This window comes from Paracoccus sp. S1E-3 (assembly GCF_013868135.1).
Classification (GTDB): Bacteria; Pseudomonadota; Alphaproteobacteria; order Rhodobacterales; family Rhodobacteraceae; genus Paracoccus.
The window spans coordinates 1,506,834-1,563,066 of record NZ_JACEMU010000004.1 but is presented as its reverse complement, the minus strand read 5'-3'; the positions used below and the strand labels follow the sequence as shown (position 1 = coordinate 1,563,066).

51 protein-coding genes, 1 tRNA gene, 1 pseudogene and 1 riboswitch (2 of these 54 only partly in view) are annotated in these 56,233 nt (G+C 64.6%); of the genes and pseudogenes, 27 read left to right on the top strand and 26 right to left on the bottom strand.

The features are described 5' to 3' along the window. Positions 1-119, bottom strand: partial view of a siderophore ABC transporter substrate-binding protein gene (locus H1S04_RS07770; protein ID WP_181744928.1) — the start only. Its footprint begins 781 nt before the window's first position; the window shows 119 of its 900 coding nt (coding positions 1-119); it begins with the start codon at positions 117-119; the stop codon falls past the left edge of the window. Between the two features lie 207 nt (positions 120-326). On the opposite strand from H1S04_RS07770, the gene H1S04_RS07765 reads away from it, so the two are divergent. The 6 genes from H1S04_RS07765 to H1S04_RS07740 are packed head-to-tail and all read left to right on the top strand — an operon-like array spanning position 327 to position 6,619. Beyond that, positions 327-1,922, top strand: a complete 1,596-nt coding sequence (locus H1S04_RS07765; RefSeq protein WP_181744927.1) for an aromatic amino acid ammonia-lyase — start codon at positions 327-329, stop codon at positions 1,920-1,922. A gap of 21 nt (positions 1,923-1,943) precedes the next feature. Continuing rightward, positions 1,944-2,852 carry an ABC transporter substrate-binding protein gene (locus H1S04_RS07760; protein WP_181744926.1) on the top strand — a complete coding sequence of 303 codons (909 nt, stop codon included), beginning with the start codon at positions 1,944-1,946 and terminating at the stop codon, positions 2,850-2,852. Positions 2,853-2,907: 55 nt separating this feature from the next. Beyond that, complete coding sequence (locus tag H1S04_RS07755; protein ID WP_181744925.1) at positions 2,908-4,104, top strand: ABC transporter permease; 1,197 nt, start codon at positions 2,908-2,910, stop codon at positions 4,102-4,104. Then, positions 4,101-5,066, top strand: coding sequence for an ABC transporter ATP-binding protein (locus H1S04_RS07750; RefSeq protein ID WP_181744924.1), 966 nt, complete (start codon positions 4,101-4,103; stop codon positions 5,064-5,066). Before H1S04_RS07755 ends, H1S04_RS07750 begins: the two co-directional genes overlap by 4 nt. After that, positions 5,063-5,803, top strand: a complete 741-nt coding sequence (locus tag H1S04_RS07745; protein ID WP_181744923.1) for an ABC transporter permease — start codon at positions 5,063-5,065, stop codon at positions 5,801-5,803. Before H1S04_RS07750 ends, H1S04_RS07745 begins: the two co-directional genes overlap by 4 nt. Before the next feature lie 18 nt (positions 5,804-5,821). Next, on the top strand, positions 5,822-6,619 hold the full coding sequence (locus tag H1S04_RS07740) for a siderophore-interacting protein (protein ID WP_181744922.1): 798 nt from the start codon (positions 5,822-5,824) through the stop codon (positions 6,617-6,619). 40 nt (positions 6,620-6,659) lie between these two features. Here the strand turns inward: H1S04_RS07740 and H1S04_RS07735 are convergent, their stop codons facing one another. Then, positions 6,660-7,565 carry a hydrogen peroxide-inducible genes activator gene (locus H1S04_RS07735; RefSeq protein WP_181744921.1) on the bottom strand — a complete coding sequence of 302 codons (906 nt, stop codon included), beginning with the start codon at positions 7,563-7,565 and terminating at the stop codon, positions 6,660-6,662. A 135-nt stretch (positions 7,566-7,700) separates the two neighbouring features. Between H1S04_RS07735 and katG the strand changes: the two genes are divergently transcribed. Next, positions 7,701-9,881, top strand: a complete 2,181-nt coding sequence (gene katG, locus H1S04_RS07730; protein WP_181744920.1) for a catalase/peroxidase HPI — start codon at positions 7,701-7,703, stop codon at positions 9,879-9,881. A 199-nt stretch (positions 9,882-10,080) separates the two neighbouring features. Here the strand turns inward: katG and H1S04_RS07725 are convergent, their stop codons facing one another. The 4 genes from H1S04_RS07725 to H1S04_RS07710 are packed head-to-tail and all read right to left on the bottom strand — an operon-like array spanning position 10,081 to position 14,409. Continuing rightward, on the bottom strand, positions 10,081-10,824 hold the full coding sequence (locus H1S04_RS07725) for an ABC transporter ATP-binding protein (protein ID WP_181745436.1): 744 nt from the start codon (positions 10,822-10,824) through the stop codon (positions 10,081-10,083). Next, positions 10,821-11,795, bottom strand: coding sequence for an iron ABC transporter permease (locus tag H1S04_RS07720; protein WP_181744919.1), 975 nt, complete (start codon positions 11,793-11,795; stop codon positions 10,821-10,823). The genes H1S04_RS07725 and H1S04_RS07720 overlap by 4 nt, the downstream gene beginning before the upstream one ends. Then, a complete protein-coding gene (locus tag H1S04_RS07715) occupies positions 11,792-12,562 on the bottom strand; it encodes an ABC transporter substrate-binding protein (RefSeq protein ID WP_181744918.1) in 771 nt (256 codons plus the stop codon). Before H1S04_RS07715 ends, H1S04_RS07720 begins: the two co-directional genes overlap by 4 nt. Further along, positions 12,556-14,409 carry a TonB-dependent siderophore receptor gene (locus tag H1S04_RS07710; RefSeq protein ID WP_181744917.1) on the bottom strand — a complete coding sequence of 618 codons (1,854 nt, stop codon included), beginning with the start codon at positions 14,407-14,409 and terminating at the stop codon, positions 12,556-12,558. Before H1S04_RS07710 ends, H1S04_RS07715 begins: the two co-directional genes overlap by 7 nt. Before the next feature lie 124 nt (positions 14,410-14,533). Next, positions 14,534-14,716, bottom strand: a riboswitch (cobalamin riboswitch). A gap of 240 nt (positions 14,717-14,956) precedes the next feature. On the opposite strand from H1S04_RS07710, the gene H1S04_RS07705 reads away from it, so the two are divergent. From H1S04_RS07705 to H1S04_RS07695, 3 genes are read left to right on the top strand one after another with little or no spacing between them, the layout of a single operon-like run. Beyond that, the gene (locus H1S04_RS07705; protein ID WP_181744916.1) at positions 14,957-15,649 is read left to right on the top strand and encodes a GAD-like domain-containing protein; all 693 of its coding nucleotides are present in this window, start codon (positions 14,957-14,959) and stop codon (positions 15,647-15,649) included. Beyond that, a complete protein-coding gene (locus tag H1S04_RS07700) occupies positions 15,646-16,311 on the top strand; it encodes a hypothetical protein (protein WP_181744915.1) in 666 nt (221 codons plus the stop codon). The genes H1S04_RS07705 and H1S04_RS07700 overlap by 4 nt, the downstream gene beginning before the upstream one ends. A gap of 3 nt (positions 16,312-16,314) precedes the next feature. Continuing rightward, positions 16,315-17,745 (top strand): DUF2235 domain-containing protein, encoded by a 1,431-nt coding sequence (locus H1S04_RS07695; RefSeq protein WP_181744914.1) that lies wholly within the window; start codon positions 16,315-16,317, stop codon positions 17,743-17,745. Positions 17,746-17,749: 4 nt separating this feature from the next. Here the strand turns inward: H1S04_RS07695 and H1S04_RS07690 are convergent, their stop codons facing one another. After that, complete coding sequence (locus tag H1S04_RS07690) at positions 17,750-18,655, bottom strand: DUF4123 domain-containing protein (RefSeq protein WP_181744913.1); 906 nt, start codon at positions 18,653-18,655, stop codon at positions 17,750-17,752. 266 nt (positions 18,656-18,921) lie between these two features. Between H1S04_RS07690 and H1S04_RS07685 the strand changes: the two genes are divergently transcribed. Beyond that, complete coding sequence (locus H1S04_RS07685; protein WP_255435478.1) at positions 18,922-20,475, top strand: hypothetical protein; 1,554 nt, start codon at positions 18,922-18,924, stop codon at positions 20,473-20,475. 7 nt (positions 20,476-20,482) lie between these two features. Here H1S04_RS07685 and H1S04_RS07680 read toward each other — a convergent pair whose 3' ends face one another. From H1S04_RS07680 to H1S04_RS07670, 3 genes and pseudogenes are all read right to left on the bottom strand, one after another. Continuing rightward, a complete protein-coding gene (locus H1S04_RS07680; protein WP_181744911.1) occupies positions 20,483-21,013 on the bottom strand; it encodes a GNAT family N-acetyltransferase in 531 nt (176 codons plus the stop codon). A 112-nt stretch (positions 21,014-21,125) separates the two neighbouring features. After that, positions 21,126-22,880, bottom strand: a complete 1,755-nt coding sequence (locus H1S04_RS07675; RefSeq protein WP_181744910.1) for an alpha/beta hydrolase — start codon at positions 22,878-22,880, stop codon at positions 21,126-21,128. A 162-nt stretch (positions 22,881-23,042) separates the two neighbouring features. Continuing rightward, positions 23,043-24,673, bottom strand: a pseudogene (locus H1S04_RS07670) (acyl-CoA synthetase). Between the two features lie 189 nt (positions 24,674-24,862). Between H1S04_RS07670 and H1S04_RS07665 the strand changes: the two are divergent. The 3 genes from H1S04_RS07665 to H1S04_RS07655 all read left to right on the top strand — a co-directional run bounded on the left by H1S04_RS07665 (position 24,863) and on the right by H1S04_RS07655 (position 28,052). Next, positions 24,863-25,948, top strand: a complete 1,086-nt coding sequence (locus H1S04_RS07665) for an alkene reductase (protein ID WP_181744909.1) — start codon at positions 24,863-24,865, stop codon at positions 25,946-25,948. Positions 25,949-26,151: 203 nt separating this feature from the next. Then, complete coding sequence (locus H1S04_RS07660) at positions 26,152-27,543, top strand: GntP family permease (RefSeq protein ID WP_181744908.1); 1,392 nt, start codon at positions 26,152-26,154, stop codon at positions 27,541-27,543. Further along, positions 27,540-28,052: a gluconokinase gene (locus H1S04_RS07655; protein WP_181744907.1), complete on the top strand. Its 513-nt coding sequence runs from the start codon at positions 27,540-27,542 to the stop codon at positions 28,050-28,052. Before H1S04_RS07660 ends, H1S04_RS07655 begins: the two co-directional genes overlap by 4 nt. Before the next feature lie 184 nt (positions 28,053-28,236). Here H1S04_RS07655 and H1S04_RS07650 read toward each other — a convergent pair whose 3' ends face one another. Continuing rightward, complete coding sequence (locus tag H1S04_RS07650) at positions 28,237-28,605, bottom strand: DoxX family protein (protein ID WP_181744906.1); 369 nt, start codon at positions 28,603-28,605, stop codon at positions 28,237-28,239. Between the two features lie 273 nt (positions 28,606-28,878). Between H1S04_RS07650 and H1S04_RS07645 the strand changes: the two genes are divergently transcribed. Continuing rightward, positions 28,879-30,390 carry a calcium-binding protein gene (locus tag H1S04_RS07645; protein WP_181744905.1) on the top strand — a complete coding sequence of 504 codons (1,512 nt, stop codon included), beginning with the start codon at positions 28,879-28,881 and terminating at the stop codon, positions 30,388-30,390. Here H1S04_RS07645 and H1S04_RS07640 read toward each other — a convergent pair. From H1S04_RS07640 to H1S04_RS07625, 4 genes are all read right to left on the bottom strand, one after another. Then, complete coding sequence (locus tag H1S04_RS07640) at positions 30,335-31,120, bottom strand: hypothetical protein (RefSeq protein WP_181744904.1); 786 nt, start codon at positions 31,118-31,120, stop codon at positions 30,335-30,337. The two genes, H1S04_RS07645 and H1S04_RS07640, sit on opposite strands and share 56 nt — an antisense overlap. Beyond that, positions 31,117-31,809, bottom strand: a complete 693-nt coding sequence (locus tag H1S04_RS07635; protein WP_181744903.1) for a TnsA endonuclease N-terminal domain-containing protein — start codon at positions 31,807-31,809, stop codon at positions 31,117-31,119. Before H1S04_RS07635 ends, H1S04_RS07640 begins: the two co-directional genes overlap by 4 nt. 232 nt (positions 31,810-32,041) lie before the next feature. Next, complete coding sequence (locus tag H1S04_RS18900) at positions 32,042-32,254, bottom strand: helix-turn-helix domain-containing protein (RefSeq protein WP_181744902.1); 213 nt, start codon at positions 32,252-32,254, stop codon at positions 32,042-32,044. Positions 32,255-32,422: 168 nt separating this feature from the next. Beyond that, positions 32,423-32,698, bottom strand: coding sequence for a helix-turn-helix domain-containing protein (locus H1S04_RS07625; protein ID WP_220185105.1), 276 nt, complete (start codon positions 32,696-32,698; stop codon positions 32,423-32,425). A 32-nt stretch (positions 32,699-32,730) separates the two neighbouring features. Here H1S04_RS07625 and H1S04_RS07620 point away from each other — a divergent pair, with 32 nt between their 5' ends. The 4 genes from H1S04_RS07620 (at position 32,731) to H1S04_RS07605 (ending at position 36,938) form a co-directional block, all read left to right on the top strand. Continuing rightward, on the top strand, positions 32,731-33,168 hold the full coding sequence (locus H1S04_RS07620) for a helix-turn-helix domain-containing protein (RefSeq protein WP_220185104.1): 438 nt from the start codon (positions 32,731-32,733) through the stop codon (positions 33,166-33,168). Next, positions 33,165-33,488 (top strand): hypothetical protein, encoded by a 324-nt coding sequence (locus H1S04_RS07615; protein WP_181744899.1) that lies wholly within the window; start codon positions 33,165-33,167, stop codon positions 33,486-33,488. The genes H1S04_RS07620 and H1S04_RS07615 overlap by 4 nt, the downstream gene beginning before the upstream one ends. A 155-nt stretch (positions 33,489-33,643) precedes the next feature. Further along, a complete protein-coding gene (locus H1S04_RS07610; RefSeq protein ID WP_220185103.1) occupies positions 33,644-34,240 on the top strand; it encodes a tyrosine-type recombinase/integrase in 597 nt (198 codons plus the stop codon). A gap of 238 nt (positions 34,241-34,478) precedes the next feature. Then, positions 34,479-36,938 (top strand): SIR2 family protein, encoded by a 2,460-nt coding sequence (locus H1S04_RS07605; RefSeq protein WP_181744898.1) that lies wholly within the window; start codon positions 34,479-34,481, stop codon positions 36,936-36,938. A gap of 292 nt (positions 36,939-37,230) precedes the next feature. Here the strand turns inward: H1S04_RS07605 and H1S04_RS07600 are convergent. The 3 genes from H1S04_RS07600 to leuB form a co-directional block, all read right to left on the bottom strand. Continuing rightward, positions 37,231-37,307: transfer RNA gene (locus H1S04_RS07600), tRNA-Pro, on the bottom strand. A gap of 63 nt (positions 37,308-37,370) precedes the next feature. Next, complete coding sequence (locus tag H1S04_RS07595; protein WP_298946874.1) at positions 37,371-38,345, bottom strand: DMT family transporter; 975 nt, start codon at positions 38,343-38,345, stop codon at positions 37,371-37,373. Further along, the gene (leuB, locus tag H1S04_RS07590) at positions 38,346-39,467 is read right to left on the bottom strand and encodes a 3-isopropylmalate dehydrogenase (protein ID WP_181744897.1); all 1,122 of its coding nucleotides are present in this window, start codon (positions 39,465-39,467) and stop codon (positions 38,346-38,348) included. Positions 39,468-39,631: 164 nt separating this feature from the next. Between leuB and H1S04_RS07585 the strand changes: the two genes are divergently transcribed. Further along, complete coding sequence (locus H1S04_RS07585) at positions 39,632-40,069, top strand: hypothetical protein (RefSeq protein ID WP_181744896.1); 438 nt, start codon at positions 39,632-39,634, stop codon at positions 40,067-40,069. A 2-nt stretch (positions 40,070-40,071) separates the two neighbouring features. Here the strand turns inward: H1S04_RS07585 and H1S04_RS07580 are convergent, their stop codons facing one another. The 4 genes from H1S04_RS07580 to leuC are packed head-to-tail and all read right to left on the bottom strand — an operon-like array spanning position 40,072 to position 43,700. Further along, on the bottom strand, positions 40,072-41,121 hold the full coding sequence (locus tag H1S04_RS07580; protein WP_366521908.1) for an endonuclease/exonuclease/phosphatase family protein: 1,050 nt from the start codon (positions 41,119-41,121) through the stop codon (positions 40,072-40,074). 7 nt (positions 41,122-41,128) lie between these two features. Beyond that, positions 41,129-41,734 (bottom strand): 3-isopropylmalate dehydratase small subunit, encoded by a 606-nt coding sequence (leuD, locus tag H1S04_RS07575; RefSeq protein ID WP_181744895.1) that lies wholly within the window; start codon positions 41,732-41,734, stop codon positions 41,129-41,131. A gap of 32 nt (positions 41,735-41,766) precedes the next feature. Next, complete coding sequence (locus tag H1S04_RS07570; RefSeq protein WP_181744894.1) at positions 41,767-42,258, bottom strand: DUF4396 domain-containing protein; 492 nt, start codon at positions 42,256-42,258, stop codon at positions 41,767-41,769. A 5-nt stretch (positions 42,259-42,263) separates the two neighbouring features. Continuing rightward, positions 42,264-43,700, bottom strand: coding sequence for a 3-isopropylmalate dehydratase large subunit (leuC, locus tag H1S04_RS07565; protein ID WP_181744893.1), 1,437 nt, complete (start codon positions 43,698-43,700; stop codon positions 42,264-42,266). A 223-nt stretch (positions 43,701-43,923) separates the two neighbouring features. Between leuC and H1S04_RS07560 the strand changes: the two genes are divergently transcribed. From H1S04_RS07560 to rpsO, 3 genes are all read left to right on the top strand, one after another. Continuing rightward, positions 43,924-44,460, top strand: a complete 537-nt coding sequence (locus tag H1S04_RS07560; RefSeq protein WP_181744892.1) for a pseudouridine synthase — start codon at positions 43,924-43,926, stop codon at positions 44,458-44,460. A 72-nt stretch (positions 44,461-44,532) separates the two neighbouring features. After that, the gene (locus H1S04_RS18880; RefSeq protein WP_181744891.1) at positions 44,533-45,441 is read left to right on the top strand and encodes a calcium-binding protein; all 909 of its coding nucleotides are present in this window, start codon (positions 44,533-44,535) and stop codon (positions 45,439-45,441) included. Between the two features lie 135 nt (positions 45,442-45,576). Continuing rightward, positions 45,577-45,846, top strand: a complete 270-nt coding sequence (gene rpsO, locus H1S04_RS07550) for a 30S ribosomal protein S15 (RefSeq protein WP_181744890.1) — start codon at positions 45,577-45,579, stop codon at positions 45,844-45,846. Between the two features lie 96 nt (positions 45,847-45,942). On the opposite strand, the gene H1S04_RS07545 is transcribed toward rpsO, so the two are convergent. Further along, entirely contained in the window at positions 45,943-46,551 is a 609-nt protein-coding gene (locus tag H1S04_RS07545) for a YdeI family protein (protein WP_181744889.1), read from the bottom strand. A 161-nt stretch (positions 46,552-46,712) separates the two neighbouring features. Between H1S04_RS07545 and phoA the strand changes: the two genes are divergently transcribed. Together phoA and pnp are read left to right on the top strand one after the other, a co-directional pair. After that, positions 46,713-48,197 (top strand): alkaline phosphatase, encoded by a 1,485-nt coding sequence (gene phoA / locus H1S04_RS07540; RefSeq protein WP_181744888.1) that lies wholly within the window; start codon positions 46,713-46,715, stop codon positions 48,195-48,197. A 494-nt stretch (positions 48,198-48,691) separates the two neighbouring features. Beyond that, positions 48,692-50,833 carry a polyribonucleotide nucleotidyltransferase gene (gene pnp / locus H1S04_RS07535; protein ID WP_181744887.1) on the top strand — a complete coding sequence of 714 codons (2,142 nt, stop codon included), beginning with the start codon at positions 48,692-48,694 and terminating at the stop codon, positions 50,831-50,833. Positions 50,834-50,888: 55 nt separating this feature from the next. Here the strand turns inward: pnp and H1S04_RS07530 are convergent, their stop codons facing one another. Further along, the gene (locus H1S04_RS07530; RefSeq protein ID WP_181744886.1) at positions 50,889-51,773 is read right to left on the bottom strand and encodes a glycosyltransferase family 2 protein; all 885 of its coding nucleotides are present in this window, start codon (positions 51,771-51,773) and stop codon (positions 50,889-50,891) included. A 249-nt stretch (positions 51,774-52,022) separates the two neighbouring features. Here H1S04_RS07530 and H1S04_RS07525 point away from each other — a divergent pair, with 249 nt between their 5' ends. Next, positions 52,023-52,814 (top strand): hypothetical protein, encoded by a 792-nt coding sequence (locus tag H1S04_RS07525; protein WP_181744885.1) that lies wholly within the window; start codon positions 52,023-52,025, stop codon positions 52,812-52,814. A 92-nt stretch (positions 52,815-52,906) separates the two neighbouring features. On the opposite strand, the gene H1S04_RS07520 is transcribed toward H1S04_RS07525, so the two are convergent. Beyond that, on the bottom strand, positions 52,907-53,623 hold the full coding sequence (locus H1S04_RS07520) for a hypothetical protein (protein WP_181744884.1): 717 nt from the start codon (positions 53,621-53,623) through the stop codon (positions 52,907-52,909). 664 nt (positions 53,624-54,287) lie between these two features. On the opposite strand from H1S04_RS07520, the gene H1S04_RS07515 reads away from it, so the two are divergent. Next, on the top strand, positions 54,288-55,469 hold the full coding sequence (locus H1S04_RS07515; protein WP_255435477.1) for a Hint domain-containing protein: 1,182 nt from the start codon (positions 54,288-54,290) through the stop codon (positions 55,467-55,469). A gap of 151 nt (positions 55,470-55,620) precedes the next feature. Here H1S04_RS07515 and H1S04_RS07510 read toward each other — a convergent pair whose 3' ends face one another. Beyond that, a protein-coding gene (locus tag H1S04_RS07510) for a peroxiredoxin (RefSeq protein WP_181744883.1) crosses the window boundary here: on the bottom strand, positions 55,621-56,233 show its 3' portion. Its footprint extends 50 nt past the window's final position; the window shows 613 of its 663 coding nt (coding positions 51-663); its start codon lies off the right edge, out of view; its stop codon occupies positions 55,621-55,623.

Sequence of the window (56,233 nt, the reverse complement as noted above, 5' to 3'; positions counted from 1 at the left end):
TTGGCGGGCGGGGCGGCGATGGTCGCCTGCCCTTGGGCGGTGGCGATGGTCACGTCCTCGGCCAGAGCAGCGGTCACCAGCGAGGCGGCGGCAAGCAATGAGGCGGCAAAACGGCGCATGTCGATTCCTTCAACGTTTTGCGTGTGGCTGGGCGTTGGCTTCACGCGACGGCCCGGTTCTAGACCCCCACCGCCAGAGGGTCCAGTGTCCGAGTAAAATTCTTTGATATTCCCTCCGGCCAATTTCCCGTGATATCGCGGCGCGCGGTCCCTGATTGACAGGCGTCGGCGGCATGACAACATTGAATAAGTTCGGACGAGGCCAAATTGAGCGCGGACCAGATTCTTCCCGGCGACAAGCAGGCAGACCAGATCGTTCTCGACGGGTCGGAAATCGACCTCGCCGCGCTGTCGGGGATCGCGCGGGGGCGGTTGCGCGTGGTCGCCGATGATGACGCGATGCACCGCGTCGCGCGGGGCCGTGCCGATTTTCTGGCGGCGCTGGAGGAGGGTCAGCAGGTTTACGGCGCGACCACCGGGGTCGGGGCGCTGAAGGACGTCGAAAAGCACGGCGCCGAGATGCTCGACTATGCCCGCGCGCTGCCTTTCGCCCATCAGGTCGCCGTCGGCGAGGAGGTCGCGCCCGAGGTCGTCCGTCTGGCGGTGGCGCTGCGGCTGAACACGGCGCTGTCGGGGCGCACAGGCGTGTCCAGCGAATTCGTGGCCTTCCTGCAGGCGATGCTGGCCCATGACCTGCTGCCGGTGATGAACCGGCGCGGCTCGATCGGGGCGGCGGATCTGGGGCAGATGGGGCAGTTGGCGACGGTGATGGCCGGGGCCGGCATGGCCCGCCTGAAGGGCGAGGCAATGCCGGCTGCAGAGGCGCTTGCCCGCGTCGGCATTATCCCGCATCCGATGCCGCCGCGCGATGGGCTGGCGGCGGTGGCGGTGAATTCCTACGGGCTGGCGCAGGCCGCGCTGCAGGTGGAGCGCGCGGGTCTTGCGTTGCGGCGCGGGATGGCACTGGCGATGCTGGGCGCGCAGGCAATGGGGCTGAACCGCGAGGTCTGGCGCGCAGCCATGGCCGTCGGATTGCCGATGGAACGTGCGCTGGTCGAATGTGCCCTGCAGGCGACCGGGAATGGCGAATGGCCGCCCGCGCTGCGCGTCCATGATCCGCTCTCGGCGCGGATGATTGTGCAGGTTTTCGCCGCTTGCGCCGAGACGCTGATCGAAGCCGCGCAGGCGATCCGGGCCGAAACCGCCCATGTCGACGACAATCCGGTGGTGCTGGATGGCCGGGTGGTGACCTCGGGCGGCAGCCTGCTCATGTCGCTCTCGATGCGGCTGGCCTCGGTCCAGCTGGCGCTGGCGCATCTGGCGCGGAACACGCTGAACCGCTGCCTTCTGATGGTGAATGGCCAGTTGGAGGGGCTGCCGGTCAATCTGGTCCCGCCGGGGGTGGTCGCCACCGGCTACGGTCCGGTGATGAAGTTGGCGCTGGAACAGGCGGTGCGGGTGACCGCCGCGGCCAGCCCGGTTTCGGTGCTGAACCTCGCCGTCGCCGCCGGGCTGGAGGACGAGGCCGGCTTCATTCCCCTGACGGCCGAGCGGATCGGCGACCAGCTGGATGCGCTGGAATGGCTGCACGCGGTCGAGGCGATGCTGGCCGCGCAGGCGCTCGACCTGCGCGGGATCGCCCCGGCGCCGGGATTGGCCGCGCGGCTGCAGGCCGAAACCCGCCGATATATCCCGGCGCTGATCCGCGACCTGCCGCAGACAGCGGCGCTGACGGCGCTGCGCGCGGCGCTGACCGCGCCGGAACTGGGGGCGGAACTTCTTGCGATGACCCCGTTTTCACCCTTTGATGAGATTTGCGGGCTTGCATCCGGTGTCGATTCCGAACGCAATGCCGCCCAGTGACAGCAAACAGGAGCTTTTGCGATGAAGCGCTTCACCACACTGGCCGCCGCGGCCCTGATCGGGCTGGCCGCCGGTGCCGCCCATGCCAAGGATATCGTCGTCTCCTCGAAGATCGACACCGAAGGCGGGCTGCTGGGCAATATCATCCTGCTTGCCCTGCAGAATGCCGGCCTGCCTGTGCAGGACAAGCTGCAACTGGGCGGCACCCCGATCGTGCGCGACGCGCTGACCTCGGGCCAGATCGACATCTACCCGGAATATACCGGCAATGCCGCCTTCTTCCATAACGAGGCCGACAGCCCGGTGTGGAAAAACGCCGCCGAGGGCTATGCCCGCGCGGCCGAACTGGACAAGCCCGCAGGTCTGACCTGGTTGACGCCATCGCCCGCCAACAACACCTGGGCGATTGCGGTGCGCAAGGACGTGGCCGATGGCGGCAACCTGAAAACCATGTCCGATTTCGGCAAATATGTCGCCGATGGCGGCGCGGTGAAGCTGGCCGCGTCCAGCGAATTCGTCACCTCGCCCGCCGCGCTGCCGGCCTTCCAGACCACCTATGGCTTTACCCTGACGCCGGATCAGCTGGTGCAGTTGTCGGGCGGCGACACGGCGGCGACCATCGCGGCGGCGGCGCAGCAGACCTCGGGGGTGAATGCGGCCATGGTCTATGGCACCGATGGCGGTATTGCGCCGGCGGGGCTGGTGGTGATGGAAGACGACAAGACCGTCGAGCCGGTCTATCAGCCCGCCCCGGTGGTCCGCGATGCCGTGCTGGCCGAACATCCCCAGATCGCCGAGGTGCTGAACCCGATCTTCGAGGGCCTCGATCTGGTCACCCTGCAGGAGCTGAACGGCCGCATTCAGGTCGGCGGCGAGCCCGCAAACGCGGTGGCCAAGGACTACCTGACCCAGAAAGGCATCCTGAAGTGAGAGCGTCCGGGCGGCGCGTCCCATGCGCCGCCCGCATTTCTCAGATCGCGAGCCGATGACCGATATGCCCATTCAAGACGCGCGGCCCGCGTCCGCGCCGCTCAACCGGCCGGGGCTGCTGTTCGCGGCCCTCGGCTTGGCCGGGCTGGCCCTGCCGCTGGTGCAGTTCAAGGCCAACCGGATCGTGCCGGGTGAGGGGGTGCTGCTGGGCAATGCCATTGGCCCTGCCGGGTGGATGCTGACGGCGGCGCTGGCGCTGGCGCTGCTGGCGGCGATCTCGGGGCGGCTGGCCCTTGGGCTGCGGCTGGTGCTGGGTGCGGCCGGCGTGGTCGCGGCGCTGCTGGCGCTGGGGGCGGCGGCGCGCGTCCTGACGCCCGAGGGCAATACGCTGGCCCGCGTCGCCCCGGCCTCGGGCTTCTGGCTGCTGCTGCTGGCCTTTGCGCTGCTGGCCACCGATGCGCTGTCACGGATGCGGCTGACCCTCGCGCAGCGCTGGCTGCTGTTGGGCGCGGCTGTCGCGGTGATCGGCGGCGTGCTGTGGTCGGGCTGGCTGGACGGGGTGTCGGTCATGCGCGAATACGCGGCCCGCAAGGACCTGTTCTGGCGCGAGGCCGGGCGGCATCTGGTGCTGGCCTTCGGCTCGCTCGGCGGGGCGCTGCTGATCGGGTTGCCGATTGGCACCGCCATTTATCTGCTGCCGCGCCTGCGCCGGTCGGTGCTGGGGGTGCTGAACATCCTGCAGACCATCCCGTCGCTGGCGCTGTTCGGGATCATGATCCCGATCTTCGGCTGGATCGCGGCCAATCTGCCGGGCGCTGCGGCGCTTGGGGTCGCCGGGATCGGCATCTTTCCGGCACTGGTGGCGCTGTTTCTGTATTCGCTGCTGCCGGTGGTGTCGAATACGCTGGTGGGCCTGCGCGGCGTGCCGCCGGCGGCGCGCGACGCCGCTTTCGGGCTGGGCATGACCGAGGGGCAGGTGCTGCGCGGCGTGCTGTTCCCGCTGGCCCTGCCGGTGATCCTGACCGCGGTGCGCATCGTGCTGGTGCAGAATATCGGCCTCGCCGTCATTGCCGGGCTGATCGGCGGCGGCGGTTTCGGCACCTTTGTCTTTCAGGGCCTGAACCAGACCGCGATGGATCTGGTGCTGCTGGGCGCGCTGCCCACCATTGCGCTGGCGCTGATTGCCGGCATCGCGCTCGACCTGCTGGTCGCGGCGCTGGGGCCGTCCCGACCGGAAAGGATCGGTGCATGATCGAGATCCGGAACCTGACCAAGCGCTATGACGGCGCCGCCGTCGTCGATGATGTCAGCCTGACGGTGGAAACCGGCCAGATCACGGCGCTTGTCGGCACCTCGGGTTCGGGCAAGACGACGCTGCTGCGGATGATCAACCGGCTGGTCGAACCCAGTGCGGGCCGGGTGCTGATCGACGGACAGGACACCGCGGCCATCGAGCCTCATCTGCTGCGCCGGCGCATCGGCTATGCCATTCAGGGCCATGGGCTGTTCCCGCATCGCACGGTCGCACAGAACATCGCCACGGTGCCGCGCCTGCTGGGCTGGCCCGACGCTGAAATCCGCGCCCGCGTCAATGAGCTGCTGGAGATGTTCCAGCTGGATCCGGGGCAGTTTCGCGACCGCCTGCCGCATGAGCTGTCGGGCGGCCAGCAGCAGCGGGTGGGCGTCGCGCGGGCGCTGGCGGCGCGGCCGGAACTGCTGTTGATGGATGAACCCTTCGGCGCGCTCGACCCGGTGATCCGGGCCAAGGCGCAAGAGGATCTGCGCGCCTTGCAGCGCCGGCTGGGCACCACGCTGGTCATCGTCACCCATGACATGGAGGAAGCGGTGGCCCTGGGCGACCGGATCGCCGTCATGGACAAGGGTCAGCTGCTGCAATACGCACCCCCCGCCGATATCCTGACCAATCCCGCCACGCCCTTCGTGCAGGCGCTGATCGGCACAGGCGAGCGTCCCTTCCGCCTGCTGTCGCTGTCGCGGGTGGCCGATCTGGTCCAGCCGGGCGAGGCGCCGGGTGCGCCGATCTCGCCCGAGGCCAGCCTGCGCGACGCGCTTGCCGATTGCCTGTGGACCGGGCGCGACCGCCTGCCGGTTCAGGGCGGCGGTGTGGTCACGCTGGCGGCGCTGCGCGCACGCGCTGCCGGGGCCGGTATCGGCGCCGAACGGCGGGCGGCCACCGGGGTCGTCGCGCCATGATCGGGCGATTGCTTCTGGCGCTGGCGGTGCTGTTCCTGCTGGCCTTTCTGTTCAGCCCGGAAAGCTTCGCGCCGCTGTTTGAACCGCTGACCCGCAACAACGCCCCGCCGATCTATACCCAGACCAGCCTGATGAGCCTGACGCTGTCGCATCTGGGGCTGGTGGCGCTGGCGGTGCTGGCCGCGACGCTGGTGGCGGTGGGTCTGGGGGTGCTGGTCACCCGACCGGCGGGGCGTGAGTTTCTGCCGCTGGCGCGGACCGTCACCTCGGTCGGGCAGACCTTCCCGCCGGTGGCGGTGCTGGCGCTGGCGGTCCCGGTGATGGGCTTTGGCGCCGGGCCGACGCTGGTGGCGCTGTTTCTCTATGGGTTGCTGCCGATCTTCGAGAACACATTGACCGGGCTGACCGATCAGCGCCCCGAGGTGACCGAGGCCGCCCGCGCCATGGGCATGACCCCGCGCCAGCGCCTGTGGCAGGTGGAACTGCCGTTGGCGATGCCGCTGGTTCTGGCCGGGATGCGGCTGTCGGCGGTGATCTCGCTGGCGACGGCGACGATCGGCTCCACGGTGGCGGCCAAGACGCTGGGCGAGGTGATCATCGCCGGGCTTCTGTCCGCGAACACCGCTTTCGTCGTGCAGGGCGGGCTGGTGGTCGGCCTGCTGGCGATCCTGATTTACGAAGCCTTTCAAGCGCTGGAAGGCCGCTTGTCGCGCCGCATCGGTCTGGCGCAGGGCTGACCTACCCCGGAGAACCTGATGACTGCCCCCGATAAACGCCGTTTTCCCATTACCCTGCGCGCCTTGCAGGTGACCGCTGTCACCGATCTGTCGCCACGCCTGCGCCGGGTCACGTTGTCCGGCCCGCAACTGGCCGCGTTCGAGGCCGACGGCCGCAGCCATCCGGCCTTTGAAAGCCTCGGCCCCGACGATCACGTGAAGCTGTTTCTGCCCGATCCCGAGACCGGCGCGCTCAGCCTGCCGGTGCAGGGCGAGGGGCGGCTGCACTGGCCGCAAGACCCGCCGGCCATTTCGCGCGAATATACACCGCGCGCCTTCGACCCGGCCTCGGGCGTGTTGCAGATCGATTTCGTGCTGCATGGGCATGGGGTTGCGGGCAGATGGGCCGCCCGCGTCATGGTTGGGCAGGAGCTATATCTGGGCGGTCCCCGCGCCTCGGTCCTGGTGCCGCAGGCGGATCGCTTTGTGCTGATCGGGGATGAAACGGCGCTGCCTGCCATCGCCAACTGGCTGGAGATGCTGCCGGGTGACGCGCAGGTCACCGCCCATATCCTGATCGAAGCGCCCGAGGCACGGATCGACCTGCGCGCACCCGAGGGGGCGCAGATCCATTGGCATGCCTATGATCCGCGCGACGCGCAGGCCATGACCCGACTGATCCCGGTGATCCCGCCGCGCGGCACCTATATCTGGGCGGGGGGCGAGCGCGCAGCGATCGCCGCCTTGCGCGCTCATCTGGACGGCGCCGATCTGGACCCGCAGCAGGTTGATCTGTCGAATTACTGGACGCTCGGACAGGCGGCCGAGGAAGACTGACCGGCGGAGGACTCCGGAAACCGGCGATGTCGGGCCAGCTTCAGCCCCCGACCGGCATCTGGCGCTGCCCGATCCTCATCACGATCTGGGCGATCTGGATGAAGCGGTCTGCCAGCGGGTTCGACTTGCGCCAGACCATGCCGATGGTCCGCGAGGGGCGCGGCGCCGCCAGCCGCGCGACCGAAACGCTGGCGAGGCGCGTCTCGACCTCGACCGCCATTTCGGGGATCAGCGTCACCCCGATACCCGCCCCGACCATCTGCACGAGGGTGGAGAGCGAACTGCCCTCCATCAGCCCGCGGGCGGGTGCGGGCAGCTTGCAGAAGGACAGCGCCTGATCGCGGAAGCAATGGCCTTCCTCCAGCAGCAGCAGACGCATCTGTTGCAGGCCCTCGGGGCCCGGAACGGGCTTGTCGTCATCGGCGGCGGCCCGCACCAGCACGAATTCCTCGTCGAACAGGGGGGTTTCCAGAAGGGCCGGTTCGGATACCGGCAGCGCCACGATGGCGATATCCAGCCGGGATTCCAGCAGATCCTCGATCAGGCGCTGGGTCACGGTCTCGCGCGGTTGCGGATCGAGGCCGGGGAATTGCCGGTGCAGCGCCTGGATCAGGCGCGGCAGCAGATAGGGGGCGATCGTGGGGATGACGCCGATGCGCAACGGCCCCGACAGGGTGTCGCCATCGGCGCGGGCCAGGTCGCCCAGTTCGTCCACGGCGCGCAGGATGTCGCGGGCGCGGGCGGCGAATTGATGGCCGAGCGCGGTCAGCCGCACCTTCCGCGCCCCACGTTCGACCAGCGGAGCGCCGACCACGTTTTCCAGTTCCTTGATCTGCATGGACAGCGCCGGCTGAGTGATCGCGCAATCTTCCGCCGCCCGCCCGAACTGGCCGGTGCGGGCGAGCGCCTCGAAATAGCGCAGCTGTTTCATGGTCAGGGATTGCATCAGGCAAGCTTATCGTATCCGTAAGAAAATGCAATTATTCATTATCTTGCGGCGCTGCTAAGCTTTGGGTTGAAACGCAAAGGTGCAAGCCGGTGACACCCGCATTTTCGGGCCCCGGCCAGCGAGGAGATGAAGATGGACGGAAACAAGGCTGCGGGCAGCGGATGCCCGGTCATGCATGGCGGCAATACCTCCAGCGGGGAATCGGTCACCAGCTGGTGGCCGAACGCGCTGAATCTGGACATTCTAAGCCAGCATGACACCAAGACCAACCCGATGGATCCCGATTTCGACTATCGCGCGGCGGTGAAAACGCTGGATGTCGAGGCGCTGAAGGCCGATCTGCGCGCACTGATGAATGACAGTCAGGACTGGTGGCCGGCCGATTGGGGCAGCTATGTCGGCATGTTCGCGCGGGTCGCATGGCATACGGCGGGGTCCTATCGTCTGGCCGACGGGCGCGGCGGCGGCGGCACCGGCAACCAGCGTTTCGCACCGCTGAACAGCTGGCCCGACAACGCCAATACCGACAAGGGCCGCCGCCTGCTGTGGCCGATCAAGAAGAAATACGGCAACAAGATCAGCTGGGCCGACCTGATCCAGCTGGCCGGCACGGTCGCTTACGAGGTCGCGGGCCTGAAGACCTTCGGCTTCGGCTTTGGCCGCGAAGACATCTGGTCGCCCGAGAAGGACGTTTACTGGGGCGCGGAAAAGGAATGGCTGGCGCCCTCGGGCAGCCCGCGCTACGGCGATGTCGACAAGCCCGAGTCGATGGAAAACCCGCTGGCCGCCGTGCAGATGGGCCTGATCTACGTCAACCCCGAAGGCGTGAACGGCGCGCCCGACCCGCTGAAGACCGCCGCCCAGATGCGCGAGACCTTCGCGCGGATGGCGATGAATGACGAAGAAACCGTTGCCCTGACCGCAGGCGGCCACACCATCGGCAAGGCGCATGGCAATGGCAGCGCCGCTGACCTCAGCCCCGCGCCCGAAGCCGGGGATCTGGCCGATCAGGGCCTCGGCTGGCTGAACAAGACCGGCAAGCGCGGCATCGGTCGCAACACCGTCGTCAGCGGCATCGAAGGCGCCTGGACCACCAACCCGACGCAATGGGACAACGGCTTCTTCGACATGCTGCTGAACCACGACTGGGAATTGCGCAAAAGCCCCGCCGGCGCCTGGCAGTATGAGCCGGTCTCGATCGCCGAGGAAGACAAGCCGGTCGATGTCGAGGACTTCTCGATCCGGGTGAACCCGATGATGACCGATGCCGATATGGCGCTGAAGGTCGACCCGATCTATCGCGAGATCTCGGAGCGGTTTCACAAGGACCCTGCGGCCTTCAACGACGCCTTCGCCCGCGCCTGGTTCAAGCTGACCCACCGCGATATGGGACCGAAGGCGCGCTATATCGGCCCAGATGTTCCGGCGGAAGACCTGATCTGGCAGGATCCGGTTCCGGCCGGCAGCACAGCTTATGACGTGGAGGCGGTGAAGGCGGCGATCGCGGCTTCGGGTCTTTCGCTGGCCGATCTGGTGTCAACCGCGTGGGACAGCGCGCGGACCTATCGCGGGTCCGACATGCGCGGTGGTGCCAATGGCGCGCGCATCCGGCTGGCCCCGCAGAAGGATTGGGAGGGCAATGAACCTGCCCGTCTTGCTCGTGTGCTGTCCGTGCTGGAGCCGATTGCGGCGGCGCACGGCGCCTCGGTCGCCGATGTAATCGTGCTGGCGGGGAATGTCGGTGTCGAACAGGGGGCGAAGGCGGCGGGCATCGATATCAAGGTGCCGTTCTCGCCCGGTCGTGGTGACGCCACCGATGCGCAGACCGATGCCGAATCCTTCGAAGTGCTGGAGCCGTTGGCCGATGGCTATCGCAACTGGCAGAAATCGGAATACGTCGTCTCGCCCGAGGAAATGCTGCTGGACCGCACCCAGCTGATGGGGCTGACCGCCCCGGAAATGACCGCGCTTCTGGGCGGAATGCGGGTCATGGGCACCAACCATGGCGAATCCCGGCACGGCGTTTTCACCGACCGCGTGGGCGCGCTGACGAATGACTTCTTCGTCAACCTGACCGATATGGGCAATGTTTGGGTGCCCGTCGGCAAGGACCTGTACGAGATCCGCGACCGCAAGACAGGCGCGGTGAAATGGACCGCGACCAGTGCCGATCTGGTCTTCGGATCGAACTCGATCCTGCGGGCCTATGCCGAGGTCTACGGCCAGGACGACAACAAGGAGAAATTCGTGCGCGATTTCGTCGCCGCATGGGCCAAGGTCATGGACGCGGACCGCTTCGATCTGCGCGCCTGATCCGGGATGCTTAAAGGAATGAAGGGGCCGGGCGACCGGCCCCTTTTTCATGGGCCGCTGCGGTGAGGGGGGGGATGAGGGCCGTCCGGGTTGCGGCGAATTAGCCCTCGATGTCCCGGCCCTGCGCCAGAAAGGGTGGGCGCGGCCTCAGGTGCCCCCGGTGAGGCATGGAGAGGCCCGGAGAGCCGCCCCTTTTTCCTTACCGTGTCAGACGCAAGATCTGGAAGACCGGGCCGTCCGGGGTTTGGCCGATGTAGCCCTCGATCCCGAAGACCTGCGCCAGCAGGGCCGGGGTCAGCACCTGCGCGGGCGGCCCATCGGCAACGACGCGGCCTTCGTTCATCAAGACCAGCCGGGTGCAACTGCGTGCGGCCAGGCCGAGGTCGTGCAGCGATGCGATCACCAGCCGGCCATCCTCAGCCAGCGCGCGAAAACTGTTCATCGCCCCGATCTGATGCGCGGGATCGAGGCCGGCAATCGGCTCGTCCGCCATCAGGATCGGCGTGTCCTGTGCCAAGGCACGGGCGATCAGCACGCGGGCCTGCTCGCCCCCCGACAGTTCCGTCACCGGCCGGGCGCGCAGATGGGTAACGTCCATGCGCGTCATCGCGGCCTCGATCCGGGCTGGATCGGCATCGGGGCGGGCCTGGGGAATGCGCCCCAGACGGATCAGCGCCTCGGCGGTGATGGGCCAGGCGGCTTCGCGGGTCTGGGGCAACCACGCGGCGGTCAGCGCCCGGCGGCCGGGGGCCAGTGCAGCCAGCGAGGAGATACCGCTGGCCGGGATCAGCCCGAGCGCGGCGCGCATCAGGCTGGTCTTGCCGGCGCCATTGGGGCCGATCAGGCCGATGAATTCGCCCGGTCCGGCGGACAGGCTGGCATGATCGACGGTCAGCCGGGAACCGCGCCTGACGCTCAGGTCGTTGATCTCCAGTCGCATCAGCGCCCCCGCCTTTGCCGCCAGATCAGCTGCAGAAAGACCGGCGCGCCGATCAGCGCCATCACCACGCCCAGTTTCAGGTCGCGGCCCGGCAGCACCAGCCGCACGGCGATGTCGGCGCCCAGCACCAGCGCCGCGCCGCCAAGCGCGGAGGCCGCCAGAAGCCGGCCCGGCCGTGCGCTCACCGCGCCGCGCAGCAGATGCGGCACGACCAGACCGACGAAGCCGATGGCGCCCGCTACCGCCGTGGCCGCGCCGACCATGGCAGCGATGCCCAGCACCAGCCGCAGGCGCAGGCGGGGCAGGTCGATCCCCAGCGAGGCGGCGGCGTCCTCGCCCAGGGTCAGGGCATCAAGGCCGCGCCCGGTTCCCGCAACCAGCAACGCGCCGGCCGCCATGAAAGGGGCGGCGATGGCGACATGCTGCCATGATCTGTCGGCCAGCGATCCCATCATCCAGAACACGATCTCATTGGCGGCGAAGGGGTTGGGCGAGAGGTTCAGCACCAGCGAGGTCAGCGCCCCCGCCAGCGCCGAAATCGCCACGCCGGCAAGGATCAGCGCCAGCGATCCGCCACCCGGACCGGCCATCAGCACGATCAGCGCCACCGCCAGCACCGCGCCCGACAGCGCCACCACCGGCAGCGCCAGCGCGAAAGCGGCGGCAAAGCCGGTCTGCAGCGCGATCACCGCCCCCAGCGCAGCCGAGGCCGAAACCCCGATCAGCCCCGGCTCGGCCAGTGGGTTGCGCAGATAGCCCTGCATCGCTGCGCCCGACAACCCGAGCGCCGCGCCGACCATGAAGCCCAGCAGCGCGCGCGGGGCACGGATTTCCCGCATCACCAGTCCCAGCGCGCCGTCGCCGGTCCATAGCGCGGTCAGGCTGTCGCTCAGGCTTGCGTCTGCGGGCCCGATCAGCAGTGAGGCCAGCATCAGCGCCACGCACAGGGCGGCGAGCGGCAGCAGCACCCTCATCTCGCGAGCCTTTCGGCGGTGCCGGCAACTGCCGGCAGGCCGCAGATCCAGTCGCGGTCGGGCACCATCGCGCGGTCGGCCGGGATCGCGGCGAAGGCCGGATGATCCAGCACGCTTTCGGCGCGCGACGGGGTGGGATAGCGGCTGCCGGTGACGATCAGTTCGGGCGCGGCCATGACCAGCTGCTCCAGCGCCATCTGGCCGGCGCCTTCGGTCATCAGCATCAGCCCGGCCCGGCGCATCACGTCGCCGGACAGGCTGTCCGCCCCGGTGGTATAGCCATTCGCGCCGTAAGTGGTGGCCTGGCGTGGCGCGCCTTCCGGCAGGGCGGCAAGGCGGGCGTCGAAATCGGCCAGCACCTGCGCCGCGCGCGCGGGCTGGCCCAGAAGCGTGCCCATCCGGGTGATGCCGGCGCGCACATCCTCGATCGAGGTGGCGGGCGGCAGGGTTTCGACCCGCAGACCAAGGCGGCGCAGCATCTCGGTGGTGGGGCCGGTGGAGTAGGTGCCCGCCAGCACCAGATCGGGGGCTTGCAGAAACACCTCCTCGGCGCTGCCATGGTTCAGGCCCACGGCGCGCGCCTGATCGGGCATCAGCGAGACCGAAGGATCGGCGGCCAGCCACGAAACCGATTGCAGCTGGCCGGGCGCCGCGATCAGCATGGCCAGCTGATCGGTGCAGAGGTTCAGCGACACCACCCGTGCGGGGGCATCAGCCGCCGCCGCGCCTGCGAGTGTGATCACAAGCGCGGCGGCGAGCCTTACCATTTCGCCGCCAGCCCCAGATAGGCCGTCCGGCCCCGCGCCGGATAGCCCCAGACATCGCTGTAATCTTCGTCGAACAGGTTCACCACGCGCCCCGTCAGCCGCACCTTGTCGGTCAGATCATAGCCTGCGGCGACATTGACGACAGTGTAATCCGGCAGTTCCTCGGTGGCGAAGCTGCCGAAGAACTGCTGATCGTAATTGCCCGCGACATGGATCACATCGCCCGACAGGCTGCCGCGCCCTTCCGCGAACAGCCATGCCGCATTCAGGCCAAGCTGGTGGCGCGGGCGGCGGGTTTCGACGCTGCCATCGGGGTTCTTGGCGTGCAGATAGGTGTAATTCGCCCCGAAGCTGAGGCTGTCCGTCGCCCGCAGGCTGGCCGCGATCTCCACCCCCCGGCGTTTGCTGGTGCCGTCCTGATTGTAATAATTCGTGCCATCCGGCAGCGGGGTGCCACTGAAGGTGATCTCGTCTTCCAGATCCTCGTGGAAATAGGTCAGATCGACCACGGCGCGGCCGTCCAGCAGGGTGGCCTCGACGCCGAGGTCGAAGCCACGGTTTTCCTCGGGCTTCAGGTTGGGATTGCCGACATAGCCAAAGCCGCCGAACAGTTCGATATAGTCGGGATTGACCACGCCCGTCCCGGCCGAGGCGTGCAGCCGCAAGGGTGCGTTGGGCATCTGGTAAGACAGGCCAAGCGACCATGTGGTCGCGTCGTCAAATACGTCGTTATTGTCCTGACGCAGGCCGAATTGCACATCCAGCCCGTTCGCAAATGCGCCGCGATATTCCAGCACGGCCGAGTTCGACCGCCGCCGCTGTTCGGTCGCGAGGCTGTTTTCGTCCTTGCTGTGTTCCAGCCCGAAGGCGATGGTCTGGGTCGCCTCGGCCACGCGGCCGTCGATGCCGTAGACGCTGCGGAATTTCCACAGGTCGGTGCGGGCCTCGGCCTTGGTCCATTGGTGATCGTCGAAGTCGTAACGCGTCTGGTCATAGGACAGCCGGTTGCTGAGCCGGCCATCCAGCATATCCGCCTCCAGCCAAACCTGACCGGTCTTTTCGGTCCGGTCGGCATGGTCGCGGCTGTCGATCAGGTAATCGCGCGCGCTGGTGGCGGCGAAATTGGTGGCGTCATAATCGTATTCTTCGGTCGCGCGGCGCAGGGTCGCGCCTGCGCGGATATCCTCGGTCAGGGCGTAATCACCCGAAAGCTGCAGCGTCTCGCGCGTCAGACCGTCATCATCGCCGCCATCGATCTGCGAAATGTCATAGCCGTCATCGTCGCGCTTGGACGCATTCAGGCTGATGCCGCCGCGCTCGCCCCGCGTGCTGACATGGGCCGATGCGGCCCAGCCATCGCCGATTTCGATGGTGCCGCTGGCTTCGGTTCCCACACCTCCCTTGCGGGTGATGATATTGACCACGCCTGCCGAGGCGTCGGCCCCGAAGAACACCGATTGCGGGCCGCGCAGGACCTCGATGCGGTCCACATTCGCCAGTTCCAGCCCGGACAGGAAATATTCCTGATCGCCGGCCGCCGCGCGAATGCCGTCGATCAGCACCAGCGTGTGATTGCCCTCGGCCCCGCGGATGCGGATCTGGGCGTTGCTTTCGCCGGATGCCGAAATCGCCACGCCGGGCACCTGCCGCAGCGCCTGTTCCACCGTGGTCACGCCGCGCCGTTCGAAATCCTGCGCGGTCAGCACGGTGCTGGCGCGGCCGTAAGCCTGCGCCTCGATGGGCGTCAGGCCGCCATAGAGGGTGATCGGGTCCAGCAGAATCGGGGCGTCCTGCGCCAGCGCGGCGGCGGGCAGAAGCGTGGCGGACAAAAGCAGTAGGGTGCGCATCGGTCTTTCTTTCCTTGCGGACGTGCCCAATGAAGGGGCACGGTGAACAGATGCCTGCCGAAGGAGCAGGCGAGGCTTGTCACCGCTGCGGGTCGCGCCGCCTCCCTGGCGCGCCCCGCACCACGGAAAGGGTGATCGCTCCGGCAGGTCTCCTGGCTTGGCGGGTCGCGGCTTTGCCGGCCTTCCCGGTTTCCCAGTGGCAAATCGGCATCGCTATCCGCCTACAGTTGCGGGGGCAGCCACGGTCGGTCCCGTGTTCCCTTTTCACCAGCGGCACGCCGCCGGAACCTGAGCGGTGCCTCAATGGGCGTGACGGCCCCATGGGTCAAGCTTGCCCGACACCCCAGCCCGCGCGCGGGGCGGCGGTGTTGCACAATCGCCAGCGCCCGGCGCAGCAGCGACGGCAAATGCATTTCTCCTGATCCGAGTCTCTTGATCCGAGCTGGTTAACGATTAGTATGTATTATCATTAATTTGAGTTTTCTGCGGCCAATATTGGGCCAGGTCTGGTTGGAGTTTCGAATTGACGGATGGCGACGGACAGCCCGTGCTGCAGCTTGAAGCCATGCTGTCGGCCGCCTCGGACCACAGGCGTCCGGCCCCGGCTGATGCCGTCGCCCGCTGGTCGGGGCGCCTGCCGCCATTGCTGCTGGACATCTGGCGCCGCTATGGGCTGGTGCGGCTGGCCGGCGGGCGGCTACGGCTGGTCGATCCGCGCCGATTCGAACCCCTGATGGGCTATGTCTTCCACGGCGACCCGGATCTGGCGGGAGATACCCATGTCATCGGTCTGGGCGATCTGGGAGAACTGGCGCTGTGGTCCGAGCGCCACGGCTTCGGCTTTCTGTCGCCGCTGACGGCGGCGCTGGAAATGCCCTATATCATTGCCCCGGACGCGCCCTCGGCGGATACGCAGATCGCCGATCTGCTGATTGCGATCCCGGCCTCGGCGATCGAGGCGTTCGATCACCAGCACCAGCCCCTGCATGACCGGCTGCATCAGAAGCTGGGTCGGCTGGACCATGACGAGATCTATGCCGCCACTCCGGTGCCGCCGCGCCTCGGCGGGACGCCGATCGAGGATTACGAAATCGCCGATGGACCGGAATGGCTGGAGGCCGTCTATGCGGTGATGAACGTCACCCTGGTCGATTACCAGCGCGATCCCTTCGAACTTCGCATGGTCGGCAGCGCCTGGCCTGCGGGCATGGCCGCGACCCGGAAACGGATGTCGCCATGACCCCCGCGCATCCCCCCTGCCGAAAGGCAAGCAGGATCCGGGCCGCGAACCGGTTTCCGGCCCGGATCGCATCTGGCGGGCGCCGCGCGGTGCTGGCCTGCGCGGCGGGGCTGCTGGCCTTGGTCGGGCAGGCCGCCTGGGGCGCCGATTATCTGGCGCTGTCCTTTGGGGCCTATCGGTCCTCGCCGGTGCTGCTGACCCATTTCTCGGTCGAGGCGCCGCTGGCGCCCACGCCTGAATTGGTGGTCTCGGGCGCGGCCGAAGCCGAGATGCCGCGCACGGCCGGTTCCAGCGCGGTCGGCCTGCCGCGCGATGCGGGTCGGGACGGCAGGTGGACGGTCGCGGCCCAGTGGATCGAATTGCAGACCAGCCGCGCCTATCGGGCCGAACTGACGGTGCCCGTGTCGGCGCTGACCGAGGTATATGGCGCCTATGAACTGAACGTGATCTTCGGGCCGAACGGGCTGATGATCCTCGGCTCGGACCGGGTGGGGAACAGCAAGGCCGACCGGGTCGACCTGGTGGCGGGTTGCGGCGACCGGGCGCCCCGATCGGATCGCGACTGGGGGCGGGAAACCGCCAGATTTCCCGAGGTTGCGCAGCTTCACCGCAGCATGGCGCCGGTCCCCGCCCGAACTGTCTGCCCGGCGACAGGAGGCTAGGCGATGACCCGGCTTGTGGACATCGACGCATTGGCCGCCGACGCCGTTGGCAGCACCGACATGGCGGGCGAGACCGGCAATATCGCCCAGACCTGCCCCAAGGTGACGCTGGAAATCGGGGTCTTCTTCGACGGCACCCTGAACAACCGTTTCAACGTCGGACTGCGCAACCGCAGCGATGACAGCTATCAGAACGCGCTGTCCAACCCGGCCCTGCTTTGGGCGCGGTACAAGAACGGCAAGAACTTCGACGTCAAGAATGCCTGCGGCGGTGTGGCGCGAGCCTTTCGCAGCATCTATGTCGAGGGGCCGGGCTCGCTTCGCGGGGAAGCGGATGACAGTCTCGGCTATATCAGCGGCATGGGCCGGCGCAGCGGAGTCGAATCCCGCGTGCTGCAGGGGTTCGAGCGGATGCTGCGTGAAATCGGCAACATCGGCGGCCCGCCGGTTCTGCGCAAGGTCGTGCTGGATGTGTTCGGCTTCAGCCGCGGGGCGGCGGCGGCGCGGTATTTCGTCAACTGTGTCCGCGCCCGCCGCATCCGTTACGACCCGGTCGGACCCGGCGATTTTACCCGCAGCCTGCCCGCGGGGTTGCAGGTCGAGATCCGCTTTCTGGGCATCTTCGACACCGTCGCGGCCATCGGCGATGCGCGCGATGACGACAATGACCCGGTGAATGTCCATCTGAAGACCGCGCAGGTGACGGGGCAGATCTATCATCTGGTGGCCGATGATGAATATCGGGTGAATTTCCGGCTGAACCGGAACTGGCCCGGCGGCGGCGATCATCATGTCCTGCCCGGTGCCCATTCCGATGTGGGCGGCGGCTATCGCGACCCCGGCGATGCGGCGCCGATCAGCGGCGTCACCCGCCGACAGCGCGCCACCCGCGCCCAGGCCGAAGCCGATCAGGCCGCCAAGCGCCGGGCCGACGCTGCCCCTGACGCCAATCGCGCCGCCGAGGCGGTTTTCGTTCAGGAGGGCTGGCTGAACGCCAATGAAACCGAAGGTGGCATCATGCGCCAGATGTCCCCGATCCGCGAAACCGTCGTTCCAGGCGGGATGCGGGGCGGGATAATGCGGGTCTATGCCTATGACGAGCAGCTTGTCCTGAACCGGCCCTGGGTGCAGGTCGGCCTGTCGCGCATCGCCCTGCACATGATGCACGAGGCGGCGCTGCGACATGTCAATGGTGCCTTCCTGCCGCTGCCGACCGATGACCGGAATTACGTCATCCCCGCCGGCCTGCGCCCCTATGAGGCCGAGATCCGCAGCGGCAGCCTGACCGGTACGCGCCGGCGCGCGGTGCTGCGCGGCTTCGGCCATGTGTCCATGAAGGACGGAAGCCTCGTCAGCGAGGAATGGTGGGGACACCGCCCCAGCGACGGACATATCCGTGGCGAGGCCCCCAACAGGCCGGGCGAGGCGATCTGATCCTTCAGCTGTTGGCCGGCCCAAGCTGGGCGATACGCTCGACCAGCTGGCGCATCTTGTCCTCCTCCAGCAGGTCGGCGCGCAGGATGCGGCGCAGCGTGCCCGCCGGATCGACGGTTTCGAAGACATCCTCGGAATGCAGATCCCAGGCGGCGATGCGGAAGGCATTGCCACGTTGGCGGATGCCGAATTCCGTCGCCCGCGAGACCGAACGGCGCACCCGCTTCTCCAGTTGCTCCTGCGGCAGGCTGGTCGCCCGGTCGGGGAAGGTGCGCAGCATCAGCGTCACCATCTGCTGAACATTGACGCGGACGCGGGTGCTGCGCAACGCGGCCAGCTCGGGCGGGGCGAGGCGGAACGGGTGGCTTTCCCAGGGCCGCGTTGCGGGCCGGGGGGCGCCGGCGGGAAAGACGCGCAACGTATCGGTCCCGGCATCGGGGACCAGCAGCGCCTCGATCTGTCCGCCCTCGCGCGGGTAGAACCAGCGGCCGCGTTCCTCGCTGGTGGCGATGGCGTCGAAATAGGCAAGCGCACTCGACTGCTCCCAGAAGCGGAAGAAGAAGGTGCCATCCTCTGCCCGCACCCGCAGCAGGCGGCGAAAATGCTTTTGCAGCGCCGCCAGATCGAGATCGCCCAGAATCAGAATGCCGGGCCGCTTCTTCCACATCGCCCAAGGCAGATCGGCATCATTGACAAAGTCGCGCATCAGCGTGCCGGCCGTGTCCATCTGCACCAGATAGGGGGCGACATCGCGCAAGCGCGCGCCCAGATCTCCCTGAAAAAGCGACAGCGCCGGGATCTCGCGGCTTTCCAGCCGTTCCGGCAGACCGGGCAGGCATGCGGCATCCAGCAGCGCCACGACGGTCCGATAGGCCGACAGATCGTGGGCCAGCCCCGGACGGGGAATCAAGTCCTTACCAAGTGACACCAAGGGGCCCACGTAGAAAATACGCCCGGAACAGAAGTTAACCGCTCCATTTATCAGAAAATTTTACCGGTTTTCAACGGCCTACTTTTTACACATGGCGGTGGCAGCGCAAACGCGTGCGGGCACCGCTTCGGGTTGCATTTTGCGCGCCCATGGCCTCACCTGCAACCATAGCCTGTCAGTTGGAGAAGATGATGAGTCCGCTTGCCCGCCGCATTGCCTGCAGTGCCGCTATGAAGGCCGTGCTGATGGCGTCCGCGTCCGCGCCCGCTTTCGCCCAAACCGGGACCGAGGCCAGCATCTTTTCACCTGCCAACATTGCCGGCGGGCTGCTGCGGGCCGGGGTTTCCTACGCGCGGATGGTCGCCGATATCCGCTATGGCGCGCTGGAAGTGGATGCGGAGCGGGGGGCGGTGATGCTGCGCGATCTTCAGATCCGTGGCATCGGCGATCAGGCGGCCTGTCAGGTGACACTCGGGCGGGCGCAGTTCTCGGGCATTACCTTCTGGGGGGCGGAGGATATGCGCGGCCGGCTTGACGCCGCCGATCTGAAGATCGCCAACAACTGCTTCGGCCCGCAGGCAGCGATGATCGGCATGGTCACCGGCAGCGATTCGATTCCGGTCGCGCGGCTGGCGCTGGATTGGCGCCAGGTCAGCAGCAGCGGCGCAGGCCAACTGGATCTGGAAATCGTCAGCCCCGAGATCGCCCGGATCGAGGGCAGCGTCGATTTCGACTATGTGTCGATCTATCTCCCCGATGCGCTGAAGAAACTGGCGCAGCAAAGCGGCCCGACCGATCTGGAGGATCCGGGCGCCGACGATCCTGCCATGGGCGAGGACCGGTCCGATTCCTTTGCCACCAACCCGGAAAGGCCGGAGGTGGGCCTGCGTGGCACGCTGCGCGCGGCGCATCTCTCGATCGAGGATCTGGGGGTCTGGGGGCGCCTGGGTCCGATCCTGCCGCCCGATGCGACCAATCCGCAGGCCATCGATGCCGGGATCGTCACCGCTGAGCCCGGCAGCCCCCTGAGTGAGGTGCAGGAGGGGCTGGCCGCGGCGGTGAAGGGCTTTGTCGCCCAGCCCGGCATCGTCACCGCCGAAATCCGTCCCGAAGCGCCGGTCGATTTCGACAGCCGGGGCTGGACCGAGGCGGGGGACCCTGTGGCCTTCTTTGCCCCGGTCTTCACCAATGCCGCGCCGCGGCCGCCGCTGCGGCTGATCGCCGATCCGTCGGCTGCGGGGGATGCGCGCTCGCTCGGGCTGGCGCTGGCGCGGGGCGAAGGCGTGCCCATGAATCACCGCCGCGCCATCGGCCTGCTGTCGCCGCTGAAAGGCGATGCCGAAGTGTCGCTGGCGCTTGCCACCATGATCGCCGAGGCCGATCCGGCCGCGGCCTATCCCCATGCGATGGCGGCGGCCAATCTGGGCGCGCCCGGCGCGCCCGCCGTGCTGGACAGGATCGAGGCGAAACTGCCGACAGCCGTCCTGCTGGCGGCCCAGATGCCGGCCGCGACGCCGCTGAAGGACGAGATGTTCGCCTCGGTTCAGGCGCTGCGCGATGCGGCGCTGGCGCGAGAGCAGGGCGACGGCGTGCCGCGCAGCTATGCGCTGGCGTGGCGGCTGGCGGCCTCGGCGGCCGCGGCGGGCGACGGTGCGGCCCAAGCGCTGATGGCGCGGCTGAATGCGCGCTTCGGGGCCGAACCTGTCTGGATCACCGCCCGCGAGGCGGCGGCAGATGCGGCCATGGGGGACTGGACGACGCGCAAGCTGGGCACCGTGCTGGCGGGCGCGGCGCAATAGGTCCGCATCACTCCGGCGCGGGTTCGCCCCGCGCCGGCGGAAGGATCTTCACCGATTCGATCACCGAGGAGAGCGGCCCCGCCGGCACCGCGCCCAGATCGCGCGACAGCGCCCGCATCGAACGATTGTCGCTGAGAAAGGACATGCTGATCTCGGTCACGCCGACGCGGCGGGCGGCCAGAACCAGCGCCAGCGCCAGCGTTCGGCCGAAGCCGCCATGCTGCCAGGGCGCTTCGACCGACAGCGAGATCTCGGCCGTGGCGCCGTTGCGGATCAACTCGCCCACGCCGCGCAGAACGCCATCGACGAACAGCCCGAAGATGATGTCGTGCTGCCAGTCGAGGCCGCGCGAATAGGCCTCGATCGCCTCGTCGCGGGTGGTGACGTGGAAGCGGGCATAGCGATCCTCGCGGCTGAGGCGCAGCAGATGCGCGGCGTGCTGGGCCTGATCGCGGCGGGTCAGGCCGCGCAGCAAGACCTTGGGCCGCGCCGAACCCCGCCGCCTGAACAGGCTCCTGCCGAAACTGAATCTGGCCATGCGTCTTCCCCGCGCCGCGATGCGGCAAATGCTGCGGCAGGGTGGGTCGGCGGTCAAGTCACATGGCAGCGGCAGGCGCGGTGACCTCGCGTGACGGGCAGGTCAGGCGACCCTAATCGGCGCGGACATAGCTGCCGGGTGCGGGTTCGATCGGCTTCAGGGGGCCGGCGCCGGGCTGATAGGCGGGGACCTTCTTGCCGGTGCTGTTGCCGGCGATCCAGTCCGCCCAATGGGGCCACCAGGACCCATCGTGCTTGTCGGCATGGGCCAGCCATTCGTCGGGGTCGGCCGGATAGGGTTCGCCCGTCCAGAAGCCGTATTTCTGCCGCTTGCCGGGCGGGTTGATGACCCCGGCGATATGGCCCGAGCCGCCCAGGGCGAAGCTGGTCTTGCCACCCAGAAGCCCGGTCGTCGGATAGATCGAGCGCCAGGGCGCGATATGGTCTTCCTTGGTCGCCAGCACGTAGAAGGGGATCGTGATCTTGCTGATGTCGATCGCCACGCCGTCCATGGTCAGCTGGCCGGGCTGGCGCAGCCCGTTCTCGATATAGATCTTTTCCAGATACCACAGCAGCATTGCGGCGGGCATCCGGGTGCTGTCGCCGTTCCAGAACAGCAGATCGAAGGCGGGCGGCTTCTTGCCCATCAGATAGTTCATCACATGGAAGGACCAGATCAGGTCGTTTTCCCGGATCATCGAGAACATGTCCTGAAGGTGGTGGTTTTCCAGATAGCCCTTCTCGGCCATGTGATCGCGCAGCACCTTCAGGCGGTCGCGGTCGATGAAGACGCCGATCTCGCCCACATCGGTGAAATCCACCATGGTGGCCAGCGTGGTGGCGGTCTTGACCCGCTTGTCTCCAATGGCGGCCATATAGGCCAGCGTCGCGGTGACCAGAATCCCGCCGATGCAGAAGCCGAGGATGTCGAATTCCTTCTCGCCGGTGGCTTCCTCGATCTTGTCGAGAGCCTCCAGCGGGCCGAGGCGCATGTAGTCTTCGAAGCTGAGCGCCGCATGCTCCCTGGTCGGGTTCACCCAGGAAATCAGGAAGACCGAATGGCCCTGTTCCAGCATGAAGCGGACCATGCTGTTATCGGGCTTCATATCGAAGATATAGTATTTGTTAATCCAGGGCGGCACAAAAAGAAGGGGCCGTTTGAACTGCGTTTCGGTGAGGGGTGCGTAATGGATGAGCTGCATCAGCTCGTTCTGCCAGATCACCTGCCCCTCGGTGATGGCGAGGTCGCGGCCGACTTCGAAGGCGTGGCGGTCGGTCATGTTGATGTCCAGCCGGCCATCGCCGCGTTCCAGATCGTCCAGCAGGTTGCGGAACCCGTCCAGCAGACTGCGACCTTCGGTTTCCAGAAAGCGGTCGCGGGCCACCGGGTTCAGCGCCAGATAGTTGGCGGGCGACAGCGCGCTGAGAAGCTGGCGCGTATAGAAGCGGACGCGCAGGCTGTCCTTGTCATCGTCGGGCAGGTCGCCGATCAGCTGTTCGGCCGCGTTTTCGATGGCCAGATGGACATCGCGCAGCCCCCGGCTGAGCGGGTCGCCGTTCCAGCGATCATCGCGAAACCGGCGGTCGCCGGCGGTTTCACCTGCGGGCCCCGTCCAGGCCCGCATCCATGCCTGGGCGCTGTCGGTCATCAGTTGCATCTGAAAGCGCGGCAGGGCGAAGGGGTCCGCGGCGATCTGCATGCCCGCGCGGGCATAGGCCTGCGCGATGGTGGCGGCGTCGAGGACGGAAAATTCCTGTCCGCTGGCCTTGGCAGCGGCATTGGCGCTGGCACGCCCGGCCAGCCCCTGCGCGCGCTGCATCAGGTCGACAAACTCGGTGGTTTGTTCTGCGATCCGGTTCTGGTCCATGATTCCCCCTGTTGCGCGCCGCCCATCTTACTGTGCAACGGATGTGGCACAGGGTCGAGCCGGATATTCCCCTGCGTCAAGCGGATGAGGCCGGCGGCGGGGACGCTGCCCCCAAGGCCTGCGGCCTTTCCCCCGGGATATTTGGGCCAGAATGAAAGGGGTTCAGCCGAGGCCACGGGCGCGGTCGCGCAGCAGGAATTTCTGGATCTTGCCGGTCGATGTTTTCGGCAGTTCCTCGAAGATGATGGTTTTGGGCGCCTTGAAGCGGGCCATGTGGTCGCGGCAGAAGACGATCAGGTCGGCCTCGGTCAGGGTTCGGCCCGGTTTCAGGGTGACGAAGGCGCATGGGGTTTCGCCCCATTTGTCGTCGGGGCGGGCGACCACGGCGGCCTCCAGCACGTCGGGGTGGCGATAGAGCACGTCCTCGACCTCGACCGAGGAGATGTTTTCGCCGCCCGAGATGATGATGTCCTTCAGCCGGTCCTTGATCTCGATATAGCCGTCCGGATGCATGACGCCCAGATCGCCCGAGGCGAACCAGCCGCCGCGGAAGGATTTTTCGGTGGCCGAGGGGTTTTTCACATAGCCCTTCATCACGTTATTGCCGCGCATGAAGATCTCGCCAATGGTCTGACCGTCGGCGGGGACCGGGCTGAGGGTGTCGGGGTCGGCGACCATCAGGCCTTCCAGCGCGATATTGGGGACGCCCTGGCGCGCCTTCAGCCGGGCGCGTTCGGTCGTGTCCACGCCGTCCCATTTTGCCTGCCAGGCGCTGACCACCGAAGGGCCATAGGTTTCGGTCAGGCCATAGACCTGCGTGACCTCGACCCCCATGGCTTCCATATTGGCGATGACGGCGGCGGGCGGGGGGGCGCCTGCGGTCATCACCTTCACCTCGTGCGTGAAGTCCTTAAGGTGGTCGGGGGCGTTGACCAGCATCTGCAACACGATGGGCGCGCCGCAGAAATGGGTGACGGCTTCGTCGCGGATCAGCTGAAAAACCGGCTCGGCACGCACCGCGCGCAGGCAGACGCAGAGGCCCGCATTGGCGGCAAGGGTCCAGGGAAAGCACCAGCCGTTGCAGTGGAACATCGGCAGCGTCCACAGGTAGCGGGCGTGATGCGCCATCCCCCAGGTGACGATATTGGACAATGCGTTCAGCGCCGCGCCCCGGTGGTGATAGACGACGCCCTTGGGATCGCCGGTGGTGCCGGAAGTGTAGTTGAGGCTGATCGCGTCCCATTCGCTGGCGGGCAGCGACCAGTCGAAATCCGGATCACCCTCGGCCAGCAGCTCGGCGTAGGTCATCCCGCCGATCCGGCCCCCCCCTCGAAGCTCGGGTCTTCGATATCGACGACCAGCATGTCGGGCCGGCCTGCCATGCGGACGGCACGGGCGACGGGTTCAGCGAACTCCGGGTCGACCAGCAGCACACGGGTTTCGGCGTGGTTGAGAATGAAGGCGATCGCTTCGGGGTCGAGGCGGGTGTTGATGGTGTTCAGCACCGCGCCGGACATGGGAATGGCGAAATGGGCTTCGAACATCTCGGGGATGTTGGCGGCGACAATCGACACGGTGTCGCCCGGCCCGATCCCGCGCGCGGCAAGCGCCGAGGCGATCCGGCGGGTGCGGACATAGGTCTCGGCCCAGCTGCGGCGGATGGCACCATAGCTGACGGCGTCGAGATCGGGATAGATCGCGGCGGCGCGGGCGATGAAGGACAAGGGTGAAAGCTGGACGAAGTTGGCCGGATTGGGGTCCAGTCCGATGTCGTAGATGTTCGTGCCGGCCATCATGTTTCCCTGCCCTGGATGCTTTGCGCACAGCTTGTCGCAAACGGGGTCCGGTTGTGAAGGGGCGATCAGGATTACGTGCATGGCATGGCGGATTTTCTTTGCGCGCGCGGTTGCCGGGACGGGGCCCGCTGCCTAGCTCAAATGCTCCATACGGCGGAAATGCCGTCAGAATCCTGAGGTGACGTTATGCCCAATCCCTTGCTGTTCCAGCCTTACCAGCTTGGCGAGATCACGCTTGCCAACCGGGTCGTCATGGCCCCCCTGACCCGCAACCGCGCGGCCGGGGGGCTGGTTCCCAGCCCCTACGCGGCGGAATATTATGCGCAGCGCGCCTCGGCCGGGCTGATTATTGCCGAGGCCACGCAGGTTTCCGCACAGGCGCAGGGCTATCAGGACACGCCCGGCATCTATACCGACGATCAGGTCGCGGGCTGGCGCAAGGTGACCGATGCGGTCCATGCGAAGGGTGGCAGGATCTTCCTGCAGATCTGGCATACCGGGCGGATTTCGAATGTGGCCGTGCAACCCGATGGACTGGCCCCGGTCGCGCCCTCGGCCATCCGCGCCGTGGCCAAGACCTTCGTGGGGGGCGCCTTCGTCGATGTGTCCGAGCCGCGGGCGCTGGAACTGGACGAGATCCCCGGCATCATCGCCGATTTCCGTCACGCCGCCGCCAATGCGATCCGTGCCGGGTTCGACGGGGTCGAGGTGCATGGCGCCAACGGCTATCTGCTGGAACAATTCGGCAAGGACGGCGCCAACCAGCGTCAGGATGCCTATGGCGGCACGATCGAGAACCGCGCCCGACTGCTGCTGGAGGTCACCGCCGCCGTGGCCGAGAAAATCGGCGCGGGCCGCACCGGGGTGCGCATCTCGCCGGTCTCGCCTGCCAATGGCATTACCGACAGCGATCCGCAGGCGCTCTATGACCATATCGTCGCCGGGCTGGACCGCATCGGGCCGGTCTATCTGCATGTGATCGAAGGTGCGACGGGCGGTCCGCGCGATGTCGCGCCCTTCGATTTCGGCAGGCTGCGCAGGCTGTTCGCCGGCACCTATATCGCCAATAACGGCTATGATGGCGTAACGGCCGAGCAGGCCGTTGAAAGCGGCGCGGCCGATCTGATCGCCTTCGGCCATGACTTTGTCGCCAACCCCGATCTGGTCGAACGGTTGCAGGCCGGGGTTCCTTTCGCGCAGCTGAACCGCGAAACGCTGTATGGTGGCGGCGCCGAGGGCTATACCGACTATCCGGTGTATGACCGGGCCTGATCGCGGGCGGAAACATGCAGGATTAGGGCCGTCCATCCGGGGGCGGCCCTTTTTCATCCGGGGTGGTCCGCGCCATCCGGGGGGGCTGCAGGGATGCGGGTCGGCGGCGATCGGTCGCATGCGGACGCGATTTCGGGCCGGGGCAGTTGCAACCGGCGGCGAATGGGGGAATTGATGGCTTAAAGTATTAAGGGGATGGATAGATGACTCCGATTGAACCGGTTCACGGCACCGGCACCTTGCTGACCATTGCCGCGCTGGCGGTGGTGCTGCTGCTGGTGCTGATCATGCGCTTCCGGCTGCACGCTTTCGTCTCGCTGGTGCTGGTCAGCCTGCTGACCGCGCTGGCGGCGGGAATTCCTTTCGCCGATGTCGTCCCCGAGATGATGAAGGGCTTCGGTAACACGCTGGCCTCTGTCGCGCTGCTGGTGGGCTTCGGGGCGATGATCGGCCGCATGCTGGAAGTCACCGGCGGGGCGCAGGTGCTGGCCGACCGGCTGATCAACAAGTTCGGCGCCAATCGCGCGCCGCTGGCGCTGGGTGTGGCCTCGTTGCTGTTCGGCTTTCCGATCTTCTTCGATGCCGGTCTGGTGGTCATGTTGCCGATCATCTTCAGCGTGGCGATGCGGTTCGGCGGCTCGGTGCTGCTTTATGCGCTGCCCTCGGCGGGGGCATTTGCGGTCATGCATGCCTTCGTGCCGCCCCATCCGGGGCCGGTGGCGGCAGGCGATCTGCTGGGGGCCGATATCGGCCTGCTGCTGATCGTCGGGCTGATCCTGGCGATCCCGACATGGTTCTTCGGCAGCTATCTGTTCGGGCTTTGGACCGGCAAGCGCATCTATGTTCCGGTGCCGGAAATGCTGGGCGCGGAAACCGATGCCAGCGGCAATATCGTGCGCAACACCGCCGCCCCGCCCGAGTTCGGGCGCGTCATGACGGTGCTGCTGCTGCCGCTCGGGCTGATTTTCCTCAATACCGGGCTGAACACGCTGGCGACGATGGGCAGCATCAATGGCGATGCGACCTGGGTGGCCTTTCTGCGCCTGATCGGGCAGACGCCGGTGGCGCTGCTGATTACGGTGCTGGTGGCCATGGCGCTGCTGGGCCGCGGTCGCAGCAAGGCCGAGCTGGAAAAGATCATGGATCGCGCGCTGGCGCCGATCTGCACCGTCATTCTGGTGACCGGCGCGGGCGGCATGTTCGGCGGCATCCTGCGGGCCAGCGGGATCGGGACCGCCCTGGCGGGCAGCCTGGAAAATATCGGCATGCCGCTGATCGTGGCCGCCTTCGTGATTGCGACCGCCCTGCGGGTGGCGCAGGGCTCGGCCACGGTGGCGCTGACCACCACCGCCGGGCTGATCGCGCCGACCGTGGCCGCCACCACCGGCCTCAGCCAGCTGGACCTGTGTTTCCTGGTGATCGCAATTGCCAGCGGCTCGACCGTGCTCAGCCATTTCAACGACTCGGGCTTCTGGCTTGTGGGGAGGTTCCTGAATATGGATGAAAAGACCACACTGAAAACCTGGACAGTGATGGAGACCCTGCTGGGCACCATCGGCTTTGCGCTGGCGGCCCTCGGCTGGTGGCTGCTATGAGCGGCGCGCTGCAGCAGATCGTGGTGATGGGCGTGTCAGGCGCCGGTAAATCGACCACCGGCGAGGCCCTGGCCCGCCGGCTGGGCTGGCCCTTCATCGAGGGGGACGCTTTTCACCCCCCCGCCAATGTCGAAAAGATGCATAACGGCATCCCGCTGACCGATGCCGACCGCGACCCCTGGCTGCACGCCCTGGCGGCCGAACTGGCGCGGTTTCAGGGGCAGGGCGAAAGCGCGGTCATGGGGTGCTCGTCGCTGAAACGGTCTTATCGCGACATTTTGCGTACGGGCGCGCCGCGGGTGCGTTTTGTGCATGTCCATGGCACCCGCGCCCTGCTGACCGAACGTCTGGCCAACCGCTCGGGCCATTTCTTCGCGCCGTCCCTGTTGGATTCGCAACTGGACACGCTGGAGATGCTGCAGCCGGACGAAGACGGGGTCGTCGTCGACATGGCGCTCTCGGTCGAGGATCAGGTCGATCTGGCGATGCGGCTGCTGCGGCTGGATTAGCGCCTCGGCGGACAGCGCCCGAACCCCCGCACCGCCCGCAAGGACGTGGCGCGGTGCGGCCATTTTTGCGCATGTCAGCCGCGCCAGCGCGCGGTATGTGGCCAATCAGCCGGCAGCAGGGGCAGAATGCAGGTGCCCCGGTCGAGGCGACGGCCGCGCCCCGAGGCGGGTGCTGAGGCCCGCGTCAGCCCTGGCCACCAAACAGGGCAATCGTGCCGGGCCCGGCCGCCGCGAGGGCAAAGAAACCGCCACTCATGGTCAGATGCGCCAGCATCTGGTTGATGTCGCTCTTGTGCGCCACCACGGCGGTGACGATGCACCACAGGCCCAACAGGGTGCTGAACAACACCAGCGGCCAACCGAGGAGCACGCCGATCCCGCCGGCCAGCTCGCAGAAGCCTACCAGATAGGCCAGGCCCTTGGCGTCGGGCAGGCCCATGGCGGCCAGCACGGGGACCAGTTTCGCTTCGCCCCCGCGCAGCTTCATGCTGCCCCAGACGATGAATGCGCCCCCCATGAGCAGACGGGCGAGCAGTACGGCAATATCAGACATTGAACATCCCTTTCAGCGCGTATGATGTTTGATACCACGGTTTGATGGTATGACACTCTCTTTGGAAAAGAAGGATGCCTGCCTGGGCCGGAGGCCGGATTGCATCGTTGGGCAGTTTCGCAGCCCACGGAGGTTGAGGCCAGGATATGTCAATGAAAAAAAAGAAAAAATACCATCTTTACCCGCCTTCCAGTTGCGCATCAGAACCGTAAAGTAACGGCAGATTCGCGGCAAATTTCCCTCGTGCACCCTGGATGAAAGCAAGCAGTTTAAATGACGATTATAGCTAGTGGTAATGGCTTCAGGATTGACAGCAGTGTCGGCTATTCGGTGGCTGAGGGCACCGTCGCTTCAGGGTCGCAGGGCAACGGTCGGACGATCACGTTTACCTTTGAACAGGCGCCTGTCCAGATCAGGTCCATCTTTGTGAAGATCGTCCCGATTTCCGGTCAAACCACAGATTTCTGGGACATGTCCTGGTCAAACAACGTCTCTGGAGAGCCTGCCGATCAGTTTGCCCTGTCGAGCTTTGTCAGCGTGGAGCCCAACGGGCAATTCTCCGTGAACCTCAATGCGGACAACCTGCCGGAAGGTGACGAGGCTTTCGAGTTGCGCATCTATGAAAGCAATATGGATGCCGCATGGGGAAGCCCGCCGCTCCTGTCTGGCCGCTTTGTCATACTGAATGATGACATTGTCGGAACCGCCGGGTCGGATCGTCTTTTGGGGCGCAGCCACGCAGAGTCGCTGAATGGAGGTGCGGGGATGGATTATCTTGATGGTGCCGGCGGCAACGACACATTGGTTGGCGGGGCCGGCGCTGACACGCTGATCGGTGGTACCGGCGACGATGTCTATTATGTGGATACTTCGGGCGACCATGTCGTTGAGGCCGCGAATGGCGGCATGGATCGTGTGCAATCCTCGGCAACTTTCGCCCTGAGTGCAAATGTCGAGAACCTGACACTGACCGGCACTGCCCATATCAACGGGACTGGCAATGGCTCTGCCAATACCCTCACCGGGAATGGCGGTAACAATACGCTAAACGGGCTTGCCGGCAATGACAGCATCTACGGCGGCGCCGGCAATGATGCGATCGACGGCGGGGCCGGCTACGACCGGATGATGGGCGGGGCGGGGAATGACGTCTACCGGGTCGACGCGGCCGGGGACCTGATCATCGAATACGCCAACCAAGGCACGGATCTGGTTCAGAGCATGGTCAGGCATACCTTGGCAGGCAATGTCGAAAATCTCACCTTGCTCGGCACTGGGAATCTGGCTGGCACCGGAAATACGCTCGGCAATATCTTGACCGGCAATTCGGGCAACAATGCCCTGAACGGGCTTGCCGGAAATGACAGCATCATTGGCGGGACTGGCAGTGATGTGCTGAACGGCGAGAGCGGCCTTGACCGGCTCATCGGTGGCGCCGGAGCTGACCGCCTGACCGGTGGTGCTGGGGCCGATACCTTCGTCTTTCTCACACTCGCGGATTCGACTGTTGGCCGCGGCGGACGTGATACGATCACTGACTTCAGTTCGGCACAGCGGGATCTGATCGATCTTCGAGCGATCGATGCTGATGCGGGCGTCGCCGGAAACCAGACCTTCACTCTTATCGGCAGCGCAGCCTTTGGCGGACATGCGCGGGAACTTGCTGTAAGGGCTGTCACCGGCGGCACGTTGATCTCTGGGGACGTGAACGGGGACAAGCTTCCGGACTTTACGCTGTTTCTGGATGATCAGCTGAGACTAGGCCTCGATAGTTTCCTTCTCTGACAACGCTGACGGGCAGCGTCGGCTTGCCGGCTTCCATCCGCCCGGCATTGACCTCGGCGAACCGACTATCGACGTCCTGGATGATCTGCTCCTGGCTGGGCTCGTTCCGGTCCAGGTAGCCGGACACGCACTCCGCCAGCAGGCTTTCTGCTTCCGCCATCAATCTGCGAGAGGATTGGCTGAGCCGGCGTTTGCGTAGAAAGACGATAGGGGTTCTGCCAGCGGCTTCATACATGCGCACCCATTCCAGCAATGTGCGCGCGCAGGGAAATCGCCTGGTGATATAGTCCTGACCGGCACGCGGGGTACGACCGACATCCTGCCCGCTATGCTCGGCGGCATTCACATATTGTTCAAGCTCCTCCCGTATTTCTTCAACTGTGCTTTCGCTCCGCGTGGTGTCGCCGCGAGCCTCGGCTTCAAGAAAGACCTTTGCACAAGTCGTCTGCCAGAGAATGCGGCTGCGCTGTTCGGGCGGTAGCGTCTGCAGATAGGCATAGTCGCAGCGCAACCGGCGAAACGCCAATTGATCTGAGAAATGACCACGTTTGAGACGCGTATCTGGCGCGGCAAGCAGCCGGATGAATTCTTCGCCTGTGAAGGACAGGCGAACGGTATCGTCATCCAGTCTGGCCCATGTCGAGCCTGTCTTGTCTGATCGGATCAACCTATGGGGTGAGCCAGCGATTTCGAGGCAATCTACCTCGGAAACGCGAAAATGCCCGGTCATGGTGCGACCTCCGAAATAATGCGGGTTGAGGGAAGAATGTCGCCGGCATCCAGCACATGCAGGAGGCCGGCGTAGATGGCCTTGAACGCGGCGCGGAAAGCCCGACCACCAAGGCCTGATGCTTGGACCAGTTCCGCAATCGTCGTGGGTCCGCTGATATCCTGCACCAGTGACGCGACTACCTCGTCGGCATCCGGGTCGGGCGTCCGCCGAAAGTCATGCAGCTTCTGGGCATTCCGCGCGGCTGAAGGCGTGTAGGACCGTTCGGTCACCAGCACGATGCCACGGGCATAGCCGAGAGGCGTTGCCGCACGGATCAGTTGCAGCGTTTCCCGAAAGCCTTGCCGTGCAGCAATTGCCTCCGGCTTGACCGCAATGGCAATACGCCGACCGTCGATCAGCGTGATCAGGAAGTCAAAGGTGTGATTTCGTTGGCGGCCCATCGCGTCGCGATAGGACACGGGCGGTGGCTGATCCCAGACATCAACGACGTCCGACCGCGCCATAAGCAGGTACAGCACATCCTGTTCGCGCTTGCTTTCGAAATAGCGCAGGCGGGGCCGGGATCCGGAGGATGTGCCTCCACCTGTGACATGACCGCGGCTGCTCGCCTTGGAGCGTGCGGGTGGTTTTCGCGTTGCCCTGCTCGGCAGAGGGCGCATGAAAGATGGGTCAAATGGATAGCTCATGGTTGCTTGGCCTGGCGAATGGCCATACTCAGCCATTCGCCCAAGGGCGCTCCTCCTCAATGAGAACAAAAAAGGGACATGAACGCTGCAATAGGCAGCGCTCTTGCTTGACTTTTCGAAGCTGGCGAGGGAATGTTAGCTGTCGACGAGCAATCGATTGGCGGCCTCGCGAGCGTCAGCTTTCGGGGTCGTTTCTTTACTTAGAATCGCATTTTTGCCTCCTCATGTCCTGTCATTTATATCGGTCGGGCCACAGTTCCGCTGGACTTCTGTCCAATCGGCTCGCAATCGCCAGCTCGATTTCCTGAGAGCGCCGTCTCCCTTGGCTGACCATGGTCACCAAGCTGGGCGGGCAGCGTAGTTCGGCGGCAATGTCGACAAGCTTGATGCCCGCTGCGCGAAGATCGCGCTTTATGGCATCATGATTGGCTATGTCGACCTGCATTCGCCTCTCCCACATCTAGTGCCTAACACAACAATTTGTGGTGAAAAATTAACAGATGCGAATCATTCGAATCAAGAAAAACATAGCGCAAACAATGGGCAAGGTCGTACGGTAGGACGACATAGGTTCAGTTACGTACAGTGAGAGATTGTTTTACCTGTATTTTTATCAGGAGCGCTCATCGCTACCGGGATAACGGGTGTTTTCCTCCAGGAAGGCGAACCAGTCACGCATGGTCACCCACCTCATCTTTCGGGAAATCACAACGTGCTTCAAGCGACCTTCGCGAATAAGACGGCGAACGATGTTCACGCTCACGCCAACCCGTTCGGCGAGATCGGATGGACTCATGGGACGGTCTAGATCATCTTCTGACATGGCGCTGACCCTGAATATTCGTATTATATGTAATGTTGGCAATATTTTTGCCATGATTCGCAACATATGAATAGTTCGGTAAGATCATGAGGCTAGGCTTGAAGTTTCTGTCGCGCAGTCCGCCTGTCCAGTTGGCTGACATTGGAGCGCGGCTTGAGATCTGCCGGCATGAGTTGGGCCTGACGCAGACTGAGTTCGCCAAAGTGCTCGGCGTATCGCAAAGTTCATACTATGCCTATGAACAGGGGGGCCGGGCGGTTCCTATTCAGGCGCTGGCCGCGCTTGCCCTGCAATACGGCGTCAGTCTGGATTGGTTGGTCTTGGGGATCGGCCCGGAGGCGCGCCGCGATGATGTACGCGCCTCTGAGCGTTTTCGCGAGGAGTTGGATTCTTACCTGAACACCCGGAGCATTCGGATGAGCCACGCACGCCGGACCGCTATCGTTGATCGCTGGCACCAGGCCTATGCGGCCGGTCGAAATCCGGAGCTCGACGACCTTGCTGTCCTGATTGATCTGTTGGGAGATGGGGCATGAAGAGCACTAAATATCGCGATGCTGACCGAGAGGCGGCACAATTCGGCCACAAGAGAGCAAAGCTGGCGAGATGGTGGCGCCCCCTAAGCGGTACGTTTGCCGCTGGCGGTGTTATGGTTAGCTGGCTGTTGGCCGGCGAAAGTTTGCGGCTGATCAGGCTGGAGAATTTTTTCCCATGGGGAACAATGCTGATCGTTTCGATGCTTTGTTTCGTCGTTCCCCTTGCACCATTGCTCATCATGATCTCGCTTGACGTTTACTGGGATCGGAAGATGCGAAGGGCGTTTCAGCGACGCCACCATGCTGCGACAGGCGAATAGCGGGGAAGCGCGAATGGGTATGTTCTGAACTGAACGCCCGGAAATGCATTTTTCCGATACGGTGACCAGTAACTCTTTACAGAACATGCATTTTGTAAAGAGTTGGCGCCAGATGACCGGGCCAAACTCCTCTTTTCCTTGGCCTCCACTGAGCGGTGAAACCCGTGCCCACACGGCGAAATGTAAAGAATGATGTCGAACCGGCTGCCGATGCGCATGAACGCGCGCGGGACTATCTGGGCCTGGCGCAGATTGAGCGGCCTCTTGCCGCCGCCAGAGCGGGCCGGCATCGCATCCGCGATCACCTGCTGATCCTGATGATGTTCCGGCACGGGTTGCGGGTCTCGGAAGCCATTGCCCTGCGCCGGGATCATGTCGATCTAGCGCAATCCCGGCTCTGGGTGCCGCGGCTGAAGCACGGACTCAGTGTCGAACATCCCATCGAAGGTGACGAACTGCGTGCGATCCGTCGTTGGTTCGGGCTACGCGATGACAGGTTGCCATGGCTCTTCGTGTCGGAGCGACAGCAACAGCTGAGCCGGCAGGCCGTCAATTATCTCCTCTCAGCCGCGGGCGATCGTGCCGGTCTTGGCGATGTTCATCCGCACATGTTACGTCATTCCTGTGGTTTTGCCCTCGCCAATCGCGGTTATGATCTGCGACTGATCCAAGACTATCTCGGCCATCGCGACCCCCGCCATACCGCGCATTACACCCGAACCGCCGCCAGCCGATTTGATGGGCTATGGTAAAGTCACGCTGACGATAATCCTGCAGTTTGGGCGGAGTCCGGACGTTCGCTGCGTCCTGGATGAGTGGCCGCTATGTGCAGATACCTGACGGTCCTCGCGCCACCCAGATCAGGCTAAATGGCGCTGGCGGCTGATCGACCAGCTTCATCGCCTTTGGCAGAAGATAGCCGCGCCCAAATGTCCTTGATGGCACCCAATGACTACTACAGTATGACAGCATTCCTTTCGGAGACCGACAGTGGCAGTACCTTTGGACGCGCTTGCTAAGCAGCTTAACCCTGAAAAAACTATTCTACTCTTCGGAGCAGGGGCTTCAATACCGTCTGGCGCCCCAAGTGTTTCTGATATAATCTCCGATCTTTCAACTGCGCTGGGCGTCTCCGCCGAAGGCTACAACTTCGCGGAGTTTTGCAGCCTCTTTGAGCTTCAAAGAAGCCGGCGTGATATGGTTGGAATCGTCAGAAACAGGCTAAAGAACTTAAGACCAACGGGTGGGCTCCTGAACCTTCCAGACAACCCGTGGCGCTCAATTTTCACAACCAACTATGATGACCTAATCGAAAAATGCTACCTAAAGAAGAGCAAAAGCATCAAGGTGTTCTCTTCAAACTTTGACTTTGACGGCAACACGTCGCCGGATGCCATTCCAATCTTCAAACTTCACGGCACAGTGGGGTTCGACGTAGTGGACGGGCACAATTCACGAATGGTCCTGACAACAGAAGACAATGATCTGGTCGAAGAGTACCGCGAAAAACTGTATGATCGATTAAAGGGAGATCTGACAGACTCCGACTTGGTCATAATAGGTCACTCACTCTCCGACCCCGATATTCGAGCGATCACTCAGAGAGTGCTGAAGATCAAGAAAGATTCACACTCGTCGCAGAACATTTTTCTCCTAATATATACGCGTGACGAAAACAGGGCGCTATTGTTCGAGAATCAGGGCCTAAGGATCGCCTTCGGAGGCGCAGATGATTTTTTTCTCGAGATGGCGAAGAACGCGCCGGCTGAAGTAGAGGTATATAATGATGGCGATCTGCTCTCTCGATACGCTTCCCTGACGCCCACCACATTTGACATCTCCAATGAGGCAAACAAGCCATCGGCGCATTTTGATGCCATGTATGCGGGCTCGCCATCTCAATATCCTGAGATTCGGGCTGGTTTGACCTTTGACAGAACCTCTAGGCACACCCAGAAACAAAGCCTTCTAAACGGCTCACGGTTTCTTACGATTCTTGGAGCAAGCGGCGTTGGGAAGACGACACTTGCGCGACAGATTGCTTTATCGCTTGTGGATGAAGGCTTCATGGGCTGGGAACACCACCCAAATCGCCCATTTCTTTCCGAAAAATGGAGAGCCTTGGCGGGCGACTTAAGGGAGCAAGGAAAAAACGGCGTTCTCCTTCTGGATGACGCACATTCCTACCTGCCCGAAGTGAACAACCTCGTCAATCTACTCGTGGCTGACGGAAATGAATGCCTCAGATTGATCCTTACATCCTCCAACAACCATTGGAAGCCTCGCGTAAAGTCGTCCAATTTGACGAAGTTTGGAAATATCGAGAGGCTGTCAAAGCTAGATCAATCGGAAATCGCCAGCCTTTTAAATCTTGTGCAAAGCAAACCAAAAATCACACAACTCGTTGATAAAAGTTTCCGTGGATTCACCTATCAAGAAAAGAAGCGGCGACTCACCGAACGCTGCAATGGAGATTTCTTCGTTTGCATGAAGAATATATTCGCGAATGATCGTTTCGATTTAATCGTACTTAAGGAGTTTTCGAGCATACCGCAGGACTTTCAGAATATTTACAAATACATCTGCGCACTAGAGAGCTTAGGAGTTGTTGTGCATCGCCAACTCGTAATCCGGCTCCTTAAAATTCAAGCGCAAGATCTTGGAATGATCTTAGACAACCTCGACGGTTTGGTTGAAGAATTTTTCATCGACAAAAGGAACGGTATATTTGGCTGGAGAGGGCGGCATCCGGTTATCTCAAATATCATCGCCGACTACAAGTTTGCTGATCCGGATGACATTTTTGATTTACTTCGACGCACCATTCAAACATTGTCCCCTTCATACGATGTTGAGATAGCGACTATGCGGCAACTCTGCTCGACCGATTCGGGAATTCGGAGAATCACCGATTTTGGCGATCAAAATGAGCTCCTCAGGATGATGATCTCGATGGCCCCCAGTGAGCGCGTTCCTCGTCATCGCCTCATCGCGAATCTTATCCGGCAGGGCTCTTTCAGTGATGCTGAGACGGAAATTCGCGTTTTCGAAAACGATCTACGCCCCGATGGTCCGGTGCGAAGATATAGGGTTCGCCTTGTGTTGGAGCGAGCGATTTCTGTGGCAGGCCTGATGCCAGAGGACAGAGCGAAACTCTTGAACGATGCACATGATTCTGCCGTTGCCCTCTTGGAACGAAACCCAAACCTGCCGCACAATTTGCGGCTCTTTGCCGATGTGTGTTTGGAGATATATAAGGCGACAGGCGACTATGACTATGTCGATGCCGTTAGGTCCGCGATGAAGCGGGCGGAGAGAGATACATCCGACCCCGAAGTTACTCAGGCGTTGGTGTCGTTTGAGCATCGGCTTACGCGAGCAAGTGACATCACTGGAGATCTGGCAACGACCGACCTTGACGATGCGGATGAGCTCGTGGACACTGAGTAAATTTGCGGACCAGCCGATATATTTGGTTACCCGCGGCCTCCTGCTACGGCAAGCAACTACGTGTTCAAAGGGCTGATACAACCTTCCGCCGCGCTTGGCACGAAGGTCGGCTGTGGGCCGAAATTGCCCGACACCATGGGCTGCAGCTATCAAGATGACGATGTCAGTAGCTCTTCTCGGGCGCCTCAAAGACGAGGGAATCTTCTGCCGAATTGAGTCAGCCTCGCTGCCGCAAAGGAAGCATAGTGACAATTGAGGAAGACTTCAGTGGCAATCCACAACACCGGGAAAATGGTCGGAGCGAGAGGATTCGAACCTCCGACCCCCTGCTCCCGAAGCAGGTGCGCTACCAGGCTGCGCTACGCTCCGACCGTGGGGGGCGAGGTAGCGCGAGCCGCGTCGGAATGCAAGGGGGTCTGCCGTAAAAAGCGATCAGTCGCGGGAATGGCCGCGGCCGGGCAGCAGGCGTTGCAGCAGGGTCGATTTCGGGGCGGTGACGGTCTCGCCGCGCATCCGCGCCGCGATGACCGGGCGGTTTGATCCGGCGCCGCGCGACCGCTCGCGCCAGACGATATACAGGCCCGAGGCGATGATGACGCTGGCGCCGATGATCGTCGGGCGGTCCAGAGACTCGCCGAAGATGAACCAGCCATAGATCGTGGCCCAGATCATCTGAGAATATTGCATCGGCGCCACGATCGCGGCCTCGCCCGCGCGATAGGCGAGGATGGACAGGAAACCGCCCAGCAGGCCCAGCACGGCGATCATGCCGGCCATGGCCAGATGCGGCAGCTGCATGGGCGTATAGGCGATGGTCAGGCCCGCACCGGTCAGCACCAGATTGCCCAGCATCGGCCACATCAGCAGCACCAGCGGACGCTCGGACCCGCCCAACTTGCGCGTGACCACGGCGGCGGTGGCGCTGCACAAGGCGCCCATCAACGCAGCCAGATGACCGAAGGACAGCGCCTGGCCGGTGCCGGGGCGCAGCACGATCAGCACCCCGCAGAGGCCAAGCGCGACCGCCAGCCAGCGGTGGATGCCGACCCTTTCGCCCAGGATCGGGATCGACAGCAGGGTAATCAGCAGCGGGGTGGCGAACAGGATCGAATAGACCTGCGCCAGCGGCAGGACGGAAAAGGCATAGAAGGCGCAGACACCCGATCCCATCGCGCAGGCCGAACGCAGCGCGACCCAACCGGGGCGGTTGGGTCGCAGCGTCCCGGGCGTGCGTTCCTGCATCAGGATCAGCGAGACCAGCGGAAAGGACAGCAGGGACGAAAAGAACAGCACCTGCAGAGCCGGGTAATGCGCGCCGAGCAATTTGATGATGGCGTCATGCGTGGCATAGACACCCATCGAGATCAGGGCGAAGCCGATCCCCTTCAGATTGTTCGGCGCGGACACTTAGCCCCTCGCCAGTGCGTCGACGATCAGATCGCCCATTTCGCTGGTCGAAACCGGGGTGCCCCCGTCCGGCCCCATCAGGTCGGCGGTGCGGACGCCATCGGCCAGCACGCGTTCCACCGCCTTTTCCAGATCGTCGGCCGCCTGACCCTCGCCGAAGGAATAGCGCAGCGCCATCGCGAAGCTGAGGATGCAGGCGATCGGGTTGGCGCGGCCCTGGCCGGCAATGTCGGGCGCCGAGCCGTGGACCGGTTCATACAGCGCCTTCGGGCGGCCGTTTTCCATCGGCGCGCCGAGGCTGGCAGAGGGCAGCATCCCCAAGCTGCCGGTCAGCATGGCGGCGGCGTCCGACAGGATGTCGCCGAACAGGTTATCGGTCACGATCACGTCGAACTGGCGTGGGTTGCGCACCAGCTGCATGGCGCCGTTATCGGCATACATATGCGACAGCTCGACATCGGGATACTCGTTGTCATGAACCCACTGCACCTCCTCGCGCCAGAGGATGCCCGATTCCATCACATTGGCCTTTTCCATCGAGCAGACGCGATTGCCGCGCTTGCGCGCCAGTTCGAACGCGGCGCGTGCCACGCGGCGGATCTCGCCCGAGGTGTAGCGCTGGGTGTTCACGCCGACGCGGCCGCCTTCGTTATCGGGATTGTTGTCGTCGGAATGGATGCCGCGCGGCTCGCCGAAATACACGCCCGAGGTCAGTTCGCGCACGATCAGGATGTCGAGGCCCGCGACGATATCGCGCTTGAGCGAGGAGAAATCCGCCAGCGCATCGAAGCATTGCGCCGGGCGCAGGTTGGCGAACAGGTCCATTTCCTTGCGCAGGCGCAGCAGCCCGCGCTCGGGCTTCACGGAAAAGTCGAGATTGTCGTATTTCGGGCCACCGACCGCGCCCAGCAGGACCGCATCCACCTCTTGCGCCTTGGCCATGGTTTCGTCGGCCAGCGGCTTGCCATGCCTATCATAGGCTGCACCGCCGACCAGATCTTCGGAAACGTCGAAGCGCATACCGCGATTTGCCTCGAACCAGCCGATGATCTTGCGGACCTCGGCCATCACCTCGGGGCCGATGCCATCGCCGGGCAGGATCAGCAGGGAATAATCGGACATGGGTTCCTCGTCTTTTTCGGGGTTGAACGTGGGGTAACGCCGGCACCTGATCTGGTCAAGTTCACGGTGAATTGGGTTGCGGAATGCGTGCGGATCGGGCCGAGTCGGCGGTGATGAAGAATGCCGAAAAACGATTCCCGAACCGCCTGTTCGCCGCGCTTCTGATGGCCGTCCCCGTATGGAGTGCGGCCGCGCCCGCGCTGCGCGCCGATGCCAAGCTGGCCGTGCCGCTGCCCGATCTCGCCAGCATTTCGGATCGCGATGCCGAGCGGCTGCTGGCCGCGCTGGCGCAGATCAACGTCGTCACCTCGAACTGCCCAGACTACCGGATCAGCGACGAGGAATGGATGCTGCTGACCGGGACCGGCGACATGCTGGCGGCGCGGCTGGGGATCGACCCCGCCACCTATGACCGCAAATATTACGGCCCCGCCTTTCGGATGATGGAAGATCCCGCCACCTGCGACAGGATCGGGCCGCGCGCGCGCCCGATCATCGATGACCTGATCGCCATGGGCGGCGGGGTGGCGGATGGTGGCGAGGGGTCGGATGACGGCGGGAACGCAGCCGCCGAAGCGACCGCACCTGCGGCGGAGAACTAGGCTCATCCGCCGATCTCCAGATCCACCCAGACCAGCTTGTGGGGCGAGGCCGCCGCCGCGGCCTGCGATCCGGGCTGGCCTTTCGCCGGCCAGAAGACCCCCGATCCGGTGACGGCCAGCCGCCGCGCGGGCAGAACATAGGTCACCCGCAGGTTGCCGGGCTTGCCATCGGGCCAATCGGCTGTATCCAGCGCCGGATCGCCCTTGTGATCCGGGTCCGGCGCGGCTTCTGCGCCGTCGCTGCGGGGCAGCGGGTCGGTCAGGCGCGAGTCGGCCAGCAGGGCGCGGATCGCCTCGTGCCGGCCGTCGCCGTCCTGCGGGTCGAGATTGGCATTGCCGGCCAGCACGAAAGGTGCATCGGGCAGATGTGTCCTCCAGAAGGCGATTTCGTCGTGATTGCGGCGGCCGTTGCGATCCTCGGGGCCGTCGAAGACCGGGGCAGTGGCGGCGAAGGCCAGCAGGTGCAGCGGCGGCTGGGTCAGGATTTCGACATCCCAATGGCCGCCGCTGGACAGGCGCTGCACCGCCGCCGCCTCGGGTGTCAGCGCTTCGCCGATGAGGTGGCCCGGCAGATCGCGCCACAGGGTCGGGCCGTAATCGGTGACCTCTCCCAGTGGGATTCGCGACAGGATCGCCATGCCGTTCTGGCCGGTGAAGCTGCCCCAGCCTTGCGAATCGTCGGCCTCGGCCAGCTTGCCGTCGCCGTCCAGATCAGCGCCGCTGGCCATGCCGCGATTGGGCTGCGGGGACAGCAGATGGGGGTAATCCACGCCAGAGCGGGCCAGAAGCTGGGCGAAGGCGCGCAGGGCGGCGCGGTCATGGTCCCAGTCGAAGCCGGTCAGCAGCAATACGTCGGGGTTGACCTCGGCGATCACCATGGCGGCGGCGAGGATCTGCGGGTCCTTCCCGCGCCGGATGTCGCGCAGCAGCAGTCCCGGCCCCTTGCGGGTCAGTTCGGGATCGAAGCTGGCGATGCGAAGGGTTTCGGCCACCGCGGGACTTGCCAGCGCGGCGGCCGAAAACAGTGTCAGCAGGGCCGGCTTCAGACCCAAGGCGGCATCAGACCCAGGGGCGGGACTGTTGGGCCGCAGCCTCGAAGGCGTCGATGGCGGCGCCGCGTTCCATCGTCTGGCCGATATCGTCCAGCCCGTTCAGCAGATTGTGCTTGCGGGTCGGGTCGATGTCGAAGTGATATTCGGTGCCGTCCGGCGCGGTCACGGTCTGCGCCTCCAAGTCGACGGTCAGGCGGGCATTGGCGCCGTTGCGCGCATCATCCATCAGCGCCTTCACGGCGTCTTCCGGCAGCACGACCGGCAGGATGCCGTTCTTGAAGCAGTTGTTGAAGAAGATGTCCGCAAAGCTGGTCGAAATGACGCAGCGGATGCCGAAATCTAGCAGTGCCCAGGGCGCATGTTCGCGCGACGATCCGCAGCCGAAATTGTCGCCGGCGACGATGATCTCGGCCTTGCGCCAGGCCGGCTGGTTCAGCACGAAATCCTCGATCTCGTTGCCGTCGCGGTCGAAGCGCATCTCGTCGAACAGGTTCTTGCCGAGACCCGTGCGATGGATCGTTTTCAGGAATTGCTTCGGGATGATCATGTCGGTGTCGATATTGACCAGCGGCATGGGGGCCGCGACGGCGGTCAGGGTGGTGAACTTGTCCATTTCAATGTCCTCGGAAGGCTGAGGGCGCGCCGTCAGCCATGATTGTGATGCGAATGAACGAGGGCGTGGCCACGCCCCCGCTTGATGAGCCAGCGATTGACCGGGAAAGCCGCGAGGCCCGCGATGCCGAGCGCCAGCACGAGGGTGATCCAGAAGAGCGGCGAGGACAGATGCGCGTCCATCGCGCCGGGGACTACCAGCATGATCAGGTTGTCGACGATCTCCATGATGGTGATCGAGGCCGTGTCGGCCGCCAGCGCCAGCTTCGCGGCGGCCGCAAAGCCCATACCGGAGGCCAGCAGCGGCCGCATGGTCAGCGCATAGCCGAAGATGAAGGCCAGAACGACCGACAACACGACCGTCGCCAGATTTGACCAGTGCAGCGCGGTCCCGATCACCATGCCCAGCACCTCGCCGATGGCGCAGCCGGTCAGGCAATGGATGGTCGCCGCCCGCGCAAGCGCGTTGAGCGTGGGGCCGTCCTCGCTGCCCGACCGGCGGTGCTGGTGGTGGTGCGGCTCCATGGTGCTCAGGCGGTTTCGGCCATCACCTCGCGCACATCGACCAGATGGCCGGCGATGGCGGCTGCGGCGGCCATGACCGGCGACATCAGATGCGTGCGGCCCTTATAGCCCATGCGCCCCTCGAAATTGCGGTTCGAGGTGGCGGCGCAACGCTCGCCCGGTGCCAGCTGGTCGGGGTTCATGCCCAGACACATCGAGCAGCCCGCAAGACGCCATTCGAAGCCGGCATCGGTGAAGATCTTGTCGAGACCTTCTTCTTCCGCCTGCAGGCGCACCAGACCCGAGCCCGGCACCACCATGCCGCGCACGCCCTCGGCCAGTTTCTGGCCCTTCAGGATACCGGCGGCGGCGCGCAGATCCTCGATCCGGCCATTGGTGCACGACCCGATGAACACCGCGTCGATCCTGATATCGGTCAGCGCCATGCCCGGCGTCAGGCCCATATAATCCAGCGAGCGTTGGGCAGCGGCGACCTTGCCGCCTTCAAAATCCTCGGCGGCAGGGACCTTGCCGGTGATCGGCAGCACATCCTCGGGCGAGGTGCCCCAGGTCACGACCGGGGCGATATCCTCGCCCCTGATGGTGATGATCTTGTCCCAATGCGCGTCGTCATCGGAGTAAAGCGTCTTCCACCAGTTCAGCGCGGCTTCCCAGGCGGCGCCTTTCGGCGCATGTGGGCGGCCCATCACATAGGCGAAGGTCTTTTCATCCGGCGCGATCAGCCCGGCGCGGGCGCCGCCTTCGATGGCCATGTTGCAGACCGTCATGCGGCCCTCCATGGACAGGTCGCGGATCGCCTCGCCGCAATATTCGATGACATAGCCGGTGCCGCCGGCGGTGCCGGTGGCGCCGATCACCGACAGCGTGATGTCCTTCGCGGTCACACCGGGGCGCAGCTTGCCGGTGATCTCGACCTTCATGTTCTTGGATTTCTTCTGGATCAGCGTCTGGGTGGCCAGAACATGTTCCACTTCCGAGGTGCCGATGCCATGCGCCAGCGCGCCGAAGGCGCCATGGGTGGCGGTGTGGCTGTCGCCGCACACGACCGTCATGCCGGGCAGCGTCCAACCCTGTTCGGGGCCGACGATATGCACGATGCCCTGCCGGATATCGTTCATCGGATAGTAGTTCAGCCCGAATTCGCGGGCATTCTTGTCCAGTTCCGCGACCTGAATGCGGCCCTCGGGGTTCTCGATCCCGTTCACCCGGTCGGCGGTGGTCGGCACGTTATGGTCGGGCACGGCGATCGTCTGGTCCGGGCGGCGGACCTTGCGGCCGGCCATGCGCAGGCCCTCGAAGGCCTGGGGGCTGGTGACCTCGTGGACCAGATGGCGGTCGATATACAGGATCGAGGTGCCGTCCTCGGTTGTGTCGACGATATGGGCGTCCCAGATCTTGTCATAGAGCGTGCGGGGCGCGCCCGCGTTGGTGGTGCCGGTCATGGCTGTTCTCTTGTAAAGGAATGGCTTTCGGGGTGATCGGGCAGGAGCCGAGATCACAGGCGGGCAGTCACGGACAGGCTTTCGCCGTAAAAGCGACCCGGCAGGCGGGCGCGGTCGTGAATGTTGAAATAGCGCATCATGACAAGCAATTTAGGCCCCTCGCGCTGCCGAGGCAAGGGATTCGGGAGCTTGCGTCCGGCGGCGGGCAAGGTAACAGGACATTATGCTGATCCTGCTGAACAAGCCTTATGGCGTGCTGCCGCAATTCACCGACCAATCGGCCGATCCGCGCCCGACGCTGGCCGATTACGTCAAGGTGAAGGGCGTCTATCCCGCCGGGCGGCTGGATATGGACAGCGAGGGGCTTCTGCTGCTGACCGACGACGGCCGCTTGCAGGCGCGCATCAGCGATCCGAAGCACAAGATGGAAAAGACCTATCTGGTGCAGGTCGAGGGCGCGCCGGACGCGGCCCAGCTTGCGGCACTGGCGAAGGGGGTCCTGCTGAAGGACGGCCCCGCGCTGCCCGCGCAGGCCGAGCTGATCGCGCCGCCCGATCTGTGGCCGCGCGACCCGCCGGTCAGGGTGCGCAAGACCGTTCCGGATGCGTGGCTGCGCCTGACCATCCGCGAAGGGCGCAACCGCCAGGTCCGCCGCATGACCGCCGCCGTCGGTCTGCCGACGCTGCGGCTGGTGCGCTGGCAGGTCGGCGCCTGGACGCTGGACGGGCTTGCGCCCGGCGAGTGGCGCGCGGCGGATTAACTCTGGTTCAAGATTGGTCGGATGGGGCGGCCATGTCTGGGCTATGTTCTGCCTCAACTGGTGAGGTGTGATATGCTGATTCTCGCGGGCGTTCTGGGCGCCTTGGCGGCCGGTGCCGCGTTGGAAATTTTTGGCAATAGCGACGACGCGGCGGAGGATGCGGGCTTCGGGCAGGAGGGGGAAGACGATCCGAGGATCGAGCCCTCTGGCGGCGATGGTCCGACCGATGACGAAGGGACGGATGAGGATGACCTAGCGCCCGACGAACCTGTTGTGGAAGGCCGCGTGCTGGCCGGGGGGAACGACGACGATCTGGTGACGGGGGGCGCGGGCCGCGACACGCTTTCGGGCGGGGCGGGGACTGACACGCTGGAAGGGCTGGACGGCGATGACTGGCTGCACGGGGATGACGCCAGCGATGACTGGGACGACGCGGCAGCGGACAGCGCCGGTTCGCAGGACATCCCTGCGGCGGACGGCCAAGACAAGTTGCAGGGGGGCGCGGGCGATGACCACCTGTTTGGCGGCGCAGGCGACGACGATCTGGCGGGCGACGTCGGGGATGACTGGCTGCGGGGCGAGAACGGCGATGACGTGCTGGATGGCGGGGACGGCAATGACGATCTGGACGGCGGCCTGGGCCATGACACCCTGACGGGCGGCAAGGGCGCGGATACGCTGCGGGGTGGCGACGGCGACGACCTGCTGGTGGGCACGGCCGGCGACGTGCTCGAGGGGAATGCTGGCGATGATTCCTTCCTCGTCGTCTATGGTGATGAGGATGGCGTGGTGCAGATCACCGACTATGCCGAGGGCGACCGGATCGAGATCGCGGTCCCTCATCCCGACTCCGAGTTGACCATCAGTCACAACCCTGACGGCAGCGCCACCTTGCTGGTCGACGATCAGCCGGTGGCGCGGCTGGCGGGCGGTGCGGGGCTGACGCTGGAGGACATCATTCTGCACCGCCCGGACGACTAGAGGCTTTCATTTGCCGGAAAATCTGCGTATAGGCGCGCGTTCGCCGGCGAAACCCTGCGATGCTTCCTCCATGGGCCGGTTCTGGACGACATCCCGGGCTGCGCCATAACCCACTGTTTCTGAAAGGAGACCCCGATGTCGATTACTGTTGAAGAAAAGAATCGCCTGATGAACGAATTCGCCACCAAAAAAGGCGATACCGGTTCCCCCGAAGTTCAGGTCGCGATTCTGACCTCGCGCATTTCGACCCTGACCGAGCACTTCAAGACCCACAAGAAGGACAACCACAGCCGTCGTGGGCTTCTGAAGCTGGTGGCTCAGCGCCGCAAGCTGCTGGACTACCTGAAGGGCAAGGAAGAGGCCCGTTACCAGGACCTCATCAAGCGTCTGGGCATCCGTCGCTGATCCGCAGCGCCTTCTGGCGCGGCAGGAACGGATCACGCCCGTGGCTTCGGCCGCGGGCGTTTTTCGTTGGGCCCGGCGGCGCGCCTGCCGGGGCGCTCAGCGGTCGTTGAAGCCCTTGCCCGCGAGAATTTTCGGGGCGGCCTTGTCGATCCGCGCCACGCGAGTGGCCGCCTGTTTGGCGCCCCCGAAATGCAGCACCCAGCTGCGGCGGCGACCCGGCGTCAGCGCCTCGAACGCCTCGCGGAAGTCGGGGTCGCCGTCCAGGCGACTGACCAGTTCCTCGGGATATTCCAGATCGTCCTTGGGCAGATCGACCTTCAGCCCCTGTTCCTCGATCCGGCTCGCCTCGGCCAGATAGGCGCGCAGCACCGGCGCGGCGCCCTTGATCTGATCGAGACTGGTGAAATTGATCACCCGAGAGCTGCGCGAATTGTCGCCCGGCGCTTCCAGCAGGTGTTCGGGATCCTGCATCAGCACGCCCTTGAAAAAGCCGATGGCGGCACGGTCCTTGAAGCCCCAGATGATCGCCACATTGCCGCCATGGGCGGTATAGACAGGTGAAGACCATTTGAATGTTTCGGTCAGGCCGGCGTCCAGCAGGATCGCGCGCAGCGCAAGCAATTCGTCGCGCCACGTGGTCTGATGCGAAAAGAAGGCGTCCAACCGGACGCGGTCGTCGGGCAGGGGTTTGGCGGGTTTGGTCATGATTTTCCCTTTCGCGCCAGCGAAGATTGGCAAGACCGGGCGGCGCTGTCTAGCACCCCGAGTGGTTCGTCACGAAACTATCGTTCGACTGTCGCGAAAGCGTCTTTTTCGAAGCGTAGGGCACGGGGCGAGACGAACCCCTCCCAAGAAGTGAGACCGATATGACCAGGACTTTCGCAACCCTCTGCGCCTCGACCGCCATTCTTGCCGCCGGGCTCGGCGGCGCGGCTTTCGCGCAATCCGTCGATGAAGGCGCGCTGCTGGACCGCACCCACAAGGGCGAGATCGCGGTCAATGGGGGCGCGCGCCGCCTGTCGGGCGACATCACCGAGGCCTTCACTGCGGCGATCAAGGGCGGCAAGGCCAAGAACGTGATCCTGCTGATCGGTGACGGCATGGGCGATTCCGAAATCACCATCGCGCGCAACGTGGCGCTTGGTGCGGGCGGGGCCTTCAAGGGGTTGGACGCGCTGCCGGTGACCGGCCAATACACCCATTACGCGCTGATGAAGGACGGCAAGCCCGATTACGTCACCGATTCCGCTGCTTCGGGCACCGCCTGGGCGACGGGGACGAAGACCTATAACGGCGCGATCTCGGTCGACATCAAGGGCGCGCCGCAGACCACGCTGCTGCAAATGGCCAAGAAGGCCGGTCTGGCCACGGGCGATGTCTCGACCTCCGAGATCCAGGACGCCACCCCCGCCGTGCAGGTCGCCCATGTCAGCGGGCGGAAATGCTACGATCCGACCTCGACGGCTGAAAAATGTGCGGAAAACGCGCTGGAAAATGGCGGTCTGGGTTCGATTTCCGAACAGCTGCTGAACACCCGCCCCGATGTGACGCTGGGCGGCGGCCGCAAGTATTTCGACGATGTCGCCCGCGCCGGCGAGTGGAAGGACCAGCCCCTGATCGAGCAGGCCCGTGCCCGCGGCTATCAGGTGGTCGAGACGCTGGAGCAGCTGCAGGCCGTCAATGGCGCCAATGACGAACAGCCGGTTCTGGGCCTGTTCGCGCCGGGCAACATGCCGGTGCGCTGGATGGGTCCGCAAGCGGTGGTGAACGGCATCCAGGAACAGGCCGCTGTCACCTGCCAGCCGAACGCCGAGCGCGGCGCCGAAGTGCCGACGCTGGCGCAGATGACCGAAAAGGCGATCAGCCTGCTGAGCGCGAACGAGAAGGGCTTCTTCCTGCAGGTCGAAGGTGCCTCGATCGACAAGCAGGACCATGCGGCCAATCCCTGCGGTCAGATCGGCGAGACGGTGGATCTGGACGAAGCCGTGCAGGTGGCGCTGAACTTCGCCCGCGAGCAGGGCGATACGCTGGTCATCGTCACCGCCGACCATGCCCATTCCAGCCAGATCGTCTATCCCGACTCGAAAACGCCGGGCTTCAGCCAACTGGTCAACACCGCCGACGATACAGTTATGGCCATCAACTACGGCAATGCCGACGTGGCCGACGATCAGGGTCACACCGGCGCGCAGCTGCGGGTCGCGGCCTACGGTCCGGGGGCGGCGAATGTGACAGGCCTGACCGATCAGACCGACCTGTTCTTCACCATGCGCGACGCGCTGGGGCTGGGGACCGAGACCTCGGCCGCTGTCGAAACCGCACCGGCGACGACCACCGCCGCGGCGCAGTAAGCCGCCGGAGGCAGGCGGGACGCGGCTGCGTCCCGCCATCTCTTTGGAAGCGTCTGAATCGGTCGTTGCAGCCGGGCAGAGGCAGCTTTCCACATCAAGGCCGACGGGCGGGCGATCCATAAGGGCGCCCGCCCGTCGGCTTTGACACAGAAGGGGGCGCGCCATGCAGCGCCTCGGCATCGCCCGCGCCTGTGAACCCGCGGGTGTTCGTGAAACGCCCGCTGCCAGCGGGGCCGGTATCCGGCATACGGACGCTGATGCGGTGCCCGCATTTCCGGATGCTGCCACGGGGCCGGGCCGATACCGCCGCGCACCGCCGCTCCGGCCCAGGAGCCGAGCTTTCCCTTCCCAAACCCCTTGATTTCCTGTATGGCCCCCCAATCTGTGACGTGAAGCCCGGCTCCGGGGCAACGCAAAGGATCGGGGCGGCGGCAATGGGGCCGCATCACAACACGGCGCGGCCGGAGGGCTGGCACGCGCCCAGAGGAAACACGATGTTTGATGAAGTGAAAAAATCAATCCAGTGGGGCAATGAAACGCTCACGCTGGAGACCGGCAAGGTTGCGCGTCAGGCCGACGGCAGTGTGATCGCCACTTTGGGCGAAACCAGCGTCATGGCCAACGTGACCTTCGCGAAAGAACCGAAACCCGGCCAGGATTTCTTCCCGCTGACGGTTCACTATCAGGAAAAATACTACGCCGCCGGTAAGGTGCCGGGCGGCTTCTTCAAGCGCGAAGCGCGCCCGACCGAAAAGGAAACGCTGACCGCGCGTCTGATCGACCGTCCGGTCCGTCCGCTGTTCGTCCCCGGCTTCAAGAACGAAGTTCTGGTCATGTGCACCGTGCTGTCGCACGATCTGGTCAACGACCCCGACATCGTCGCCATGATCGCGGCTTCGGCGGCGCTGACGATTTCGGGCGTGCCCTTCATGGGTCCGATCGGCGCGGCGCGCGTCGGCTTCGTTGACGGCGAATATGTGCTGAATCCCGAAGTTCAGGACATGGACCAGCTGCGCAGCAACCCCGAGCAGCGTCTGGATCTGGTCGTTGCCGGCACCAAGGACGCGGTGATGATGGTCGAGTCGGAAGCTTACGAGCTGACTGAGGCCGAAATGCTGGGCGCGGTCAAATTCGGCCATGACGCCATGCAGCCGGTGATCGACATGATCATCGACTTCGCCGAAGACGCCGCGAAAGAACCCTTCGACTTCCAGTCGCCCGACTATTCGGAGCTGTATGCCCGCGTGAAATCGCTGGGTGAGGACTCGATGCGCGCCGCCTATGCCCTGCGCGACAAGGGCGAGCGTCACGACGCCATCGAGGCCTCGAAAGCCGCGATCAAGGCCGGCCTGACCGAAGATGAGGCGCTGGATGCCAATCTGGGTTCGGCCCTGAAAAAGCTGGAATCCTCGATCCTGCGCGGCGACATCATCAATGGCGGCGCCCGCATCGACGGCCGCGACAACAAGACCGTGCGCGCCATCGACTGCGAGGTCGGCATCCTGCCGCGCACCCACGGCTCGGCGCTGTTCACCCGCGGCGAGACGCAGGCGCTGGTGGTGACCACGCTGGGCACCGGCGATGACGAACAGATCATCGACGCGCTGCATGGCAATTTCCGTTCGAACTTCCTGCTGCATTACAACTTCCCGCCCTATTCGGTCGGCGAGGTTGGCCGCGTGGGTTCGCCGGGTCGCCGTGAAATCGGCCATGGCAAGCTGGCATGGCGCGCGCTGCAGGCGGTGCTGCCGGCCCCGACCGATTTCCCCTATACTATCCGCGTCGTCTCCGAGATCACCGAATCGAACGGTTCGTCCTCGATGGCGTCGGTCTGCGGCGGCTCGCTGTCGATGATGGATGCCGGCGTGCCGCTGAAGGCGCCGGTCGCGGGCGTGGCCATGGGCCTGATCCTGGAAGATGACGGCAAATACGCCGTTCTGACCGACATTCTGGGCGACGAGGATCACCTCGGCGACATGGACTTCAAGGTTGCGGGGACCGCCAACGGCATCACCTCGCTGCAGATGGACATCAAGGTCGCGGGGATCACCCCGGCGATCATGGAACAGGCGCTGGCACAGGCCAAGGACGGCCGGATGCACATCCTGTCCGAAATGTCGAAAGCCCTGACCGAAGGCCGCCGCGAGTTTTCGGCCCACGCCCCGCGGATCGAGACCATGCACATTCCGACCGACAAGATCCGTGAAGTGATCGGCTCGGGCGGGAAGGTCATCCGCGAGATCGTGGAAGTCTCGGGCGCCAAGGTCGATATCAACGACGACGGCACCATCAAGATCGCCTCGGCCAATGCCGATTCGATCAAGAAGGCCCATGACATGATATATTCGATCGTGGCAGAGCCGGAAGAAGGCCAGATCTACACCGGCAAGGTGGTGAAGCTGGTCGATTTCGGCGCCTTCGTGAACTTCTTCGGCAAGCGCGACGGTCTGGTCCACGTGTCCCAGATCGCCAACAAGCGCCTGAACCACCCCAATGAGGTGCTGAAGGAAGGCCAGGAAGTGAAGGTCAAGCTGCTGGGCTTCGATGACCGCGGCAAGGTCCGTCTGGGCATGAAGATGGTCGATCAGGAAACCGGCCAGGAAATCACCGAGGTGAAGGAAGAAACTGCCGAGTAATCGGCCTGCCTTCTCTCAAAGCGAAATGCCCCGCGACTGCGGGGCATTTTTCGTTTCAGGACTGCGCGCGGCGGGCAATCTCGCGCATGGTTTCTGTCATCCAGGGCGCCGGCGGTGCGGTCTGGCCGCGTGGTGTCCACAGGTTGTAAGTGCGGCGCATGTAATCGATGGCGGCGATATCGGCCCTGACGCGGCCATGGTCCTGTTCGACCAGATCCTGCAGCGCATCGACCGCCCCTGCGCCCGAGCACCGCATCCGCCGGACCTCTGCCATCAGCCAGATCGGAATGCCCTTGCGTTCCAGATGACCCGACAGCCAAGGGTCGTCCACGGTCCAGACGATGTCGGGAATGGCCCAGGCGGCATCGTCGAACCATTCTGGGCGGACCATTACCCCGGCATGGCCCGCCAGCACGTCGATATAGCCGCTATTGGCATACATGGGCGATTTGATGGTGAACAGCGACAATATCCGCTTCAGTCGGTAGGACAGCGGCTTGCGGGTCCAACGTTTCGCGCGCGGCAGCCGGTCGGGCGCGCGGGTGCTGTCGCAGATATCGGGCAGGTTGTCGCCGGCCTCGACGATGCAGGCATCGGGGCGGGCCGCACGCGCGGCCTTGAAGCGGCGGTGCCAGCACGGATCGTAAAGCTTGTCATCATCGCAGAACAGGATGTCGACATCCTGACCGACCAGGTCCCGAGTCGCCGGCAGCACCTTGGTGGCGGGGCCCAGATCGTCGGGACAGCGGCAGATGGTGATGCCGGCAGGCACCTCGGGCAGGGTGCCGTCCCAATCCCGGAAACGGCGATAGCGCTGCGGGATATACAGCCGGATCTCCTGCACCGGAAGCTTCTGCGCCAGCAGGCTGTTCAGGGTCGGCGCCAGCAGGCCGAAGCGCGGCGGTATGGTCGACAGGGTGACGATCGTCGGGCGGGGCATGGCGGGCTTTCGAGCGGTATAGTGGCGGGTCGGACTTGGGCCGGCAGCGACCCGGCGCGCCCTGATAGCGGCTCTGACCTGCAGGGCAAGCCCTGGACCGTGCGACATCCTGTCCTAACACGACAAGTTGCACGGCTGTGCGCAGTGGCCTCCGATGGGCGTGGCCCCCCACAGCCCGCTTGTCTTGTTCATCGGGCGGGTGCATCACTGTTATCCGGCGGACCTTTTCCGACGTAATGGATTGCTGTCTTGCGCGACCTCGCGACCTTGTGGGTGGGCCGCCTCGGCCCGATCGAATACGCGAGCATCGCCTCGTTTCTGCGCCATGGGCATCGCCTGACGGTCTACAGCTATGCGCTGCTGGCCGGTCTGCCGCAGGGGGTCGAGGGGCGCGACGCCAATGAGATCCTGTCCTGCGGTCAGGTCGCCTGTTCCCGCCGTGAAGGCAGTCCATCGCTCCATTCCAACTTCTTCCGCTATGCGCTGATGGACCGGACCGACAGCGTCTGGGTCGATCTCGACATCATCGCGCTGCGGCCGTTCGATTTCACCGGTGACCGGATCTATGCCCATGAAAGCGCCGAGCGCGTCAATTGCGCCGTGCTGCGCATGCCGCACAGCTCGCCCGCGCTGGCGGACCTGAAGTGCTTCAGGCCGGGAATGCGGGGGATCGCGCCCCATATCACCGGGCTGCGGCGGCTGAAATATCAGATCGGAACGCTGGGTCGCGGCGTTCCGATCGAGGCATGGCCCTGGGGCAGCACCGGACCGCGGGCGCTGTCGGCCTATCTGCGGCGGCACGACGAGATAAAATACGCCCTGCCAATCGAGACGTTTTACCCGATCCTTCCCACGGATTGCGAAAGATTTGTCGCGCCCGGCGCGCCGAGCGATGCCGATTTCGGTCCCGCCACCTATGGCGTTCACTTGAGCGCGTCGAACGTGCAGAAGGTGCTGGCCCGCCGCTATTGTGGCGAGATCCCCGCGCACAGTTTTCTGGGCGCCCGTGTCGCGCGGGCGCGGGCCGCCGGGATCATGTGACGGCGGGCGCGGCGTATCGGGCCGCGCATCCTGACCGACAGGCGCGCCAGCCGGCCGGGTCCGTGGACGAGCCGTTGCGACCGGGGCGCTTTCTAGTCGATCCGGCCGCCGGCCCCGGCCACGATCCGCGAAAGCGCCTCATGGCCCGTGTCGGTATGGGCGTAGATCAGGATCGCGATCGGCTCGGCCGCGTGTTCCTGACTTTGGGCAAGCGCCAGGCCGGGCAGCCCCTTTGCGGGCGGCCAATAGGCGGTCAGCTTGGCGATCTCGGCCAGCAGGGCCTGCGTATCGGTCCAGTCCTCGTCGTCGTAAAAACTCAAAGCCGCGTCCGGCAGCGTGATCCGGCGCGGCCCGATGCCGCGATGGGCGCTGATGAGGGCGCCGATCTCGTCCTGCATGCGGCTCGTCTCGGCATAGACCTGGTCGGGTTCCAGCGCGAGGTCAGGGACAGGCCAGGTCTCGATCAGGGGCATTCCGAAACACAGCGGCTGGCGCTCGTCATCGGGTGTTTCGCGGCGTCCGGCCAGCCCGGTCAGGCCGTCCCAGGATTCCACCGCACGATCCATGGCGGTCGCGCGCATGTCCCGGCGCAGCCTGTCATTCATGTCGATGTCATCGGGGGCCGGTCCCATCTCGTCCATCTCGCGGTCCAGCCGCGCCTCGATCCCGTCGGCATATTCGGTGCGGTAGCGCAGCGTCGCAGTCCAGATCTCGGCGGGCGATGCTGCGGTCAGCAGCGCCGGCAGGATATCCAGCGCCCGGTCGGGCGGGATGACCCAGATACTGTCGATATCCTTGTCGCTGAGCATGATGAAATCCTTGCGAATGGTAATGCCCCAGCAAGGCAAGGGATCACCCCTGCTGTCAAGCGCGCCATGAAAAAGGCGCGGCCGCAGAATCGGCATTCGGGCGGGATCGGCCCCGAGGCGGGGTATTGGCGCAGCGCTGATCGCGCAGGTTCCTGTTCCGCCTGACATATGTCGCCTCGGCCGCTGCGGCCTGCAGGCACAGGTCTTGCGCAGGTCAAACGTCTTCAGGCGCCTGGCCGAATATTGTCCCGGACTTGTCGGCTGAAGGAGGCCGGTCGTCCCACGCTATCGGGCGGTAACCGGCTTTTTATCTGGGTGTGAGTGAAAAACTGCATCTATTTACCAGAGATGTGCTATAACAGGTCCACCATTCATGCTCTATAACAAATGTGGTCTTGAAAGAGGGTCCTGCCCCGCGAAGGACACGCAAGTCTGGGCAGGTCTCTGATCTTTTTTGGATGTCCTCCATCTCTTTGAGGGGACGGCGGTATCCTATGCAATTTCACCCGCATTGGCGCTCTTGCACTGCGCTGTCGCGACGCGAGCATTTGGGGTTATCCCCGCAGTTGTGCCTCTCGTCATAAAGACGCTTGAGATAAGTCACTTAACATCATCAAAGCTTCAGTAATCCTTTTGCCAATTTTTGGGGGAAGGGAGAAGTGCCATGGCAGATGTGGCTGGTGAGCCTAAGCAGGTAACAGCCCTGTTTCTAGGCAACTTCAGCACCCGGCTGGACGCGTCAGCACCCAGAAGCGGCGACAACGTGGCCGAAAACGCGGCGCAATGGGTTCAGGATATCAACGATGTCCGGTTCGGCACCGATCCGAACTACAATCCGCGGATGCGCATGCTCCAGGCGGAGAGCTTTGGTGACGACGACATTACGGCGACCAACGACACCAAAGTGGATGACTATTTCAACGCCGATTACTTCACCGACGATCAGAACGCGCAGATCAGGATTGATGCGGTCATCAGCGTCAGGATCGAGATCACCTATACGCTGAACAACGTCACGCAGACGAAATACGAAACCGTCGGCCTGTTCCAGTTCGATAATGGTGACGTCTATCTTTATCCGACCAAGGATGGCGGTCTGTCGCAGACCGCGCTCGACAATCTTGGACGCATCGATTGGATCCGCATCGACTCGTTGGTCCGCGACGATCTCGCGGGGGGCGACAACCTCATCTATCACGATTCGAGCATCGTCGGGACCGTGATCTGCTTCACGCCGGGTACGCTGATCGAGACCGCTTCGGGTCACGCTCCGGTAGAGAAGCTGAAAGTCGGAAGCCTGATCAACACGCTGGACAGAGGCGTCCGGCCCATCCGTTGGATCGGTTCGCGCGACGTGACGCGCGAGGAACTGCAATGGCGTCCGCAGTTGCGACCGATACGCATCAGTCAGGCTGCATTGGGCCGCAACCAGCCTTGGCAGGATCTGGTGGTTTCCCCGCAGCATCGGATTCTGGTGCGCTCGGTCGTGGCGGAACGAATGTTCGGCGAGGTCGAGGTTCTGGTCGCCGCCAAGCACCTTCTGGGCTGCGAGGGCATCGAGGTCGCGGAAGACCTCAAAGAGGTGACCTATTGGCATTTCATGTTCGACCGTCACGAGATCGTGCTGGCGAATGGCGCCGCGACGGAAAGCATGTATACCGGCCCCGAGGCGATGAAAGCGCTCGACCCCGAGGCGCGGCGCGAGGTGTTGACGCTGTTCCCCGAACTCGCCACGGATCCCTATGGCGGCCAAGTGCCCGCGCGCCCCTTCGTGCGCGCCCGCGCTGCCAACAAGCTGAAGGAGCGGCTGTTGCGAAACGGCAAACCGCTGGTCGGCTGGCGATAATGGCCGCATGCGCCGGCGGGCCGCCGATCCGAAATACCGGCCCACGGCGGAAAGCCCGGTAACTGCCGGGCGTTCCTTGCCCTGCCGAAGGAATGACAGCCAGCGTGCTGACCGGAAAAGGCCGCGCCTCGGCGCGGCCTTCGCAATGGCCTCAGCCGTGGTTCGGATCCTTGGCGAAGCGCAGATAGGGCAGCTTCTTGTCCAGCTTGCCGTATTTCGCCTCGGCCGCCGCGTCGTCCAGCGACAGTGCCACGATCACGTCCTCGCCGGGCACCCAGTTGGCGGGCGTGGCCAGCGGCACGCCATCGGTTTCCTGCACCGCATCCAGCGCGCGCAGGATCTCGGCGAAGTTGCGGCCGACCGACATCGGATAAGTCATGGTCAGACGGACCTTCTTGTCGGGCCCGATGATGAAGACGGTGCGTACCGTGGCCGAATGGGCGGGCGTGCGTCCTTCGGTCGGCAGATAGTAATCGGCCGGCAGCATGTCATAGGCTTTGGCAACGGTCAGTTCGGAGTCGTCGATGATGGCGAAATTCGCCGGGACGCCGGCGACGGCTTCGATGTCGCGTTTCCATTTGGCGTGGTCCGCGACCGAGTCGACCGAGACGCCGATGACCTTGGTGCCGCGCTTCTCGAATTCCGGGGCCAACTGGGCGACGGCGCCGAATTCGGTGGTGCAGACAGGGGTGAAGTCGCGCGGATGCGAGAAGACGATCACGTAACTGTCACCGGCCCAGTCGTGGAAGCTGATCGAGCCTTCG

Excerpts from the sequence above, each read along its gene's own strand:
- H1S04_RS07760 (WP_181744926.1), top strand. The coding sequence starts at position 1,944 with ATGAAGCGCTTCACCACACTGGCCGCCGCGGCCCTGATCGGGCTGGCC.
- H1S04_RS07755 (WP_181744925.1), top strand. The coding sequence starts at position 2,908 with ATGACCGATATGCCCATTCAAGACGCGCGGCCCGCGTCCGCGCCGCTC.
- H1S04_RS07750 (WP_181744924.1), top strand. The coding sequence starts at position 4,101 with ATGATCGAGATCCGGAACCTGACCAAGCGCTATGACGGCGCCGCCGTC.
- H1S04_RS07745 (WP_181744923.1), top strand. The coding sequence starts at position 5,063 with ATGATCGGGCGATTGCTTCTGGCGCTGGCGGTGCTGTTCCTGCTGGCC.
- H1S04_RS07740 (WP_181744922.1), top strand. The coding sequence starts at position 5,822 with ATGACTGCCCCCGATAAACGCCGTTTTCCCATTACCCTGCGCGCCTTG.
- H1S04_RS07735 (WP_181744921.1), bottom strand. The coding sequence starts at position 7,565 with ATGCAATCCCTGACCATGAAACAGCTGCGCTATTTCGAGGCGCTCGCC.
- katG (WP_181744920.1), top strand. The coding sequence starts at position 7,701 with ATGGACGGAAACAAGGCTGCGGGCAGCGGATGCCCGGTCATGCATGGC.
- H1S04_RS07720 (WP_181744919.1), bottom strand. The coding sequence starts at position 11,795 with ATGAGGGTGCTGCTGCCGCTCGCCGCCCTGTGCGTGGCGCTGATGCTG.
- H1S04_RS07715 (WP_181744918.1), bottom strand. The coding sequence starts at position 12,562 with ATGGTAAGGCTCGCCGCCGCGCTTGTGATCACACTCGCAGGCGCGGCG.
- H1S04_RS07710 (WP_181744917.1), bottom strand. The coding sequence starts at position 14,409 with ATGCGCACCCTACTGCTTTTGTCCGCCACGCTTCTGCCCGCCGCCGCG.
- H1S04_RS07700 (WP_181744915.1), top strand. The coding sequence starts at position 15,646 with ATGACCCCCGCGCATCCCCCCTGCCGAAAGGCAAGCAGGATCCGGGCC.
- H1S04_RS07695 (WP_181744914.1), top strand. The coding sequence starts at position 16,315 with ATGACCCGGCTTGTGGACATCGACGCATTGGCCGCCGACGCCGTTGGC.
- H1S04_RS07685 (WP_255435478.1), top strand. The coding sequence starts at position 18,922 with ATGGCGTCCGCGTCCGCGCCCGCTTTCGCCCAAACCGGGACCGAGGCC.
- H1S04_RS07680 (WP_181744911.1), bottom strand. The coding sequence starts at position 21,013 with ATGGCCAGATTCAGTTTCGGCAGGAGCCTGTTCAGGCGGCGGGGTTCG.
- H1S04_RS07675 (WP_181744910.1), bottom strand. The coding sequence starts at position 22,880 with ATGGACCAGAACCGGATCGCAGAACAAACCACCGAGTTTGTCGACCTG.
- H1S04_RS07665 (WP_181744909.1), top strand. The coding sequence starts at position 24,863 with ATGCCCAATCCCTTGCTGTTCCAGCCTTACCAGCTTGGCGAGATCACG.
- H1S04_RS07660 (WP_181744908.1), top strand. The coding sequence starts at position 26,152 with ATGACTCCGATTGAACCGGTTCACGGCACCGGCACCTTGCTGACCATT.
- H1S04_RS07655 (WP_181744907.1), top strand. The coding sequence starts at position 27,540 with ATGAGCGGCGCGCTGCAGCAGATCGTGGTGATGGGCGTGTCAGGCGCC.
- H1S04_RS07650 (WP_181744906.1), bottom strand. The coding sequence starts at position 28,605 with ATGTCTGATATTGCCGTACTGCTCGCCCGTCTGCTCATGGGGGGCGCA.
- H1S04_RS07645 (WP_181744905.1), top strand. The coding sequence starts at position 28,879 with ATGACGATTATAGCTAGTGGTAATGGCTTCAGGATTGACAGCAGTGTC.
- H1S04_RS07640 (WP_181744904.1), bottom strand. The coding sequence starts at position 31,120 with ATGACCGGGCATTTTCGCGTTTCCGAGGTAGATTGCCTCGAAATCGCT.
- H1S04_RS07635 (WP_181744903.1), bottom strand. The coding sequence starts at position 31,809 with ATGAGCTATCCATTTGACCCATCTTTCATGCGCCCTCTGCCGAGCAGG.
- H1S04_RS18900 (WP_181744902.1), bottom strand. The coding sequence starts at position 32,254 with ATGCAGGTCGACATAGCCAATCATGATGCCATAAAGCGCGATCTTCGC.
- H1S04_RS07625 (WP_220185105.1), bottom strand. The coding sequence starts at position 32,698 with ATGTTGCGAATCATGGCAAAAATATTGCCAACATTACATATAATACGA.
- H1S04_RS07615 (WP_181744899.1), top strand. The coding sequence starts at position 33,165 with ATGAAGAGCACTAAATATCGCGATGCTGACCGAGAGGCGGCACAATTC.
- leuB (WP_181744897.1), bottom strand. The coding sequence starts at position 39,467 with ATGTCCGATTATTCCCTGCTGATCCTGCCCGGCGATGGCATCGGCCCC.
- H1S04_RS07585 (WP_181744896.1), top strand. The coding sequence starts at position 39,632 with ATGGCCGTCCCCGTATGGAGTGCGGCCGCGCCCGCGCTGCGCGCCGAT.
- leuD (WP_181744895.1), bottom strand. The coding sequence starts at position 41,734 with ATGGACAAGTTCACCACCCTGACCGCCGTCGCGGCCCCCATGCCGCTG.
- H1S04_RS07570 (WP_181744894.1), bottom strand. The coding sequence starts at position 42,258 with ATGGAGCCGCACCACCACCAGCACCGCCGGTCGGGCAGCGAGGACGGC.
- leuC (WP_181744893.1), bottom strand. The coding sequence starts at position 43,700 with ATGACCGGCACCACCAACGCGGGCGCGCCCCGCACGCTCTATGACAAG.
- H1S04_RS07560 (WP_181744892.1), top strand. The coding sequence starts at position 43,924 with ATGCTGATCCTGCTGAACAAGCCTTATGGCGTGCTGCCGCAATTCACC.
- H1S04_RS18880 (WP_181744891.1), top strand. The coding sequence starts at position 44,533 with ATGCTGATTCTCGCGGGCGTTCTGGGCGCCTTGGCGGCCGGTGCCGCG.
- rpsO (WP_181744890.1), top strand. The coding sequence starts at position 45,577 with ATGTCGATTACTGTTGAAGAAAAGAATCGCCTGATGAACGAATTCGCC.
- H1S04_RS07545 (WP_181744889.1), bottom strand. The coding sequence starts at position 46,551 with ATGACCAAACCCGCCAAACCCCTGCCCGACGACCGCGTCCGGTTGGAC.
- phoA (WP_181744888.1), top strand. The coding sequence starts at position 46,713 with ATGACCAGGACTTTCGCAACCCTCTGCGCCTCGACCGCCATTCTTGCC.
- pnp (WP_181744887.1), top strand. The coding sequence starts at position 48,692 with ATGTTTGATGAAGTGAAAAAATCAATCCAGTGGGGCAATGAAACGCTC.
- H1S04_RS07530 (WP_181744886.1), bottom strand. The coding sequence starts at position 51,773 with ATGCCCCGCCCGACGATCGTCACCCTGTCGACCATACCGCCGCGCTTC.
- H1S04_RS07520 (WP_181744884.1), bottom strand. The coding sequence starts at position 53,623 with ATGCTCAGCGACAAGGATATCGACAGTATCTGGGTCATCCCGCCCGAC.
- H1S04_RS07515 (WP_255435477.1), top strand. The coding sequence starts at position 54,288 with ATGGCAGATGTGGCTGGTGAGCCTAAGCAGGTAACAGCCCTGTTTCTA.